Raw genomic sequence first — 57,671 nt, forward strand, 5'->3', positions numbered from 1 at the left:
GCTTCTGCCAATTTGCTGTGACGACCTCGACGATGACGATCGTAGAGACTTTCAAGTCCTCGTTCATAATATCGCTTCAATGTCCGTCTGGCAGTTTCAGGATGTATGCAGAGGTCTTTGGCAATATCATTAGTGGCTTTGCCTATACTATATTGGTATAAGATGAGCAGGCGTAGTCGGGCTCTGGGATTGCGCTCAGTCTTTGAGTGTTTGCCAAAGTCATGGTCTTCTAGGTTATGTATTGGTATAGTCATAAGTGGATTATACTATATATCTTGGGTTTGGTATTATATCTAATTAACTATACCTATCTACAAAAAAAGCTTTTGTTATCAAAAGCTTTTTTAAGGTGATCTATTTATCTACAAAATAACCAATATTAATCGTAAATCACTTTCATGATTTCATATTCGACTATGCCTTTTGGCGTTTCGATACGGGCTTCGTCGCCTTCAGATTTGCCAATCAAACCACGCGCAATTGGGGAGTTGACTGAGATTTTGCCAGCTTTAAAGTCAGCTTCGTCATCACCGACGATTTTGTATTGTTTTTCTTCTTCGGTATCCATATTTTCGATGACCACACTCACGCCAAATACCACTCGGCCATCATTTGGTAGCGTAGTAGGGTCGATGACCTGTGCAGCGCCAAGCTTGGCTTCGATATCACGGATACGCGCTTCGCAAAAACCTTGTTGTTCGCGAGCGGCATGATATTCAGCGTTTTCTTTTAAGTCGCCATGTTCGCGCGCCTCAGCGATAGCCGCTGTAATACGTGGACGGTCGACACTTTTTAACTGTTTTAGTTCGGCTTCTAGCGCCGCATGTCCTTGTGGAGTCATGGGATAACGTTGCATGTTTTTTCCTTAAACCAATAACACGGGCACCATTTCATGATGAGATGGTGTCAGTGTTGTTGCAATGAGTATGTAATATAAAAAGAATGAGGTTGAGGCTGCGTCCTAAGTAACTGCACACTTAGCGATTAACTATCAGCACGGATACACTTACCGAAAAGACGCCTTAACCTTACGTAATAAAAAGCATAGTCGCAGTTCAGCCACTATGCTTTTTAGGTTTATCTTTTAAAAAATTTATTTTTCTAAAGTACAATTTTTTTAAGTACTATAGTCGTATAAAAACCAGACATAATTTTTGCCAACGCTTTTAAATAAGCGTCGCTATGATGCTTAATCTACTGAAATTATACCATCAAGTCAATAGTGCTAAGCGATAGTCTTTGCTTGTTCATGCAAATCTTGTAGCTTATACACATCAAACGGTAGGTCAATCGCGTAAGATTTACAAACCGCATCTGCCGCGCCTAATGTCGTGACATAAAATACTTTACCTTGTAGGGCACTGCGGCGGATAGAGAATGAATCCTCTTGCGCTTGTTTGCCTTCAGTAGTATTGATAATAAGGTCGATTTTGCCATTTTTCAAGGCATCGACGATATGCGGGCGACCTTCGGTGACTTTGTTAATTTGTTTACATTCAAGACCGTTTTCCGCCAGTACTTTTTGCGTACCAGTAGTGGCAACGATGTTGAAGCCAAAATCAAGAAGCTGACGGGCGATAGGGGTGACTTGTTCTTTATCGCTATCACGAACGGAGATAAAGACGGTTTTGGTTTCGCCTTTGGTAGGTAGACCTGGCAGGCGCTCATTACTACCGATAACCGCTTTGTAGAATGCTTCGCCAAAGGTTTTACCAACGCCCATGACTTCACCGGTTGATTTCATCTCAGGGCTCAAGATTGGGTCAACACCCGGGAATTTAGCAAATGGGAATACCGCTTCTTTGACCGCATAAAATGACGGGACGATTTCAGTAGTAAAGCCTTGATCTTTTAACGAGGTGCCCGCCATACAACGCGCCGCGACTTGTGCTAATGACGTACCGATACATTTAGATACGAAAGGTACGGTACGGGCGGCACGTGGGTTCACCTCTAGAATGTAAACCGTTTCGCCTTTTACCGCGAACTGAACGTTCATCAAACCGACGACGCCAAGCTCTTTTGCCATCGCAACGGTTTGCGCGCGCATCACATCGCAAAGCTCATCTGATAATGAGTAAGGCGGCAATGAGCAGGCCGAGTCGCCAGAGTGCACGCCAGCTTGTTCGATATGCTGCATGATACCGCCGATCACCACATCAGTACCGTCGCAAACACAGTCAACATCGACTTCGATGGCATCATCTAAGAAGCGGTCAAGGAGTACAGGCGCTTCATTCGATGCTTGTACCGCGGTGCGCAAGTAATGTCTTAACTCATCTTCGTTATAAACGATTTCCATCGCGCGACCACCAAGTACATAAGATGGGCGTACTACTAGCGGATAACCAACGTCTTTGGCTTTGACCAAACCATCTTCTAAGCTTGTCGCTAACGCATTGGTTGGTTGCACAAGGTTCAATTGCTGAATCATATGCTGAAAGCGTTCGCGGTCTTCAGCGCGGTCGATCGCATCAGGACTGGTACCGATGATTTTGACGCCAGCAGCTTCAAGCGCACGCGCCAGTTTCAATGGCGTTTGACCGCCAAATTGCACAATCACGCCGTCTGGATTTTCGATACGCACGATTTCTAACACATCTTCTAAGGTGATTGGCTCAAAATACAGACGGTCTGAGGTGTCATAATCGGTTGAAACCGTTTCTGGGTTACAGTTAACCATGATGGTTTCGTAGCCGTCTTCGCGCATCGCAAGGGCTGCGTGGACACAGCAATAGTCAAACTCGATACCTTGACCGATACGGTTTGGGCCGCCACCGATAACCATGATTTTCTTGTTATCCGTTGGATTGGCCTCACATTCGCTGTCGTACGTTGAGTACATATAAGCGGTGCTGGTGGCAAATTCTGCTGCACAGGTATCGACGCGTTTATATACTGGATAAACGTTTAAATCCCAACGCTTTTTGCGTAGCTGCTTTTGTGAGACGCCAAGCAATTTTGCCAAACGCAAATCTGACAAGCCTTTACGCTTAAAGCTACGCAGATTTTGCTCAGTTAAACCGCCAAAGCCTAGGGCTTTAACTTGTGCTTCGGTTTTGACGATGTCTTCAATTTGTACCAAGAACCATGGATCGATTTTGGTTAAATTAAACACTTCATCGACACTCATGCCGATACGGAAAGCATCGGCAAGATAATAAATGCGTTCAGGCGTTGGAATGGTTAAGCGATTGTTAATCTCGTTACGGGCTTTCTCAATACTGACTTTTGCTAAGTCGATTTGCTCATCAAAACCATCATTGCCGGTTTCCATGCCGCGCAGTGCTTTTTGCATCGATTCTTGGAAGTTGCGACCGATTGCCATCACTTCACCAACCGATTTCATCTGTGTTGATAACACGCTGTCGGCTTGTGGGAATTTTTCAAAGTTAAAGCGAGGTATTTTGGTGACCACATAATCAAGTGCTGGCTCAAAGCTCGCTGGGGTTTTGCCGCCCGTAATGTCGTTTTGCAATTCATCTAGGGTATAACCAATCGCTAGTTTAGCCGCGATTTTGGCAATCGGGAAGCCGGTTGCTTTTGATGCCAATGCTGATGAACGAGAAACGCGTGGATTCATCTCGATGACGACCATACGACCCGTATCTGGGTTGATACCGAACTGTACGTTTGAGCCGCCTGTTTCTACACCAATCTCACGCAGTACTGCCAATGAAGCATTACGCATGATTTGGTATTCTTTATCGGTTAACGTTTGCGCTGGGGCAACCGTAATTGAGTCGCCCGTATGCACGCCCATTGGGTCAAAGTTCTCAATCGCACAAATGATGATGCAGTTGTCGTTTTTGTCACGAACCACTTCCATCTCGTACTCTTTCCAACCGATTAATGACTCATCAATAAGCAATTGATGGTTCGGTGATAAGTCAAAGCCGCGCTCACAAATCTCGATAAACTCGTCACGGTTATAAGCGATGCCGCCGCCTGAACCGCCCATGGTAAATGACGGGCGAATGATACACGGATAGCCCATTTTTTCTTGGGTGGCAAAGGCTTCTTCCATGGTCTCAGCGGTTTCAGCGCGCGGGCATTCAAGACCGATACGCTTCATGGCTTTATCAAATAAGTTGCGATCTTCTGCCATTTCGATTGAGTCTTTAGTCGCCCCAATTAGCTCACAATTATATTTGGTCAGGACGCCGTGCTTGTCTAAGTCTAAAGCACAGTTTAGCGCTGTTTGTCCGCCCATCGTTGGTAGAATCGCATCGGGACGCTCTTTAGCAATGATTTGCTCAACGGTCTGCCACGTGATCGGCTCGATGTACGTCGCATCAGCCATGACAGGGTCAGTCATGATGGTTGCAGGGTTTGAATTGACCAGAATAACGCGATAGCCTTCTTCTTTTAGCGCTTTACACGCCTGCGCGCCTGAGTAGTCAAACTCACATGCTTGGCCGATGACGATAGGGCCTGCGCCAATGATAAGAATGCTTTTTATGTCGGTACGTTTTGGCATAGTTAGGGCTACCTTCGTTATATGATGTTTTAATTGATTTATATTTGGATAAAACAGTATTTAAAAAATACTATTGTGTTTTGTGTGGGTCAGCTTAAATCATCGAGCATGATCTAAGCTGTAAAAGAATATTTATTTTATGCTTTAGCCTTTTCCATCATCTCCGCAAACTTATCAAACAGTGGCGCAGCATCATGTGGGCCAGGGCTGGCTTCTGGGTGACCTTGGAAGCTAAAGACCGGCTTATTGGTCAGCTCAATCCCTTGGTTGGTACCGTCAAATAAAGAGCGATGGGTAGATTTAACATTGTTAGGCAGGGTGTCTTCATCAACGGCAAAACCATGGTTTTGACTGGTAATCATCACCGTACCAGTGGCCAAGTCTTGTACTGGATGGTTGGCACCGTGATGACCGGTTTTCATTTTAATGGTATTAGCACCGCTGGCAAGGCCAATGAGCTGATGGCCTAAGCAGATACCAAAGGTTGGAATGTCGGTTTCTTCAATGATATGACGGACCGCATCGATAGCGTAATCACAAGCCGCTGGGTCGCCAGGGCCATTTGATAAGAAGATACCGTCAGGATTCATTGCAAGTACGTCTGTGATAGGGGTTTGTGCGGGTACGACAGTTACATGACAACCACGGTCTACGAGCATACGTAGGATATTGGTTTTGCTACCGAAGTCGTAGGCGACGACGTTGTATTTTGAGTCGACGTGGGTGCCAAGCTGTTTAAAGAAGCCGCCTGTACCGCTATCATGGCTACCCGGTACATCACGGTTAAGCAGAGTATCTGATAAATCCCAGCTACCGGCTGTCCACTCAAACGTCGTTGGCGTACAGCATTCTTTTGCCAAGTCCATGCCTTCAATACCAGCAAATTCTTGCGCCAATTTAATCGCTTGAGCTTCGTCGTCGCTGCTAATCGTTGCGCCGTTAGAAGCGGTCATGATACAACCGTTTTGTGCACCTTTATCACGTAATAAGCGCGTCAACTGGCGGGTATCGATATCAGCAATGGCAACCGTATCATGGTTCTGCAAATAATCTGTCAATGACTCAGAATTACGGAAGTTTGAAGTGACCATCGTCGCGTCACGAATAATAAGCCCTTCAGCCCATACTTGATGGCCATTACCAGATTCGACATCTTCAGCGTTGGTGCCGGTATTGCCGATGTGCGGATAGGTGAGAGTCACTAGCTGGCGCGCGTAACTTGGGTCAGTTAGGATTTCTTGGTACCCTGTCATGGCTGTATTAAATACCACCTCACCGACACGATGACCAAGACTACCGATACTCAAACCGCGAAAAATAGTACCGTCTGCTAGTGCCAAAATTGCTTGTATTTCTGCCGATGAATTCAAGGGTTGCCTCCGCTGTTATGGGTGAGTGCCGTGATGTTTTATGGTCAAAATGTTGCGCTAAAATGGTTTTTTAGAGGCATTTAAATACTGCTAAATACACATAAAAAAAGGGCTGAAGCCAAATTTTTTCCACAAAAAAGCGAGAAGACATCATAGATGAAAAGGTACAGGATTCACTAAGGGTGAATGAGTAACTTGCATCATGTCCGCTCGCTTTGGCACAGATTTTGCGCATTATACTAGAGTTTTGCGTTAAGGGCTAGCATCTTATCTCTTCTGTTATTTCTAATGTCTGTATTTAATGCTTTAAAATGGGATAAATAAGTGCTATTAAAAATTATAATGCACCGATACCCCATAATAGTCGGGTGCTAAATTGGTGGCGATATGCAATTGGTCATCATAGTAGCTTTTGGTTAAATACATACTACTGGCAACCCCTAAAGCGGCTCCTGCCACCACGTCGGCCACATCATGCTCATCGGCTTCAACACGGCTATAAGCTACGAAACCTGCGCCAATATAAGCAGGAATACTGTATTCTAAGCCATAGCGTTTATGGATAAAGCTGGCACCCTGAAACGCTCTTGATGTATGGCCTGAAGGAAAGGAGTCATCATCGCTACCATCGGGTCTTTCTTTATATATCACTGTTTTTAGCGCATAAGTCGCAGCAACATTGGTGGCAAATGAATAGTAAAATTGCTGACGACCCTCTTTATCATCCATATAATAAGTGCTACCGTAAGCAGCAGCTGGGATAGCAAAGCTCAGCACATCGCCCACTTTACTAGTAGTACTACTGTCTGCGTGAGCAGGGAGAGTGACGATAACGCCACTGGTCAATAGGACGCTCGATAATAGAATAGTCGTTGGGTGCTTTTTACTGCTTTTATTGATAAACATGGCGGCGAGCCTAAAGAGGATTTATTGGCGGCATTATACTATAAAGTTTTTATAAAATAGTTTTTATAAACTTTTACAGCTATTTATGACTTACAAGCTTTACACCATATTTATTTAAGACAAGACTATAACGCTATCATTTTTTACCACACTTTTACTATTTATAAACGTTTATGAAAATAATGACTAAGGATGGATGATGATTTATCAGTATTTAGAAAAAACGCCAGAGTTTGCCGTACCATTTAACGGTTGGGTAGCTGATAGCGCACGGGTGATAGGCGATGTATATTTGGGTCATCAAGCCAACGTCTGGTTTGGGGCGGTGATACGCGGTGACAACGAGCGTATTCATATCGGCGATTATAGTAATGTACAAGAAAACAGCGTCATTCATACCGATGCTGGTATTGAGGTTAAAATCGGCGATTACGTCACCATTGGCCATTTAGCGATGTTGCATGGCTGCGAAGTTGGTGATAATAGCCTGATTGGTATCGGTGCGGTGGTGTTAAATAATGCCAAGATCGGCAAAAACTGTATCATTGGTGCCAAAGCTTTGGTTACTGAAGGTAAAGAGATACCGGATAATTCGCTGGTGATGGGCGCGCCGGCAAAAGTGGTCAAAACCTTAAGCGATGAGCAAGCGGCAATGTTAAAGCTATCAGCTATGCATTATGCGGAGCGCTGTCAGAAATTTAAAACCGGCCTAACAGAAATAGCGATGCCTGATTGAGGCATCAGAAAGCGGAATTTTATGCCATTAGCATCATGATAAGCCAAATAACGGCAAAAATGATAATACCGATAATCAGTCCGCGGAAGATATCATGGCGTATAGAATGGTCATTAAGGTAATGATTATTACTCGTATCATCGATATTTAAAGCATTGACGCTTTCAGCGCCGGCGCTTTTACCGACGATAAAACCCGTTAACGCCCCCAAAACTAGCATAAACGGCGTGAATAGCCAGAATATCTCGCCATTGCCCATACCGGCGATGGAGCGAATAACAACGATGGCAAGGTCGATAAGTAAGCCGCCAAAACCATATAACAGAGCGTTTAACAGCGCATAAAGTAGACGCTCTAAAGGCGATTGATAGCTTTTGCCTAACTGCCGTCGCCTGATTTCTCTGATGGAGCGGGCAGGACGTCGCGGTCGGTTGGACAAAGTAGTTTTATCATCAGGCGCTTTCATACAGTTCTCTATTGTTATTATCAAGCAGATTAAAGATAAGGTAATGAGATATTAAAGTAAACAAGTTAGCATAATTATGTTTGGTAAACAGTAGGCTTATAGCGCATGATGCAACACATTTTATATCCAATATTTTTCTAACATATTTTATAGTCAAAAAATCATTCCTTTAATTAATAAAAACAAGGCTCCATTATGCAGGCAACACAAGCAGGACAGGCTCCGAAAGAGTTGGCACTCTTTGATTTAGACCATACGTTACTCGATGTCGATAGCGATTACCTATGGGGCGAGTATATCGTTAAGCATAATCTGGTTGACGAAGCAGAATATCGCACCGCCAATCAAAAGTTTTATCAGGACTATATCGAAGGCACGCTCGATGCCACTGAGTACAATGAGTTTGTCGCCCAGTTTTTGAGCAGCTTACCGATGGAGAGGCTACACGCGTTACGCGAAGACTATATCAAGTCTGAGATCGAGCCGCACATCCGCCCAAAAGCGATGGAGGTGCTCTGTCAGCATGTGGAAAAAGGGCATGATGTGGTGATAATCTCCGCGACCAATGATTTTGTGGTGTCTGCCATCGCAAAGCGTTTTGGGGTTGAGGCTGGCAATGTATTATCGACGCCGCTTGAGATAAAGGACGCCCGCTATACCGGCAAGCTCACCGACAAGCCAAACTTTAAAGAAGGTAAGATTTATCATCTCGATAAGTGGCTAAATAAGCAGCAGCTCGCTGGCGTTCGCTTTGAAAAAACTTATGCGTATTCAGATTCTAAAAATGACATCCCGCTGCTAGAATGGGCGGACGTCGCAGTCTGCGTGTCTCCTGATGACGCGCTGCATGCTCATGCGCTGACGCATCGTTGGGCGGTCGAAGATTGGTCGATTGAGGCTGGTCAATGAGCCGCTACCAGTCAGCGCACAATTAATCCATTATGTAACCGAAATCTCATTTAAAATAGCGCCCGAGTGCGACCTTTATTTTTTAGCAAAAAAACAGGACTATTTATGGAAATCAATCCGTATCAAGAAAAAATCAAAGACTTATCTGAGCGAGGACAGGATCTTCGGAGGTATCTTTGACTTCGATGGTAAGCAAGAGCGCCTAGAAGAAATCAATTTGGAATTAGAAAATCCCGAGCTATGGAACGATCCTGAGCGCGCGACCAAGATTAATAAAGAAAAAAGTCAGCTTGATGGTGTCATCGACGTGGTGATATCGCTTGAGACTACCTTGGCAGATGCCTCTGCCATGCTCGAGCTGGCGGTCGAGGCAGAGGACGAGTCACTGCTGGCGGACGTGCAAAGCGAGCTAGATAGTGCCGAGACGCGTGTGGCGGACTTGGAGTTTCGCCGTATGTTTAGCGGCGAGATGGACCCAAACAACTGCTACTTAGACATTCAGTCGGGTAGTGGCGGCACCGAAGCACAAGACTGGGCTGAGATGCTGCTGCGGATGTATACGCGCTGGGCGGAGTCACATGGCTTTAAGGTCGATGTCATCGAAGTGTCGTCTGGTAGTGTCGCTGGGATTAAATCAGCGACGATCGAGATCAAAGGCGACTATGCGTTTGGCTGGCTGCGTACCGAGATTGGTGTGCATCGCCTAGTGCGTAAGTCACCATTTGATAGCAACAATGGCCGTCATACGTCATTTGCCGCTGTTTTTGTTTCGCCTGAGATTGACGACAACGTCGAGATTGATATTAATCCGGCCGATCTGCGTATCGATACCTATCGCTCATCGGGCGCGGGTGGTCAGCACGTCAACACTACTGATTCTGCGGTGCGTATTACCCACGAGCCAACTGGCGTGGTGGTCACGTGCCAAAACGAGCGTAGCCAACATGGAAACAGAGCGACGGCGATGAAAATGCTCCGCGCCAAGTTGTATGAGCTTGAGATGCAAAAGCGCATGGAGAGTCAGCAAGCGGTTGAGGATAATAAATCTGATGTCGGTTGGGGCAGTCAAATCCGCTCTTATGTACTCGATGACTCGCGTATCAAAGACTTGCGTACTGGTGTTGAAACCTTTAATACTGGCGTGGTATTAGATGGCGACCTCGATCAATTTATTGTAGCAAGCTTAAAAGCTGGACTGTAAATTTAGTCTATACGTACTATCGACTGCTATACATAAAAGGAACAGCAATAGCCTATTATAAAGGCGATTTAATAAAAATAAACGAGTGACTTTGAGAGTTTACGAACAACAGAGCCGAGTGTTCTTTATTAAATTGCTATGCTGTTATAGATAGGCTATTGCTGCTATTTAATCACTAATCAGACTTTAAACGAAACGACTTAAGGAAAATTATGCCAAGCGTTAATAACTATTTTGATAATAAAGTGACTTCTATTGCCTTTCAAACGGCAACCCTGCCAGCTACCGTCGGCGTGATGGAAATTGGTGAGTATGAGTTTGGTACTAGCGAATTTGAAACCATGAGCGTAGTCAGTGGGGCATTGACGGTTAAATTGCCAGAAAGCGATGAGTGGCAAACCTTTAAGGCTGGCGAGCAATTTACCGTTGAAGCCAATCAGAAGTTTCAAGTAAAAGTAGACGTTGAAAGTGCTTATTTATGTACTTATGGTAAATAATCGTTTTTAGTTTAGATTTGTGTCGTAAAAAAACGCCAAGCGTTTAACACTTGGCGTTTTTTTTATGGCTGTGTTTTTAGATAAGTTTAAGTCATAAATCTTTGCGATATTGCACCATATCAGTTTTAATAGCGATTACATCATAGAGTTTGCGCGCCGTCGCATTGCCTTCTTGCGTCGTCCAATAAACACGGTTGCAGTTTTTGTTATTGGCAAATTCATACACCTGTTCGATCAGTGCGCGTCCAACGCCTTGCCCGCGAACCGCCTCACTAACGTATAAATCTTCTAAGTAACAGCATTCTGTCGTATTCCAAGTATTTGGATGTAGCACCACATGCGTGATACCTACTAGTATGTCGTTCTGCCATGCGCCAAAACCATAAATCGGCATATCGTCATCAAGCAGGTTGCGCCATGTCTTTTCTGTAGTACTTGGCGGTAGGCGAGTTTCATAAAAGGTTAAATAATTTTGCCACAATTTTAACCAAGCGTCGTAATCCGCTTTAGACAATGGAGCTATAAATAATGAGGCTATTTTTATCAAAGTATTTGTCATTATATTTATTTGACTTAAGTTGTGGGGTTCAGCGAATTATGGCTTAAAATCTCATCGTTTAGAACCTTTCAAAGCGGTGTTTTACACATCGATTACACTTTGCTTGTGGCAAACAAACAGCAAAAATAGCCGCAATTCATTATCCTAAAACGACTATTTGACTAATTGAGTATTTTTTATGGCGAAGCTAGATGACCAAACAACCATGCAAGATGTGCGCCATGATTATGAACATTTGGCGCGCTTGGCCAACTTACGCTACGTCAGCGACGATGAGCCGGGGTTTACGCGTAGGCGTTGGGGCCGCGGCTTTACTTATAAAGACGCCACCGGCAAAACGGTCAAAAATAAAGCGTTACGCCAGCGTTTTGATGCGCTGGTGATACCACCGATGTGGTCAGAGGTTTGGATATGCCAAGATGATAAAGGTCATCTGCAATCGACAGGCCGCGATGATAAAGCGCGCAAGCAGTACCTATATCATCCCGAATGGAATCGCGTGCGAGACAATGCTAAGTTTGCAGCGATGATAGGCTTTGCTGAAACGTTGCCAAACCTGCGAGCGCAAGTCGAAAAAGACTTGGAAGCAGCGCCACTATCACGCGCCAATGTACTTGCCGCCGTGGTTAAATTGCTGGAAACCACCTTAATTCGTATCGGTAATAGCCGCTATGCCAAGCTCAATAAAAGCTATGGCCTCAGTACGTTACGCAGCAAGCACGTCAGCGAAACGGATAATGGCTTGGCGTTTGATTTTGTGGGTAAAAGCGCTAAAGAGCATCATATTGAACTGCAAGACGAGCGTTTAATTGAGATTGTACAAGCCTGCTCTGAGCTTCCTGGTTATCAGATTTTTAAATATTTGGATGATAATGGTGATAAGCAAGTCGTCGATAGTAGCGATATCAATGACTATATACGGTCGCATACTGGCGGTCATCATAGTGAGGGCAAGACATACAGCAGCAATGTATATAGCGCCAAGGATTTTCGTACTTGGATGGCAAGCGTCCTTGCGGCCAGTTATTTGTACGACGAGCTGCAGACTGTCGAGGGCAGAGAAATATTAGCCAGTGAGCCTAATAGTAATGAGCGCCAGCAGCTGGTCGTTGATATGGTTAAAGTGGTGGCAGAAGAGCTTGGCAATACGCCTGCTGTTTGCCGAGCATCTTATATCAATCCGGTTATTATCGAGCGCTTTTTAGCAGGGCAGTTTTTTGAGTGTTATAAACAAGCACGCCGTGGCCGTACCAAACAATATCAAAGCTGTGAAGAGAAAGCGCTGCTAGGCTTTTTAAATGCTATTCAATAAACTTATTTTTAGCAAAACTCGTATTAATTTCTGAAAATGATACGTTATGTATTGATATAAATATAAAAATGCGTTACTAATAGAGTATACGCATTTTAATATGCGCGAACCATAAGAGCAAATAGTGACTAGGATAGGACTGTTTGACTTCTAATAAAGTGCTGATATCGTCTATCGTCTATCGTCAGCGACTCTCTATTGCTAAAGGATTAGCTTATGAACACCACATCTTCCAATCATTCGTCCGCAAACTCTACTAAAGATACTACCCACACACCAACGAGCTACAACGATTACTATCATAATTTTGATATGAATGCGTTATTGGCAGAAATCTATGGCGAGCATTTAGATGACCGTTTAAATGCTTATATGGCCTGCTGCGGTCGTCATGTGCGTGATGGACGCGGCGATAATCTAGCATTAGTGCATGAAGATACCGCTGGCAATGTGACGCGCATGACTTTTGCTGAGCTTGATAAAGCCAGTGCGCAAGTGGCCAATTTATTAACATCCTACGGCGTACAAGTTGGCGACCAAGTAGCGACCATGCTACCGCGTACCCCTGAGCTGCTCACCATTGTACTAGCGACTTGGCGGATTGGCGCAGTCTATCAACCCCTATTTACCGCTTTTGGCTATGATTCGATTAAATACCGCATGGATAAAGCCAATACCAAAGTGGTTTTTACCAATATTGATAATCGTAGTAAATTTGAAGACTTAGCCGAGCAAACCAAAATGGTCATGGTTGGCAGTAAGAATAATGCGCAAGCTGATAATGAAAGCAAATGGTCTGATGATAATTATGCTCAGATGATGGCGACCCAGCCGCAAACGCTAGAGGCTGTTTTGTTAGATGAAGATGCGCCGTTTTTGCAAATGTTTACCTCAGGTACGGTCGGTAAATCAAAGGGCGTCAGTGTGCCGTTATCAGCGTTATCTGCTTTTTATCTGTATATGCGCTATGCGATTGACTTGCGCGCCGATGATAACTACTGGAATATGGCCGATCCCGGCTGGGCGTATGGGCTATATTACGCGATTACGGGACCTTTACTGATGGGCGTCACGACTTACTTTAACGAGGCGGGCTTTGATGCGGCTAATACTCTTGACTTTATGGTTCGCCATAAAATTACCAATTTAGCTTCTTCGCCAACGGCGTTTCGGATGATGAAATCTAGCGGTGTGTTTGAGAAATCACATGACGATGCTAGCGCCCGTTTAGCACTGCGCTGTGCCAATTCAGCAGGCGAAACTTTAAATACCGAAGTGGTTAATTGGGTTGAAACCTATTTAAACTGCCAAGTAAAGGACCAATATGGTCAAACAGAGACGGGCATGACCTGCTGTGCGCACCATGCATTAGCACATGAATGTCCTACTGGTTCGATGGGCATGGCGCTACCGGGTCACACACTCGTCGTATTAGGTGATGACATGCAAGTATTGCCTGATGGTGAACAAGGACAGCTTGCCGTAGTGGTTAGCCAATCGCCTGCGTTTTATTTCCGCGGTTATAGCTGGAATGAAAAAGACGCCTTTGTGGATGATTACTATTTGACTGGCGATGTGGTCGAGCGCCATAGCGATGGTAGCTATTGGTTTTCTGGGCGTGATGATGACATTATCATTACAGCAGGTTACCGCGTAGGGCCGACAGATGTGGAGAATACCGTGCTTGAGCATGAGGCAGTGGCAGAATCCGCAGCAGTTGGCATACCAGATGAGGTGCGCGGTCATACGATTAAGTCTTATGTGGTGCTAAAAGATGGCATCGAAGGGACGGATGAGATTGCTAAAGAGATTCAAGACTTGGTACGTAAACGTCTATCGACGCATGCTTACCCGCGTGAGGTTGAATTTGTGTCGGAGCTACCAAAAACGCCAAGCGGTAAAATCCAGCGTTTCTTGTTGCGTAGTTTGTCTGCGGCATAAATGAGTCGAAGCATTCATATTATTTGAAAATAATAAAATAGTTAGCCTATAAGAATAGTAATAAAACATCCATTAAAGGAATTGTTATGCAAATTGAACAACACAGCTTTTTGGTCACAGGCGGTGCGTCAGGTTTAGGTGAGTCAGTGGTTCGCGCTATCGTGAGTCAAGGCGGCAAGGTCGTCATTGCTGATTTGAACGAGTCAACTGGGCAAGCTTTGGTTAATGAGCTGGGTGATAATGTACGCTTTGCACGTTGTGATGTGACCAGTGGCGATGAGGTGCAAGCGGCTGTTGAAGTGGCGGAAAAAGAATTTGGCGGTCTGCAAGGTTCTATTAACTGTGCAGGTATCGCTGTGGTGCAAAAGCTGCTGGACCGTGATAACAACCCAGCAGATCTCGATGCTTTTAGTCGCGGCGTCAATATTAATCTTGTCGGTTCTTTTAATGTCGCGCGTCTGGTCGCAGCCAGTATTGCAAAGCGTGTAGCAAATGCCAATACCGCAGACAGCTCCGTAGAGAAGAACGCTGATAATGGCGTCATTATTAATACGGCTTCTATCGCAGCTTTTGATGGGCAAGTCGGGCAAGCGAGCTATTCATCGTCAAAAGCAGGTGTCGTCGGTCTCACTTTACCGCTAGCACGTGAGCTGGCACGTCATGGTATTCGCGTGATGACTATCGCGCCGGGCGTCTTTGCCACACCGATGATGGAGACCATTCCTGAAAAAGCGCGCGAGCAACTAGAGGCGGGCGTACCTTATCCTAAGCGTCTGGGCAATCCCAATGAGTTTGCCAAGTTGGTCATGCATATCATTGATAATGCCTATCTCAATGGAGAAGTCATTCGCTTAGATGGCGCGATTCGTATGGTGTAATGGTATTAACGCAATTTTTATGTTCAAAAGATCCTAGGGCGTGTCCTCATTTTGAAAATAGTGATAAAAATGAGGTAAATTGCTGTCAAACAAGGAAAGTAGCGCAAATAATATCGAGATATTAATAAGCTATTTGACGATGTTTGGCAAAACTTAGCTATTTTTAGGCCATTTAGAAAGTAAACGATTGAATTGAGGACACGCCCTAATGTTATCCATGAAATTTTCACAAAAACTGGCATAGTGCTTTGGTAAGTTAATAGCGTGGTATGTTGCCATTTCACTTTCTAACGCTAAACGGAGTTATTAAAGCCTATGTCATTTCTTTCTCTACATTTTAGTAAAAAGCCGCGTCGATTGTTTGTCGTGATAGGACTGGGACTGACCACTATTATGAGCACCAGTGCGATAGGGTATGTCAAAACAGCCTCCTCGGATGCAAAAAGTACAGGCAATAATGGTCAGCCTATTTCCAGCACGGTGGTTATCGATAAAGTTTTTGTCGATAAATCCGATCGTATTTTGCAGCTATTGAGCGGTGATAAAGTCATTAAGTCCTATCGTATTGCGCTAGGGGATAGTCCGGTTGGTCATAAACAGCAGCAAGGCGATGAGCGCACACCCGTGGGGGCGTACATCTTAGATTATAAGAATGAGAACTCTATTGCCCATCGCTCCATCCATATAAGCTACCCCAATGCTGCGGACAAAGCTCGGGCACGATCACGCGGCGTCCATCCTGGTGGCGATATTATGATTCATGGGCAGATGAACGGCTTCGGTCATCTAGCATGGATTAGCCAACAACGTGATTGGACCGATGGTTGCATTGCCGTCACTGATAATGAGATGGATGAGATTATGGCGGCAGTTAAGGTTGGTACATCGATAGAAATTGTAGAATGAGCGTTATGTTAATGCTGGCTATCGTGTAGTAAATTTCTAGCAGTTACAGCGCATTAAAATCTTTGCTATAGCTGTCTCTTGCTTGCCTTTCATTGTTGAGCAAGCCTCTCTTTTAGTTGTTTTTTTTATTTATTCTCTTGAAATATTCTCTTAGTGTGCCTATTGATAGTTTGTGATAATATCATTGCTATGGGTAAGGTTTTTACCTATATAAAATCTTACTATTTTTCAGTATTTACTAATAAGTCATAGATATTGATTGACAAATTGCATAAGTAGGTTGAAATCTTGTATGTTATACCCTATATATATATAACAACTAACGGTGATTGAGACACGATAAAATTGACGATAAGCGCTATGTTTTAAACGCTGCGCGTTCGGTATTTTATGTTGCATTCACTGACTGATAATACTAATTATAAAAGGACACAATTATGAGGTTCGAAAAATTTACCCAGAAATTGCAATCAGCCATTCAAGAAGCACAGAGCCTAGCATTGGGACGTGACCATACAGGTATTGATCCCGTGCATCTGCTTGCAGTATTGCTACAGGATGAGTCTAATTTATCTATCTGCCAACAAGCAGGCGCGTCTATTCCTGCGCTAAAAAATGGCGTGGCAAAGGCGCTCGACAATCAAGCAACGATTAGTGAGCCAACAGGTGACGTTAATTTAAACCCGAATTCGGTTAAAATTTTGAACTTGGCAGACCGTCAAGCACAAAAAGAAGGCGATGATTTTATCGCGACTGAATGGGTGATGTTGGCACTTGCTGAGCAAGGCGACACCAAAAAGATATTTGAAAGTGCTGGGGTGACGGCAAGTAAACTAAAAGCGGTCATTGAGCAACTGCGAGGTGATGAAACCGTGAATAATCAAAATGCTGAAGATCAGCGTGATGCGCTGAATAAATATACGATTAACTTAACTGAACAGGCGGAACTTGGTAAGCTTGACCCTGTGATTGGTCGCGATGAAGAGATTCGCCGTACCATTCAGGTGCTCTCGCGCCGCACCAAAAACAACCCCGTGCTCATCGGTGAACCGGGTGTCGGTAAGACAGCCATCGTCGAAGGCCTAGCACAAAAAATCATCAATGGTGATGTACCAGAGGGACTACGCCGCAAAGAAGTGCTGTCGTTAGATCTAGGCTCATTGATTGCGGGTGCAAAATTCCGTGGTGAGTTTGAAGAGCGACTCAAAGCGGTACTCAGTGACTTGTCAAAGCAAGAAGGCAATGTCATTCTATTTATCGATGAGTTGCATACTTTGGTAGGTGCTGGCAAAGCCGATGGTGCGATGGATGCTGGTAATATGCTAAAACCAGCGCTAGCACGTGGTGAGCTACACTGTGTGGGCGCAACGACGCTAGATGAGTACCGCCAATATATCGAAAAAGATGCCGCGCTTGAGCGCCGCTTCCAAAAAGTATTGGTTGATGAGCCAACGGTTGAAGACACCATTGCGATTTTGCGTGGTCTAAAAGAGCGTTATGAGCTGCATCACGGTGTCGATATTCAAGACAGCGCGATTATTGCCGCAGCGCGCATGAGCCATCGTTATATTACCGATCGCAAATTGCCAGATAAGGCGATTGATTTAATCGATGAAGCGGCAAGTCGCCTGCGCATGGAGATGGACAGCAAGCCTGAAGCGCTTGGTAAGCTCGATAGCCGTTTGATTCAGCTAAAAATGCAGCGCGAAGTACTCAAAAACGAAGAAGATGCCGGCGCACAAGCAGAGCGTAAAGTGCTCGATGCACAAATTGAAGAGCTAGAAAAAGAGTACGCCGATCTCAATGAGATTTGGCAAGCGGAAAAAGCGCTGGTTAAAGGCAGTCAGCAGCTAAAAGACGAGCTGGACAAAGCGCGTATCGCTTATGACAAAGCCAGCCGCGAAGGTGACTACGAGACCATGAGTAAGCTGCAGTACGAGACGATTCCACAGCTTGAGCGCCGTATCACAGAGTCTGATTTGGCCGAGCAAAAAGAGCTGGCAGGTGATAATGGCGGTGCCAAACTGCTGCGTAATAAAGTCACGGACAACGAGATCGCAGAGGTGGTGGCAGCCGCGACGGGAATTCCTGTCAGCAAAATGCTGCAAGGCGAGCGTGACAAGATGTTGGCTATGGAAGAGAAGCTGCATGAGCGCGTCATCGGTCAAGATGAAGCGGTCAAAGCAGTCGCCAACGCTGTGCGTCGTAGCCGAGCTGGGTTATCTGATCCCAACCGCCCATTGGGTTCGTTCTTATTTTTAGGGCCTACGGGGGTTGGTAAAACTGAGCTGACCAAATCACTGGCCAACTTCTTGTTTGATAGTGAGGATGCCATCATCCGTATCGACATGAGTGAGTATATGGAGAAACACAGCGTCAGCCGCTTAGTGGGCGCGCCTCCAGGCTATGTCGGTTATGAAGAAGGCGGCACCTTGACCGAAGCGGTACGCCGTAAGCCTTATAGCGTGATACTGTTTGATGAGGTCGAAAAAGCGCATCCTGATGTGTTTAATATCTTGCTACAAGTATTGGACGATGGTCGCTTAACGGACTCACAGGGTCGCGTGGTCGACTTCAAAAACACGGTGATTGTGATGACCAGTAACTTAGGCTCACACAAAATCCAAGAGATGGTCGGCGAGAGCTATGAAGACATCAAGTCTGAGGTGATGGATTCGGTCGGACAGCATTTCCGCCCAGAGTTTGTCAACCGTATCGATGAGATTGTGGTATTCCATCCGCTTGGCATGTCGCAGATGGCTGGTATTGCTGACATTCAGTTGCAGCGTCTACGTCAGCGTCTCCAAGAGCGTGAGATGGATATCGAGCTGTCAGCCGATGCGATGAACAAACTAGTCGCTATTGGTTACGATCCTGTGTATGGTGCGCGTCCACTCAAACGTGCTATTCAGCAAGAGATCGAAAACCCATTATCATTGAAACTGTTGGCCGGTGATTTCGTCCCAGGCGATATTATCAAAATCGATGTCGGCGCTGATGATAAGCTAACGTTTGATAAGCTTAGAATGAGCTAAGGTTAAATATCATTTGCTGAATGGTATAAACCTAAAAACCCTTTACTTATCTATATCTTATATAGGCAGGTAAGGGGTTTTTTTGTGCCAATATTATTTACCGTTTGCGCGCTTTGATTGTGGTATAAATAACGATAAGGCACATAAAAAGACGGCAAAACTAAGGAGATAAATCAGGATGATAACCTATGAAAAATCAACAAATACGCCATTACTATTATCATTAGTCATGACGTCACTGCTGTTTAGTGCTTCTGCATGCTCCAATCCTGCCGCCGTCAATACCAATAAAGATTTGACCGAGTATAAAGAAGGACAAGCCTCTGTCGAAGAGTCCCTAGCCAATACTGAAAAACCTACCTTTACAACCAAGACGGTTGCTAGCTTTGACGAGCCTTGGGCAATGACCGCATTACCTCGCATTCATAGTCAGCCACCCAAACTGTTGGTGACCCAAAAAGCAGGCGAGCTTTTGATTGTTGATACGGCAACAGGTGTCAAGACAAGCGTTAATGGTGTGCCAAAAGTAGCGTATGGCGGGCAGGGCGGACTTGGCGATATCATTCTTGCGCCAGATTTTGCTACTTCTAATAATATCTATATCAGCTATGTCGAAGCAGGCAAGGGCGCAGATAGTAATAAATTTGGGGCAAAAGTTATCAAAGCGACGTTAATGGGCTTAGATACTGACGCGCCACGCTTGCAAGCCATAACGCCCATCTGGGAGCAAACCCCGAAACTAAAAGGACAAGGACATTATAGCCATCGCTTGCTTTTTTCACCTGACGGACAGTATTTATATATCAGCTCAGGCGAGCGTCAAGAAAAAACACCAGCACAAGATATGAGTGTGAATTTGGGTAAAATTATCAGATTACATCCTGATGGTTCAGTGCCAGCCGATAATCCATTTGCGCAAAATGGCAGCGATATTGCTACCCAATTTTGGACGATTGGTCATCGTAACATACTTGGTATGGCGTTCGATGATAAAGGTAGGTTGTGGGCGCATGAAATGGGGCCGCGCGGTGGTGACGAATTTAATCTGATAGAAAAAGGCAATAATTACGGCTGGCCCGTGGTCTCGAACGGACGCAATTATTCCGGGACGGATATCCCTGATCATGATACGCGCCCTGATTTCGTCGCGCCAAAAATATCGTGGACGCCGGTGATATCGCCTTCGTCGATGAGCATTTATCAGGTTGGAAAATATAATGATTTCCCAGCGTGGCAAGGTAATGCGCTGATTAGTGGTTTGTCCTCAAAAGCGCTAATCGTCGTTAAGTTTGCTGACAATAACGACGCTGCCGAACGCTACCGCTATGATATGGATGAACGAATTCGTAGTGTTTTAACTGTCGATGGGCAAGTGTGGTTATTAGAAGATGGCGATAAAGGTAGGCTGCTGCAATTGCTACCTCGATAGCCATTTAAATAACTAGTTAGACTGCGAGTCGTATTACTAATAAAAGAGTCTAGTCGCCCTTATCTTGTAGTAAATTGATAATTAGGGCGCAGTTTGTTAAGGTAGCCTTTCTTAAATTTAAGGGTTTAGCGAATGAACGAAGTAAAAGTAAGTAAACTTGGGCCATTTCCAAAGGTAAATAAACCGGTGTTTATTACCTCAAGTGTCTTAATCGTCGGTTTTATTATTTTTGGTTCGTTATTTTCTGAAACGGCAGCAGCACTTTTTAGCTTCTTACAGGCTTTTATCGCCGAAAAATTCCGCTGGTTGTTTATCATCTTGTTTAATATGGCGTTGGTATTCTGTATTTATCTGACTGCCAGTCGCTACGGTGATATACGTCTAGGCAAACAGACGGAGCGACCGCAATACAGCTTATTTTCATGGATTGCGATGCTTTTTTCGGCGGGCATCGGGATTGGACTGGTGTATTGGGGGACGGCTGAGCCTTTATATCACTTTATGGCGCCGCCGCTTGGTGAGGCAGAAACCTTAGAGTCGGCAAAACAAGCGATGAATCTGTCGTTTTTACATTGGGGGCTGCATGCATGGGCGATTTATACCATCGTTGCGCTGTCGCTTGCGTACTTTCATTTTCGGCGTGGTTTGCCGTTATCGATACGCTCAACCCTTTATCCTATTCTTGGACAAAGGATTTATGGTAAATGGGGGCATACGGTCGATGTCTTAGCCGTATTCGGGACGATGTTTGGGGTGGTGACCTCTTTAGGTCTTGGCGTTATGCAAATTAACGCGGGCCTTGAGGGATTATTTGGTATTCCCTCTACTTTGACGATACAGTTTATTATCATTGCTTTTGTGACGTCATTGGCTTGTGGCTCGCTGATGCTTGGTCTTGATAAAGGTATCAAACGTCTTAGTGATATCAATATGGGGCTGACCGGTATTTTATTGGCGTTTATGGTGATTTTAGGTCCTACGCTATTTATCTTTGACAGTTTTATAGAAAACGTGGGTAATTATTTGGCAAACATTGTCACGTTGTCGACGTGGAGCGAAGCCTATAGTAATACCGATTGGCAAAAAGCTTGGACGATATTTTATTGGGCATGGTGGGTCAGCTGGTCGCCATTTGTCGGTGTCTTTATTGCGCGTATCAGCCGTGGACGTACCATTCGTGAGTTTGTATTTGGCGTGCTGCTGATACCGATGACGATTTTGTTTTTTTGGTTTACGACTTTTGGCGGTGTGGCGATACAGATGGAGCTGCTCGCAGGCATGAATCCTGAGGTGGTTAGCCCAGGATTGGTCGCGGCAGTGCAAGCCGATTACGGTAGTGCCATCTTTAAGCTGGTTGAATATTATCCATTGACCAAACCGATTACCTTATTAATCGTGGTAATGATTGTCCTTTGGTTTGTCACCTCATCAGACTCGGCCAGTTTTGTCATCGATATGCTGACGGCGGGCGGTGATACCAATCCACCCAAAATCCAGCGTTTGTTTTGGGCGCTGATGCAAGGTTTGATTGCCGCCATATTATTGGCAGCGGGCGGTTTAGATGCCCTGCAAGCGGCGGCTATTGTGGCAGGTCTACCTTTTGCGTTGGTCATCTTTGTGATGATGTATGCGTTACTGCGCGGTATGAGCCGCGACCGACTTATCTTATATCGCAATCAGCAGCGTTATATTACCGATGAGTCAGCTGACCATAATTCGGCCAGTGAGTTTGTCGATGAGGACTTATTAAAAGGTCCGCCTAAAATTGTTAAAGGTGATTAATTAAGCTGCGTATAGTCGGTTTGAAATCAATAGATACGCGAGTTAGCACGTGCAACTGGTATAAATTTTTCTTGCTTGCCGCTATCACAGAGGCTACGCAAAATTCATCCCAGTCGCACTGATTGATTTAAAGCAAACCTACTATTAGCGGTTCTAAAAAAATCGGCTTTAAAATCATTTTTATTAAACCAATCATGTAGTTAGCTGCCGTTGGTTTTACTTAAAAATACAATATAATAATTGTCATTTAAAATCCTAAGATGCATCGTTGTCTTAGGGTTTTTTCATTTTTACCATGAACGGATGACTGGTGCGATTTGATAGTTTGTAGATATCTTGTTAAGGTTGGCGTTCTAAAAAATTGAGACGACTGAATGGATCATGTTAAAGTTGGCCGATTGGGCCCTTTCCCGCGGGTAAGTAGACCTGTTTTTTTAACCTCAGCGATTTTAATCCTCGCGTTTATCATATTCGGTGCCTTTTTTAACGAATTGGCAAGCGAAGTGTTTGGCCAAGCGAAGGCGTTTGTATCGATGCGCTTTGGTTGGTTTTTTATCATGGTGGTCAACTTAACGTTGGTGATGAGTATCTATTTGATATTTAGCCGCTATGGTGATATCAGGCTTGGTCACCAAAACGAGGATCCAGAGTACAATCTGGTGTCTTGGATTGGCATGCTGTTTTCGGCGGGTATCGGTATTGGTTTGCTGTATTGGGGAACGGCTGAGCCGCTCTATCACTTTATGGCACCGCCGTTGGGCGAACCTGAAACTATTGCCGCTGCCAAGCAAGCGATGAATATCTCGTTTTTGCATTATGGTCTGCATGTGTGGGCGATTTATGGCATGGTGGCGTTATCCTTGGCGTATTTTCATTATCGCCGTGGCCTGCCATTGGCGATTCGCTCGACCCTATATCCCCTCATTGGTAAAAAAATCTACGGCCCTATGGGTCATACGGTCGATATTTTGGCGGTATTTGGTACCATGTTTGGCGTGGTCACTACCTTAGGTCTTGGGGTGCTACAGATTAACTCAGGGCTTGATAGTCTATTTGGTATTCCAAATAATATCACCGTGCAGATTATCCTTATTGTCATTATCACCATGCTAGCAGGATTGTCGCTATTGATGGGGCTTGATAAAGGCATTAAACGCTTAAGCGATATCAATATTTTCTTTACCATTGTGCTGTTAAGCTTTGTGATTATCTTGGGTCCTACTCAGTTTATTTTTAACAGTTTTTTTGAGAATATTGGTAATTATTTGCATCAAGTGATTCCGCTGGGGCTTTGGACAGAGTCTTATGAGGGGGAGGCTAACTGGCAGTCATCATGGACGGTGTTTTACTGGGCGTGGTGGATTAGCTGGTCGCCATTCGTTGGTGTGTTCGTTGCCCGTATTTCGCGTGGCCGTACCATTCGTGAGTTTATTCTAGGGGTGTTATTAATCCCGATTACTATTTTGTTTTTATGGTTCACCGCTTTTGGTGGTTCGGCCGTCCATATGGAGCTGATGGCAGCGGTTGACCCGAGTATCGCAAGTCCTGGACTGGTTGAAGCGGTGCGCGCAGATACCGGTAGTGCTATTTTTAAGTTGATGGAGTCCTATCCACTGACCGCCGCGCTAAACGGTTTAATTGTGATAATGATTGTGCTTTGGTTTGTCACCTCATCAGATTCTGCCAGTTTTGTCATTGATATGCTGACTTCAGGCGGTGATACCAATCCACCGAAAATTCAGCGCTTATTTTGGGCAGGTACAGAAGGGGTTATCGCGGCGGTGCTGTTAGCTGCAGGTGGCCTAGGTGCCCTGCAAGCTGCTTCTATCGTCTCGGGCTTCCCGTTTGCCGTGGTCATCGTGATTATGATGTATTCATTGCTACGTGGTTTGAGCCGTGATAGATTGATACTTTATCGTAATCAGCAATGGTTTATCACTGAAGAATCGGCTGAGCACAACTCTGCCAATGAGTTCCGCGATGAAGAGTTATTGACCGGACCGCCGAGCATCGAGAAGATTGATGAGTAGGTTTTCAGATAACTAAAAAACTCATTTTCTGAAAAATATCAGTAGTTAAAGCTATAAAAAATCCCAGTTTTTAAGCTGGGATTTTTTATGGGCATTTAACAATTTATAGGTTTTCAACTGGTAATTTTAACAGCAGCATGTTCACAGAGGTATTTCCACAACGACACTTTCACAGCCACACTTTCACAGCTACACTGTCACTATAAACATTCACCTTTGACATAGCTCACGGCTTCAGGGGTGCTACAAGCTGAGCAGGCATTGCCTGCCGTACGATAGCTTATCACTGAGCCGACTTGCGTTTTTACGCAGACCGGATCGTATTGCGCCGTACACATGGTTTTTGCAGGGTCAAAGGTTGGGCATTGTGCAAAAAGGCCTTTTGGGGGTTGACTGGTGTTAGAGGCGGGCGGCTGAATGGGCGTGCTATCAGGCAACGGGTTTGAGTTAGAGCTGATATTGTTACACCCTGCTAAAGCTAGCGTAAAGCTTATGGTGGCTGAAAGTTTGAAAGTAGAGAGCGCGCTCATAATAAATATCCTTATATCGTTTTTATCATTTATTTTTGCATTAAACGCCAGTTTTAAACAAAAAGCAAATGTGCTATTCGTTTTTTAATTCGTCGCTGATATTTAATAAGCATATTATTAGAACAATAAAAACCCAAGCTACGAAGGCTTGGGCTTTTGATATTAATTCTTATACGTTTCTTGACTGAGCTTTTATAAACTTTGAGCTTTTATAAACTTACTGGGCAGGTTTATCCTCTTTATTAAGCTGCACATATTTATCAAAGTTTTGTGCGTAATCAGTCAAGTTGTCGCTTAACATTTGGCGATATTGTTTGGTATAAAACTCAACGATATCGTCTTTTTCTTTAGCAAAATCATCACCTTTTACAAAGCCAATCGAGGCAACTGACGCACTATAACGCGCTGCTGCATACAGCAATGACGCGCCGACTTGACCTGAGTGAGCGTTAGGGCTCAGTTGACTATTGGCGACGCCAATGATTTCGTCGGCACGTTGATAGAACGCTTGCATTTCAGGAGTGATTTCAAGAGCGGTATCAATTTCGTCATTTTGGCTATTATTTAAAGCGTCATTTAAAGCGTCGTTTAGCGCGTCATTTTGAGCATTGTCTGGCATATTGTCTTGAGACATAAGCGACTCCTAAGAATGGTAAGTAAATTTGAATATATCATGGCGGTCTTTAAACTTGATAAATATAAAGACCGAATACATCTAAAAAATGCAAACAAGTAAACAGTCTTATAAACCTGCATCGGCTTTTAAAATTTCTGCTTTGTCCGTTTTTTCCCACGTAAAGGCAGTTTCAGAACCTTGACGACCGAAATGTCCAAAGGTTGCGGTTTGCTGATACATCGGCTGCAATAGATTGAGCATACGCGTGATGCCATAAGGACGTAGGTCAAAATGCTTACGAATCAAGCTGATGATTTCATCGTTACTGATTTTATTGGTACCAAAAGTATTAATTGAAATCGACGTTGGTTCAGCAACGCCAATAGCATAACTGACTTGAACTTCACAGCGATCGGCAATGCCGGCAGCGACGATGTTTTTGGCCACATAACGTACTGCATAGGCAGCGCTGCGATCGACTTTTGAAGGATCTTTGCCACTAAAGGCGCCGCCACCATGACGCGCCATACCGCCGTAAGTATCGACGATAATTTTACGACCAGTCAAACCAGCATCGCCAACAGGGCCACCAATGACAAATTTGCCAGTTGGGTTGATATGATAGCGCGTACCAGCATGCAATAAGTCTGCTGGCAGTACTTGTTTGATAATCGATTCCATGATCGCTTCTTGTAAATCGGTTTGCGAGATGCTTGGATCGTGCTGCGTTGATAACACCACGGCATCAATGGCAATCGGTTTATTGCCGTCGTATTTGAGGGTCACTTGTGCTTTGGCATCGGGACGTAACCAAGGCAATTCACCAGCGCGGCGCAGCTCAGATTGACGCTCCATCAAGCGGTGCGCATATTCGATAGACGCGGGCATCAATACTTCAGTCTCATTGCTGGCATAACCAAACATCAAACCTTGGTCGCCTGCCCCTTGTTCTTCAGGACTGCTACGATCGACCCCTTGGGCGATTTCTGGCGACTGCTTACCGAGCATATTAATCACGGCACAAGTCTCACCATCAAAACCCAAGTCTGAGTGATGATAGCCAATGCCATTTACCGTGTCACGGACGATACGCTCAACGTCGATATTGGCAGTCGTGGTCACTTCGCCTGCCAAGATCACAGCGCCTGTTTTAACCAAGGTTTCGCAGGCAACGCGGGCATGAAGGTCTTCACGTAAGATGGCATCAAGAATAGCATCTGATATTTGGTCAGCCATTTTATCAGGGTGACCTTCGCTCACAGATTCTGAGGTAAATAAGTTGTATTCGCGCATAATGGGATCGCTTAATTGAATCAATAAAGATAGGAAAAAGCATAACGTCTGAGCGCTGCTTTAATTAATATTGACCAAACAAATCAATTGCTCGGCGTTAAATTTTTGATAAATGGGTGCTGCTAAATTCGTTTGTAAAAAAGGTATTTACTAAATAGGTTTTAAAAATATGGTTCAACTTAGCCAGTTTCCATGCGTTAGCATAAATGATAATTAATACTAAGCATTTACCTGTAACGGGTTTATTGCCTGATGATATAAGAGATGATTAATCTGGCGCATCAGGCTAAAAATAGGCTTATTCTAACTCGAAACGTAATAAAACTCTAGTGAGCTGCGCTTGTTATACGATAAGTAAACCTCAACAATGCGCCTATAGCCGTTAAGTAGCTTGCTATCTGTAGGTTCGTTTTGTTATAAGCGATTTTCAGTGGATATGAAAAGCGTCATATAGACCATGATGTTAAAATGATGGTTTTAAACGGTGACTTCAATTTTTAGCTCTAAACTATAACTCTAAAAACTTGGCTTTGTCTTTAAACATACACTCTTCATAAACAGGACACGCGCCGCATTTTGGCGTGCGAGCCTGACAGGTATAGCGGCCATGCAAAATCAGATAATGATGCGCATCTACGATAAAGTCGTCTGGGATACGTTCGACCAGTTTCTTTTCAACGATTAAGACGTTTTTACCCGTGGCAAGTCCCGTACGATTGCCGACGCGAAAGATATGGGTATCAACCGCCATCGTCGGCTGTCCAAAGGCGGTATTTAACACCACGTTTGCCGTCTTGCGCCCAACGCCTGCTAGAGATTCTAAATCTTTACGGTTATCAGGGACGGTGCTATCAAACTTCTCAATCAAGTCACGGCAAGTTTTGATGACGTTTTTGGCTTTGGCGTTATATAAACCGATATTCTTAATATACGCTTTCAGTCCTTCTTCGCCTAATGCCAAAATGGACTCAGGCGTATTGGCGACCGGATAAAGCTGATTGGTAGCAATATTGACGCTGACATCGGTCGCCTGCGCCGATAATATGACGGCGATAAGCAGCTCAAAGTTGCTGTTATAATTGAGCTCAGTTACTGGCTCATCAATCGTCGCAGCCAGTTTCTCAAAAAACGGCCGTACATCACGATTGGGCATGCGCCTCGATGGCGGGGTATCGGCAGTTTTATGTTTAACGGTTTTACTCATGGTATTGTAAGCACTGTTTTATTCATTATTTTATTCATTGGTTATTCAAAATTAGAGATGAGCTATTAAAGTTGGGCAAGCTTAGCTTGTAATTCTTCAAGTTCCAGTTGTTTACTCTCGTTTGGACGTACGCTCAGCTGCTTTTCTAACTTCTTGATTTTACTGCGTAGCTTTGCTGCGGCAATGGTATTTTTTGCTTGTTCTTCGCTGATATTCAACGATTGACTAGCGGCATTGTTTAGCTTGGCTTCTACCATGCTGACCACCGGCTTGCTATTGCTGCTATCCGCTAGCTGCTTACTAACGCGTCTTAAATGCGTATGGTAACGCTGGCGTAAATCCTCTTGTTCAAGCGTGCGCTCAGCTGTCGATAGGGTACGCTCAACGGTGACTAAGTCTATGCAATCAACTGGGCAGGGCGCAATACATAGCTCACAGCCCGTGCATAAGTCCGTAAAAATAGTATGCATATGTTTGCCAGTCCCGACGATGGCGTCAACAGGGCATGCGGGGATACACTTGGTACAGCCGATACAATCATCTTCTCGAATCACCGCGCGCACTTCTACTGGACGCTGCGAGCTGGCATCTATCGGCCATTTTGACGGCTCAGCGTTAAGTGGTTGTGTATCGCTGCTATCTTGATTGATAATTTGCGCAATCGCATCGGTCACCGGCTGACCGCCGGGCACACATTTATTATAAGGCTCACTGTCGATAACAATTGCCACCGCATATGGCAAGCAGCCATCGGCATGGTCACAAAGCCCGCATTGGGTTTGCGGTAGGCAGGCGTCAATACGCGCAATCTTTGCTTGGGTAGCGGCAGGCAAGCGCTCTATGTCCAAGCTATCGAACAAGATAGGTAGATTGGTAAGACGGATAAAATTGCTGTTGTTACTGATGTTGCTTTGCATTTAATGTAAAACCTTTATATTAGTACTAAGTGCTAATATGAAAAAATAGGGTAATGGCGTTATTTATCAAGAGCGTTGGTATTTAATAAAAGACATCTTGCCCTTATAAATTAAATATAGATTAGAGCGAGATGCCTTGTTCATGAGCAATTTGCGCAATCAGCGCATAAGCAATACTGCCTTTAAACGGTATTTTTGGTAAATTTGTCAGGTCAAAAAAATCGGCATGTGACAGCTCGTCTTCTTGTATCACGATGTCTCCACCCGCATACGCTGCGCGAAAGCCAAGCATTAAATTAGACGGAAACGGCCAAGGTTGACTGCTGACATAGCGAATATCTTTGAGGCTAATATTCACCTCTTCTGCCACTTCGCGTACCACCGCATGTTCCAAACTTTCACCGACTTCTACGAAACCGGCAATCAAACCATATTGCAGTGCTTGCTGAGGGGTTTTTTGTTGCCCATAACGGTGATGGTGCGCTAATAAAATTTGCATGGCACCTGTTTGCGGATTGGGTCGGGTAATAGCAGTGATGATACACGGCTGCACGCGTGGATACTGGCGTAAGCGACAAATAGGACAGACCATCGCACGCTCACCGCACGCAGCGGGGACGACTGGGGTAGCACAGCGGCTACAAAACTGCGTGTCTGCTTGCCAGCGTAACAGCTGTATGGCTTGGCTAAGTTGGTCAGACAAAGCAAATGGCAGCTCTGTAATAAGTAGACGATAAGCAATAAAAGCACACTCGTCATTATCTAAAGTATTTTTTTCTTTATTATTACCTGTTAAACCGTGACTTTCTACCTCGGTATGTTCTAAAATTTTAGGCAACGTAACATGATGTGCTATCGCATAATCATAAGTCATCGCTAAGGTAGCTTTAGCCGTAAAAACATTAGCATCAACTTCGACCAAACTATCTTTATTTTGACGGCTATCATCGTTAACTAACCACTGGGTCGGCGCTAAGCTTTCAAATAGTGTCACTCGTCCAACTTGATAAGCTGGCTGCGTGTTATGAGTGCCATGAGTGTTTGATACTGTGTTGTCGGTATCAGACTGTGGCAACTCAACCTGCATAGGCCACCAGCCATGAGGCGTTTGACGACATAAAATCGTCTCGTCACGAAGTATAAAGGCGTGGCTCATAGGTTCAGTTTCCAAACAATCAAAGACAGGCTCGTACCCAAACGGATACGAGCCTATTTCACATAACCAGTTAAATAATGTTCAAATAAGTAGGCTATTTAATCTACTTATTTAGTACACCAAAATTACGCCGCAAGCAGTTGGCTTAAGCTCTGTTGCCCGACATCTAACGCTTGTTTGCTGACAGGGCGATTATGCTCAAAACCATCTAAATGATGGTCAACGGCCATAATGACATCGGCAATATAAGCCAAAGTACCATCATCTAGACGTGCACCACTATTAATACGCTGCTGCAAATAACTTGCCAATTGGCTAAGCATACTGGCGGGCGTTGGTAGCTGTAAAAAGCGCACTGCTCCTGACACTTGGCGCAGCATTTCCGGGATGTTTTGAATATTTAATACGTCGCGCTCAGGCTCAGCCAAATAATCCATAATGGCTTGTTCGGCGCTAGCAATCGCCGTACGACTTTCTTGTATCAGCGTATCATAAGCCGTATTAAGCTGATGTAGTGAGATATGCGGATTATTCAAAGGTAAGTAGATTGCCCCTGGGGTATGCATCTCTGCCATGGCGATAGTGGCGTTTTCTGCGTGCATCAAAGCGAGTAATAAATGGTCAAAATCTTCTGGGGTAGGCGCGCGCCATTTTTTCACCGCTTCTGCGGCAGCGTTGAGGCTGTTTGCAGCATTTGCCAGACCCAATAATTGAAAAGCTGAACGCAGCTCAGTCAGTTGCTCGGTGATTTGCGAGGTTTGCATATCGACAGGGTTGATAGAATCACCGCGTGCGTAGCTATCGACATTTTCTTTGATGGTGTTGATTTGCGCTTGAATAATGGTGTTTAAGGTATCGGTTAAAGCACGATTGGGTCCAAATAAGAAGCGCGCCATTTGTTTGCGCTGTGAGTCTTCTAATTGATTGGCGGCATATAGTTCACGCAGCATTTGTGCCTCTTTGGTATCGCGCTGGCAAGCAAAGCTGACCAAGTGCGCAAAGCGCGTGTCCATAACCGGCAGATAGCTTTGAAATTGCTGCTCTAAATAGATAAGCGTGTGTTTTTGGCTTAAGCTTAGCGGCAAAATGCTGGCAATATCCGTAACGGCAGCGGTGGCTGCTTGCCAAAACAGGCTGTTGGTATTTGCTGCTATCAAGGCGCACGCTGCCGACATCGCATCGAGTTTTTGCTGCTCATCCTCACTTACCTTACCGTCTTGATTTAATAAGGCAACGCCAAGTCCACTACGATAAGCATAAGTTAATAATTCGCTATCAAGATTGAGCTCGTTAAGCGGCTGAAAGTTATTTTCAGGATTGGCGATAATGACGCTGCTATGACCAAACGCGGCAAAATAATCGGCATCGATCGGTGTTGCTTGTCCATGAGCGTTGAGTTTATTGATGATCGGCAGGAGTAAAGTCGGCTCTACCGATTCGGTCAGCAAAATAAATTCAATATAACGATCAAGCGTCATAATGGCTTCTGACAAATCCATAATCAACGCGCTATCGTTATTGTCACCGCTGTCATAAAGTTTTTGCAAGCCATTGACGATGGCGTTATTGAGCACTTCTGCCCCGACCGAAGATATCAGCTGAAAAATACAAGACAGCTGTTTTAGGACAATAATAGAGTCTAATAATAAAGGTGCTTGGCTATCATCATCATTAAATTCGCCCAAATGAATTTCAGTATCTTTTAAAATAACCTTAATTTCATCGTGCAATAAATGCAGCGATGGTAGGTTAAAATCAGTCACACTCAAGGTCGGGGCGGTTAATTTCATTTGTGTAGAAGGATTCATAGTTGTTTTTTTCCATGACGTACTGATGAAAATAGCAAAGGTTTAGATGAGCATTTGAAAATGTCTATAAATAAGGTTTTAACGCTTATGGGCATAACAATCAAGATTTACTTACTTAACGGTCAGTATAAGGCGTTATGTCCATATAAAAAACCGTTTTAATGACTTATGCTTCACGGGTTACATTTTATCTTTAAGCGCAGGATAATCGTCCGCAAGCGACGCATACCAGCCTTGATTGGCACTCTCATTACTGCTTGACTCGAGCAATAAAGCCGCTAAATCGGCAAAGTTTGCATGGGCAGTATGTCCGCCATCGGCTTGAGTGTCCTCTTCAATCGCCAGCGTGACTTGCCCACCGGTCATCGCCAGATAAACTTCCGCCAAAATCTCCGAGTCAAGTAACGCGCCGTGGAAAGTACGGTCTTGCTTACCGACATCTAGGCGGCGAACAAGCGCGTCGAGGGTATTTTTTTGCCCAGGATATTGCTGTTTTGCCATCATCAGCGAGTCAGTCACCCGTACGCGCTCGGCAAAGTCGTGCATGCCAACTTTGGCAAACTCCATATTTAAGAAGTTCATATCAAAGGTGGCGTTATGAGCGATGATTTCGGCACCATCCATAAAGTCATACAGCGCCTGAGCCACTTGATCAAAGGTCGGCTTGTCAGTCAAAAACGCCTCAGAGATACCGTGAATGCGAATCACTTCCTCATCCATTCCGCGCTGCGGATTGATGTAGACGTGCAGTTTCTCCCCAGTAAATTTACGCCCGACTAACTCTACGATACCGACTTCGATAATGCGGTCGCCCTTCATGGGGTCAAGACCTGTGGTCTCGGTATCCATAATAAGTTGGCGGTCAGATTCATGGCGATGGATAGGCTTGGGTAGTAGCGGTATAAAATACGGATTGGCACGACTGGTGTCACCATCGAATGTCGGTATGTCCGTGTCTTCTATGCGAGCTTCCGTTTTAGTTTCTACTTCAGTATCCATATTGGTATTTAGATCTGGCATATCGGTATGTCTCATGGGTTCGCTAGCATTATACGGACTGTGATTTTCTTCTACTAACATATCTGTGTTTGCCATTGTATTTGATATGGTATTTACCATATCGTCAGTAAGATTTTGACCATCTAATAGCGACTCATCAAGCTCATTATCCATCATGTCAAAGCCTAATGGATCAAACTTTAACCAATCATCGCTCAGACTCTGTTTTTTATGAGCCATCAGTCGGTCTTTTTTTTTAGCAGAATCTTGCAAGCTAGCCGTTTTCAAATCTTCACTGCTAGACGTCACGCCCAAGTTTGCTAGCTCGTCCGCTTTTTCATTACCCGCGTGTCCAGCGTGACCTTTCACCCAGTGCCAAGCAACATCGCGCTGCTGGCAAAGCGCGTCTAATTGCTGCCAAAGGTCTTGATTGGCCACCGGTTTTTTGCTGGCCGTTTTCCAGCCGCGTTTTTTCCAGCCTTCAATCCATTCGGTGATGCCTTTTTTGACATAGCTTGAGTCTGTCCAAATCTCAAGGGTTTGCGCACGCGGACTATGGGTCAATGCTTGTATCGCACCCATCAGCTCCATGCGATTATTGGTGGTTACTTTTTCACCGCCATACAAATCCTGCGTCTGCCCATCGCTAAAAATTAGGTGCGCGCCCCAACCACCAGCACCCGGATTGCCTTTACAAGCGCCGTCGGTATAAGCAACCGTCATATTTGCTTTGGCAGCGAGCGGATTGCTCGTATTAAATGAACGCGCTGAAATAGAGTTTTCTGACATAAAAAAGTATGGACCTAATAGATGATAAACATCGAGAAAAGAGGGTTTCTAGCGTTATCTTTACGCAAGCTAGCACCGTCTATTTTAGGGTTGAGTATAGCAAATCTTGCTTATCTAATCTCGCTTATCTATCAGATACTGCTAGGAATAAAAAGCATAAAAGGGCAAAAGCACATATCATAGCGGTAACGCTGCCGTTTTCTGTTAAAATAGCAGTGATTGTGCGGACATACCTTAGCGCAATATGCACAATATAAGCTTTTATGTACCAATGCAGGATAAATCGATGATGTCCGTAAGTTCGAGTGTTTTGAATAAAAAATTAACGCCTCTAATGGTTGCTCTGGTCGCAAGTAGCGCCCTGTTTTTGAGTGCCTGTAATGACAGTAATACGCCAGCTGATGCCAAAAAAGCTGAGGCGCCAGCGGATTTATCCATATTTGCAGGCTGCTATACGGTCAGCCATGATGAGCCAGCGCAAATAAAAGTCAGCCAACAGGGCGGCGGTTGGGTCATGCAAATGAAAGAGCCGGCCAGCGCTAAGCGCGTTTGGGATGACGCTGAACCGTTAGAGGTGCTTGCAAAAAGTGATATCCCGACGTATTTTTCTATCGACCCTGACAATGTCGACGCGGTGATTGGTCGTCCAGATAGAGTGCTGGTGTTGGCGCATGTGAAGCCTGTTTATGCCAATATCGATCCGCTACTAGATAGTGAGTACTTGTCTTATATTTATCGCGGTGCCAACACTATTTATCGCGTCGAATGTGATGAGGTTAATACCGATATTTTGGCCAATCCTCACGCCAATATTGTTATTGATAACGTCAATGACGGTATTTGAAATGACAATGTTTAAAGTGGCATTGTTCGAAATGACAATACTTTAAACGACAAAGCTTGAAATGACAGTATTTAAAAAGTCCTTATAAATCAGTATTTATGATAAATAACCCTCTAATTAGAGTCGGGCAATATGAATTTTTTTAGTTATGTGGTGTTAGGCGGATTTTGTTATGCGGCCGGTTGGGCAGTAAGAACCTATATTCTCGATAAACAGCCAAAACCTGAGCAGCCTTATCATCTCAAACATCCCACTATCTTAAGATATCTCGGCGCATTTTTTATAATTATGTTGATTGTCTCGTGGCTCATCGGGCGCTATCTACTCGGCCATGTGGCTATTGATTTGCCATTTATTATCATTAATAGCCTTATAGGCACCTTTGTTTATTCGTTTGGTCTAAACCCAGAAAAGCCAAGCTATGATGTGCCTGATTAATAAAAAATTAAAAGGCTGAGTGCTTAAATACATTTAAAAGGTTTCTATTTTAGGCCTATAAAAAACACGGTCATTGCATGCCTCATTGACCGTGTTTTTTATGGGATTGCTTATCAGGTTATTTATCTGTTTTCTTTAAGCTTTTACTTTTATCCTCTAATTTTTTATCGCTAGGCTTTGAAGTTGTGTCTTTCGACGCTGTTTGCTCATTTTTCCAGCTTTTGTATTTCGCCAAATCTTTTTCTACAAGTTTTAGACAAAATCTGAGCACCAAGACGTCATCGATATGACCGATAAAGGGGATGAAATCAGGAATGATATCGATAGGGTTGATCACGTAAAGCAGACCAACCACGGCTGCTGAAATAGTTTTATAAGGGATATTGCGATAGTTGCCTTTATAGTAGTCTTTGACTAAGCTCATCAGCAACAGCAAATCCTTAGCATAACTCTCAAGACCTTTTTCTTTTTCAAGCTGGTCATTGAGCTTATCTTCTTTACCCAAGATGATTTTAATACTATCCATCAGACTTTTATTGTCTTTTTCTTTTGCGCTTTCTTGGTCAGCCATCTTTGTAATCCTTTTATCTATCATTATTGTTTGTTGTTCAACGCGTTTTTACTATAGCAAGAGTCGGGTCTGTAGCCAAATAAGACGGTAAGTAACTCTGTATCGTTTTGTTGTCTATAGTGAGTGAAAAGTAATATCGATACATCACGCACTGCTGATATCAATTTTTCGTAGCCTCTGTCTGCGCAGGCACAGTACGCAAGAAAAATTGATATCAGCAATACCGTAGCGTTTTTAGGGTATTTTGACTATATCAAAATAAATATGGCGCTGAGGTCGATTCTTCCAATTCATGTTACTGTCTGAACCTGCGTTATAATACGCGCTTTGTTTCAGTAATGGTTGCTAGGATAAGCAGCGATTTAACAGTAAAAAAGGTAGCATAATGACTAAGATTTCATCTGAGCTAAATCGTCGCCAGTTTTTACATCACGTTGGTATTGGGGCTGGAGTAGGGTTATTGGCGACCCAAAATATCACTAGGGCGCTGGCTGCAAACGCTATCCAACAAGATGCCGGCACGCAGCTTACCAAGGATGATTTACCAACAGCGTTTTCAGATGAGCATTTGTCTTTCAAAGGTGAGACACAACCAGCGCAAGCAAGATGTATCGTCCCAACGATTGAAACGCGGCTTTTTGCCAGCTCTAACGTCGGTGGTAGTGACGAGCGTAATGAATTGGCGTTAGAGCGCCTGGCTTGTGCAGGGTTTAAAGTGGACAATCCGGCGATTACCAAACGGCAGTATTTGCGCTTTGCAGGTACGGATTCGCAGCGCGCCAGTGATTTGCAAAACATCGCGACCGGTGCGATTAAAGCGCCAAAGCTACTACTGGGTGTACGCGGTGGCTATGGCGCTGTGCGGATATTACCGATGGTTGACTGGTCGACGCTTGGGCGCATTATGAAGGAGCATGGAACGATACTGGCGGGTTTTAGCGATGTGACGGCGATTCAGTGTGCGCTGCTGGCAAAAGGTGGCATGAGCTCGCTTGCGGCACCGATGCTCTATAGCGAGTTTGGCAAAATTAAACCTGATGAGGTTAGCTGCCGACAGTTTGTAGCAGCATTAACCAATCCTAATTTGACGATTAATATAGACGATGCGTCATTAACCAGCCCTAATTTACCAAGTATTCTGACGAACTCTGAGCCAAAAACTCTAACCGGCACTATGTGGGGTGGCAATCTAAGCGTGGTATCGGCGCTGGCAGGTAGTGACTATTTGCCACGTATTGCTGGCGGTATCGTATTTTTAGAAGACGTCGGCGAGCAAGCCTATCGTATTGAGCGCATGCTGTACGATTTGTATTTAGCAGGGGTGTTTAAAGGTCAGCAAGCCATCGTGTTTGGGGCGTTATCGGGTAGCGGTGAGGACAGTTATGATAAGCGCTATGATGTCGCCACCGTCATTCGTCAATTGCATCAGCTGACAGGGTTGCCGATTTATAGCGGTATGCGCTTTGGTCATATTGGCAGAAAACACAGCTTTCCACTGGGCACGAAGTGTCAGATTAGTCCAAATACCGTCGGTGGCTATCAATTGATGTTTAGCGACTATCCAACGATTAAAGCCGATGCCATTTATGTCGAAGGGTTATGGCAATAAAAATTAGGTCTATAGTCGAATCCAAATAAATCAGATACGTAGCCATCAAGTCGCTCAATGAAACGTTGTTTTTCTTGCGTGCTGTGCCTACGCCGACAGAGGCTACGAAAAAAACGTTTCATCGTATCGTTTTTATAACGAATTAATTATATAAAATTGTTGCTGTGATAAATTTGTTGCAGCAACGTATTACTTCTAACAAATCTACTATAAAGTTAAATCGCCAAGCGTGAAAATTTATCCTGATATTCTTTCGGGGTTAACTCAGTGGCGCGTTTAAACAGCCTAGTAAATGATGAGATATCATCGTAACCAACCTGCTCGGCGAGCGACTTAATCGTTACATCGCCCAATTCTAACAAACGCTTTGCCTGCTCAATACGCACTGCTTGAATATATTCAATCGGACGCATCGCAACGCAGGACTGAAAGCGTCTGTTTAGTGTACGCGGGGTGATATTTACCATGGCTGCTAAATGGCTTACCTGCATCGCTTGCCTAAAATTTTCCTCGATAAATTCTTGCACTTGTTGAACCAACTGATCCGAGTGCGGCTTATGCAATGTCACATTGGTATAGCTGTTTTGATTGCCGCGTTTGCTATCGATAATCTGAGTTTTAGCCACTTGGGTAGAAATTTCACGCCCGCAATAACGCTCGATTAATAACAACCCCAAGTCGTAAAATGCACTACCACCCGCCGCACAAAATATATTGCCAGATTGTTCTTTTGATTGGTTCTTTGAGTGAGTGACAAACTGGTTTTCTTGTAAATCAACCAATGGAAAGTCTGCCTTAAACTTACTGGCATAGCCCCAATGGGTTGTCGCTATTTTGCCATCGAGCAAGCCTGCTTTTGCTAAAAAGAACGCGCCGCTACAGTTACTAGCGATATCGGCTTTAGTATTTGCCAGTCGCTTGATGTGCGGAATTAAATCGCTATTTTGACTCAATACTTTATCGATGGAATCGCCAATCGTTGGAATTAATAGTAAGTCGCACTCTGTGACTTCCTGAATATCGCCATGCGCTTGCATGATTAAGCGGTTGCTACATCTGATATCAACGCCGCCAAGACTGGCAATCTGAACATTAAACCTTGGTTCTACTTCTTCATCCAAAAACCGCTGCCAACTCACTCCGGTAAACGAAAATAAATCTAATGCGCCTGTCAAGGCGCTGCCGAGCACGCCATCGAAGCCGATAATAATGACCTTAAAGGGTTTAAAGTAGGGCATAAGCGCTTATTTTCCTATGAAAAGACGTATTTGAAATGTCAGTTTATTAGCAGTTTTTCCCAAATTAGCCTATCAGCTTTGTCTTATTTGACCATAATTATGTCATAAATGACAATACGGTAAGGCGATAAATTAGATTAATATCAATGCATCACTTATTCATCACCGCTTATTTATCATTATCATAATAGGGAAATGACTATGGCAGCAGATACGCTTATCAATGACTTTGAATTACCGTTCCAACTCTACGATGTATTGGGGGTTGAGCATTTAACCGAGCATGCAAAGTTTGCCGAACATAGCCGCGAAACTTTTGATGCGGTATTAGATACCGCTAATAAAATTGCCACTCAGCTATTTTTACCGCACAACCATGTGGCCGATAAAAACGAGCCGCAGTTTGATGGCAAAAAAGTCAGCATGATAGACGACGTAAAGGTTGCTTTTGACGCCTTTCGCGAGTCGGGCTTTATCGCGGGTCGTTATAGCTTTGACGATGGCGGCATGCAATTACCTGAAACCGTGATGACGGCGGTAGCAGGCTATTTTATGGCGGCCAACCCATCAACCACCGCTTATCCGTTTTTGACCACGGCGGCGATTAATGTCATTTCTCATTTCGCCAGTGATGAGATTAAAAATGCCTTTATGCCGCGTATGCTAACCGGTGAATTCACTGGCACCATGGCATTGACTGAGCCACATGCAGGCTCGTCACTTGCCGATATCAAAACCACCGCCGTGAAACAAGAAGACGGATCATACCGTATCAAAGGCAGCAAGATTTATATCTCAGCAGGCGATCATGAATTGTCTGACAATATTGTGCATTTGGTACTAGCTAAAGTGCCCGGCGGTCCTGCTGGCGTTAAAGGTATTTCGCTATTTGCCGTGCCTAAGTATCGACTCAATGATGACTTATCAGTTGGCGAGCGTAATGACGTGCATTTAACAGGTCTTATTCATAAGCTTGGCTATCGCGGTGCTACGTCTACGGCACTAAGCTTTGGTGATGCAGGTGAATGTCACGGCTATCTTATCGGTGAAGAGCATTTTGGCCTGCGCTATATGTTTAAAATGATGAACGAAGCGCGTATTGCGGTTGGTTTTGGTGCAGCGATGATTGGCTATCGCGGTTATCAATATTCGCTCGATTATGCCAAAGACAGAACGCAGGGCAGAATCGCACCGAATAATAAGCCTGAAGATGCGGCAACGGCAATCATTCAGCATGGTGATGTCAAGCGGATGCTGCTTGCGCAAAAGGCTTATAGCGAGGGCGGTATTTCGCTGTGTCTTTATGGCTCAAATTTAATTGACCGTATCAATACCTGTGAAGATGCCACGTTAAAAAATGAACTGACAGAGTTATTAGATCTGCTTACGCCAGTACTCAAAGCATGGCCATCTGAATACGGCCCCAAAGCCAATGATTTAGGCATTCAAGTATTGGGCGGCGCAGGATATACACGTGAATATCAAGCCGAGCAGTTTTGGCGTGATAACCGTCTCAATCCCATTCATGAAGGCACAAATGGCGTACAGGCACTAGATTTATCATTCCGTAAGTTATGGCAAAAAGGCGGACTCGGTATTCAAATATTAAAGCGTGAAATTACCCAAGACCTAGAGAATATTACTACGTCAGAAACCGCCAAACTTGCCGGTAAATTGATGCCTTATATGGGTCATTTACATGAAGTGCTCGTGCATTTAAGCAAAATTCTACAAACTGAAAAAGCCATGACGCTGACGGGTAATGCGCAGGCCTTGATGAATATCTTTGCCTCCATCGTAGTGAGTTGGATTTGGATTCGCCAAGCGAGTAAAGCGGAGCAATTATTAAATGATACGGCCGACGTTGATAAGCAAAACTTCTATCATGGCAAAATCCAAGCGGCAAAATACTTTATCGACTGGGAATTGCCGTTAATCAATCGCGATATTGAGCTGTTAAATAATGACAATGCAGTATGCACGGATATGCAAGCAGAATGGTTTTAATTAATTTTGCATCGTGTTTGGTATGAATAATAAATACAACGTTAAAGGAATAAATAATGACAGCTGATAACAAACAGATTAATAAGCAGTGGCGCTTAAAAGCAAGACCAATTGGCGCACCAAGCGCTGATACGTGGGAATATACTGAGACAGATTTGCCGACTATCTCAGATGGTGAGCTGCTGATAAAAATTGAATATATTTCGATGGATCCGGCAATGCGTGGTTGGCTAAACGATGCAAAATCTTATATACCGCCCGTACAGATTGGCGAGGTAATGCGTGCAGGAACGGTGGGTAAAGTCATTGAAAGTAAGCATGAGAAGTTTGCTGTTGGCGATTATGTCGTAGGTCATAACGGCGTGCAGTCGTATGCAGTCAGCGATGGTACAGGTCTACATAAAGTCGATCCAAGCCTTGCGCCATTGTCTTATTACTTGGGCGTGCTCGGTATGCCGGGTATGACGGGCTATTTTGGCTTATTAAAAACCGGCGCACCAAAAGCTGGCGAGACTGTGGTTATTTCTGGCGCTGCGGGCGCGGTTGGTAGCTTGGTTGGACAAATTGCCAAACTCAAAGGTTGCCGCGTCGTCGGTATCGCAGGCGGTCCTGAGAAATGTAAATTTTTAGTCGATGAGCTGGGTTTTGATGCTGCTATAGATTATAAAAACGAAAATGTGAAAAAAGGCCTAAAGCAGGCCTGTCCAAACGGCGTCGATGTCTTTTTTGACAACGTCGGTGGCAATATTTTAAATGATGTGCTGACACAAATTAATCTGCATGCGCGTATCGTGATTTGCGGGGCGATTAGCCAATATAACACCACCACAGAAGTCAAAGGGCCATCAAATTATTTGTCGCTGTTGGTCAATCGTGCGCGTATGGAAGGCATCGTGGTCTTTGATAGTATCAAAGAGTATCCGACGGCGATGAAAGATATTGCTGGCTGGATTGGGTCAGGCGACATTAAAGTAAAAGACCATATCGTCAAAGGTGTCGAGACGTTCCCAGATACCTTGATGATGCTCTTTAAAGGTGAAAATTTCGGCAAACTGGTACTTAAGGTAGAGGGATAAATCATGACATTGAATACAAATGGAATTGCATCAGACGTCACTGGTAAACGTATTTTAATCACCGGCGGCGCGTCTGGCATTGGCGCTGCTAGTGCGCTACTGCTCGCCAGTCGCGGTGCGAAAGTCGTCATTGGCGATTTGGCAGAAGAGATGGGCGCAGGCGTTGCTCAGCAAGGGCAAAACGCGGGCAATAGCATCGTCTTTAAAAAAGTCGATGTGACGAATGGCGATGAAGTGCGCGCGCTCTTTGCCTTTGCCATGGAAACGCTTGGCGGCCTTGATGTGGTGATAAATAATGCCGGTATTGACCATAAACCGGCGCCGATGCATGAGCTAAGTGACGAGGACTTTGATCGTAATATTGCCGTTAACCTAAAAGGCGTCTGGCATTGTATGCGCGCTGCTGTTGCTTGTATGGCACCTAATGGCGGTGGTCATGTGATTAATGTGGCGTCGATTGCTGGTTTACGTTCAGCGCCGCTACTGTCAGCTTATAGCGCCGCGAAACATGGCGTGATGGGGCTGACCAAATCCGCTGCTCATGAATATGCGCGCGTTAATATCCGCTTTAATGCGGTATGTCCAAGCTTTATCGATACGCCGATGGTGCGTAATACCATGGCAAAAATGGACGAGCGCGCCCAGCAAGCCACCATAAAAGCCAGCCCAATGCGCCGTTTGGGAGATGTCGATGAAGTATCTGGCGCCATTGCATGGCTGGCGAGTGATGAAAGTAGCTTTATGAATGGTCATGCGTTTACCCTTGATGGCGGCATGTTGGCTTAATAGATTTATACACATCCCAAAAATATGATTAGCGGTGTCAAACTCGCTTAGTCTACGAATTGTAGTACTTACACTCGTTTTCCTTGCTACTCAAATTTTTGGAAATGGTATTAAGTTTAGCAGAGCTGGTAAAAATTTAAAATATATAGATAATATAGGTAAATATAAGGAATAATGATGAAAGATTTATTTGATTTAACGGGTAAGATTGCTTTGGTTACCGGTGCTAGCCGTGGTATTGGTGAATCTATCGCCCGTCTTTTGGCATCAAGAGGCGCGCATGTGATTGTCTCTAGCCGAAAAATTGACGCGTGCCAAGCGGTCGCCGATAGCATTGTCGCTGATGGTCACAAAGCCAGTGCCTTCGCTTGTCATGTTGGCGATATGGCGCAGATTGAGGCAATTTTTGAGCATATAAAAAGTGAATTCGGTCAAATTGATATCTTGGTCAATAATGCCGCGGCAAACCCTTACTATGGCCATATTCTAGATACCGATTTAGCCGCTTTTGATAAGACCGTAGAGGTCAATATTCGCGGTTATTTCTTTATGTCGACGGCAGCGGGGAAAATGATGCGCGAGCAGGGCGGCGGGGTGATTTTAAACACCGCATCGGTCAATGGCTTGGTCGCAGGTGACAAGCAAGGCATCTATTCAATTACTAAAGCGGCGGTGATTAGCATGACCAAAGCCTTTGCTAAAGAATGTGGTCCCTTAAACATTCGCGTTAATGCCTTGCTACCAGGTTTAACCGATACCAAGTTTGCCTCGGCCTTAACGACCAATGATAAAGTCTTAAAAATGGCGTTACATGCGATTCCATTAGGGCGTGTGGCTAATCCTGATGAGATGGCGGGCACAGTATTGTATCTCGTGTCTGACGCCTCAAGCTATACGACGGGCGCGACCGTGGTTGTCGATGGCGGTATGCTTGCTTAGTTAGCAATGCATGTTTAAAAAACCGATGTTTAAAAATAGGAAGCCGCATGACTTTCATAGTGATGCGGTTTTTCTTATTGCATATTTCCGTTTTTTAGTTAGTGTACTGTCTTTTATATCAATACTAAGTCAATAAAAAAGGTGCAGTGCGACTGTCTTTGGATTTCGCCACCTCTTTAGGTGTGCCTTCTGCGACAATAAGCCCACCTTCATCGCCAGCACCGGGGCCCATATCGATAATCCAATCGCTGTTACTCGCGACTTGCATATCGTGCTCAACCATAATCACCGTATTACCGGTTGCGACCAGCCCATTTAACTGTGCCATCAGTAGCATGACATCAGAAGGATGTAAACCAGTCGTTGGTTCATCGAGCACATACAGCGTATCGCCGCGCTGGGTACGCTGCAGTTCGGTAGCAAGCTTGATACGCTGTGCTTCGCCACCAGACAACTCGGTCGCTGGTTGCCCAAGTCTTAGATAACCAAGCCCAACTTTTAGCAAGGCATCTAAAGCGCGCATGATTGGGGCATCATCAATAAAAAATTCAGCAGCCGTTTCGACTGTCAAATCGAGTACTTCGGCGATATTTTTACCTTGATAAGTAATTTCTAAGGTTTCATCATTGTAGCGCTGACCATGGCACACTTGGCAGGGCGAGTAAACACTTGGCAGAAATAGCAGCTCAACACTGACAAAACCGACGCCTTCGCAATTTGAGCAACGTCCTTTTTTTACGTTAAATGAGAAACGTCCCGCATCATAGTGCCTGGCTTTTGCTTCTTTGGTGGCAGCAAATAACTTGCGCACATGGTCAAACAGTCCAGTATAAGTGGCCAGATTTGAGCGCGGTGTGCGCCCGATGGCTTTTTGGTCAACGGTGACTAAGCGCTTGATGTGCTCCATACCACTGACTATCTCTCCGCCCATTGGCGTTTCTTGTTCTTGCTCGAGTAAAGCCGCTTCATCGGTGGGCGCTTCAATCACGGTTTTTTGCCCAAGCGCATTGTAGACCAATTCAACCAACGCTTGACTGACCAAACTTGATTTTCCCGAACCTGAAACCCCCGTTACTGTGGTTAATACCCCTAAAGGAAATGCCACATCTAGCCCTTGTAAGTTATTACGCTCGATATTGGCAAGTTTTAGCCAATGAGTAGGTTGTCTTGGTTGCTCGGTTTTTAACTTTTGAGTTGCTGTGTCTTTACTAAAGAGATATTGCCCTGTATAAGAATCAGATACATCTCGCAAGCCGGCAACAGGGCCGCTATAGATGATTTCACCGCCATGACTGCCCGCTTTTGGTCCGACATCGACTATCCAATCAGCATGGCGAATGACGCTGACATCATGCTCGACAATAAATAATGAATTACCCGCCGCTACCAGTTCATCTAGAGCGCCTAATAGCGCCTGTGTATCGGCAGGATGCAGGCCAGCGGACGGTTCATCGAGCACATAAACCACGCCAAATAGTTTAGAGCGAATTTGGGTGCCAAGTCTTAGGCGCTGTAGCTCGCCGGGTGACAAGGTAGGTGTGGTGCGTTCAAGCGATAAGTAACCTAGCCCAAGTCTGGTTAACGCCTCAACACGCGATAAAATATCGCTGGCAATACGCTTGGCGACGATGGCTTTTTCACGGTCTGGCATATCATCGCTGAGTTTTTTATTGGCAGCGTCGTTAAGTTTTAGCGCCAGTTCAGTCAAGGTTAATTGAGACAATTCACCAATATCAAGCTCTGCAAATTTAACCGACAGCGATTCATGTTTCAACTTTTTGCCATGGCAGCTTGGGCATTCTGAAATTTGCATGAACTGCGCCACACGTTTTTTGGTACGTAAACTTTGGGTCGTAGCAAAAGAGTGCAAAACGAAATTTTTTGCGCTGGCATAGGTGCCTTTATAATTGGGCTTTTCACCTTTTTTAATCGCCTCGCGTACTTGCTCGAGATTGTACTCTGGGTAAACTGGCACTTCTGGGGTTTCATCGGTAAATAAAATCCAATCGCGGGTTTCCTTGGACAAGGTATTCCAAGGTTTGTCGATATCGTAGCCCAGTGTGGTCAATATCCGGCTCAGATTTTGCCCTTGCCATGCTGGTGGCCAAGCAGCAATGGCGCGTTCTCGAATGGTTTTCGTCTTGTCAGGCACGAGCAAATCTTCTGTGACCTCAAACACGCGGCCAATACCTGAGCAAGTAGGGCAAGCACCTTCTGGCGTATTTGGCGAAAAGGCATCGGCATATAGTATGTCTTGCCCAGCAGGGTATTCGCCTGCTCGCGAGTACAGCATACGTAGACCATTTGAAATCGTCGTCACGCTACCAACCGATGAACGTACCGACGGCGTACCGCGCTGCTGTTGCAGGGCGACGGCGGGCGGTAAGCCTTCTATCGAATCGACATCAGGCTCGCCAACTTGGTCAATCAAGCGCCGTGCATAAGGCGATACCGAATCAAGATAGCGGCGTTGCGACTCAGCAAACAAGGTACCAAATGCCAGTGACGATTTGCCTGAGCCCGATATACCGGTAAAAACGACCAACGCATTGCGCGGTAAATCTACATCGACATTTTTGAGATTGTGCACCCGCGCGCCCCGGACCTGAATGCTTTCATCAGCGGTAAGGTTGTGATTTTTGAGAGAAATGTTAGATTTTTTATGATTAGATTTCTTATGATTGGTTGTCATACAACGCTATTCCTTTGACTAAAATCGGCTTGTTAACGCTTTGATTCAACAATACCGTGTCTGTTTAATACGGTGTTCGTTTAATATCGTATCTGCTTAACGTCATCCTACCACCTTAAAATCAAATCACTGTGCAGGCTTACGCTTTATAGACAGAGGATAGACACAGCAACGTCAAACGATAACATTTATAAGGTTTACCCTATAAATTGCAGATTATAGAGGTTAAGAAATACGGCGTTTTGGCCGCTATTAAGCGGGCAAGTGGCGCGTTAATTGAGAATGCTTTATCATTAACTTCATCTATCAATCATTTATAAAAGCATTTTATGATTTTTATCAGCAATACCATTAGCCTGAATGACAGCGAAGTAGAGATTAGCGCCATACGCGCGCAAGGGGCAGGCGGGCAAAACGTCAATAAAGTGTCCTCTGCGATTCATCTGCGTTTTGATATTCATGCCTCAAGCTTAAGCGATGTTATCAAGCAGCGCTTATTGGACAGTAAAGACAGTCGAATGACCAAAGAAGGTATGCTTATTATTAAAGCGCAGCAGTTTCGTACCCAAGAACGTAATCGAATTGATGCGCTTGAGCGGCTGCAAAGCTTTATTATTCAAGCCACTCATGTCCACAAAACCCGCAGGCCGACCAAACCTAGCCGAAATGCCAAACGTAAACGCGTTGATGAAAAAACCCAGCGCGGCAAAACCAAAGCCTTGCGCGGTAAAGTGGATTTTTAAATAAACGGCTTACTCGGTTTTTTAATTAACCAAACAGCAAAATGCCAGCCCATTTAATTGGCTGGCATTTTTTACTATCAAATTTTTAGCTAACCAAGTCTTCTGCTTAATTCAGGAAAGCGCTTTATCATAAATAACATCAAGAGCAGCGACACACTGGCGATAGCGGCACCTACATAGCCGACGCTTGATATGGAAATATGCGTCACTGCATAACCACCGAACAGCGCACCGGCGCCAATGCCTAAGTTAATAATCCCTGAGAACATCGACATCAGCATGTCTTGCGCCGTGACATCGACCATGATGACTTTGGCTTGCATGGAGATAATCAGCAGCATCAGCGCCGCGCCCCACAGTAACGCAATGAAACTCAGCGCCCAGATAGAAGTCACGGCAAACAATAGTACCAGCATAGATAGCAGCATTAATATGATCGATATCAACATCAATCTGGTATTAAAGCGATCGCCCCAACGGCTAAAAATAACACTGCCTGCAATCCCTGCCACTCCAAATAATAGCAAGACCAAAGTCGCAGCGTTTTCACTGATGGCGCCGACTTGGCGCATAAAAGGTTCGATATAAGAATAAGCGGTATAGTGCGCGGTAAAGACTAATAAAATCAGCAAATACAAACAGACCAATAACGGATTCTTAAGCAATTCTGGAATTTTTCTAAACGAGCCTTCAAACATACTGGGTAGCGTTGGCAACAGCCTTGCTTGTAGAATAAACACGATAAAAGCAATCACCCCAATACCGCCAAAGGTTGCCCGCCAGCCAAACCATTGACCGACCAAGCGTCCTAGTGGCACGCCAAGTACCATTGCCAATGAAGTACCGGTCGCAAGCACACTAAGCGCTAGTGCTTTTTTACCTTCCGGTGCTACGCGTATCGCAATCGCGGCGGTGATGGACCAAAATATCGCGTGCGATAGTGCAATGCCCACGCGGCTAATCAGCAATACATCAAAGCTCCATGCAAATACGGACAATACATGACTGGCAATAAACACTACAAACAAGCCCAAAAGTAAGCTTTTACGCTCAAAGCGGCTGGTAAGTAGCATCAATGGCAATGACATCGCCGCGACAATCCACGCATACAGCGTCAACATCCAGCCAGTCTCAGCCGTAGTGATGGAAAAATCTTGGGCGATGTCGCTTAATAGGGCAACGGGGACAAATTCAGTGGTATTCATAATAAAGGCGCTGACGCCCATCAAAAATACTTGGAAATACTGAGTGCGGCGAGTATTTGCGCTCACCTCAAGGGTTGGTTTCATAAAGTTCAACACAAATAAAGAAGGCGCTAATACAGCAAAGTGGCTTAACAATCACTCATTAGCTTAATAATATGGCAAAGATACGTCGTAGTAACGCAAAGAAGGAGAGCAAGATACCAAGTCACGGGCAGCAGTTAAAGTAATTTTTTGATAATTAGCAAGAATCTTGGCAGGATTGTTAAGGTTAAGCATTTTTCAGCCACAAACTTACTTTGAATAGTGTAAATACGACTTTTTAATAATAAGAACAGGGTCTTGTTTGTCAGCCGCTGTAAATCAGAGGATAATCTACAGCATTAAATCTAATCTCGAGAAACTATTTTATGCTGATTAATGCAGATTTTACTCGCCGTGCAGCATTGGCGCCCAGACACTATCAATGGGTGCCATCACCGCAAAACGGCGTCGAGCGCGTCATGCTTGACCGCGTCGGCGCAGAAAAAGCCCGTGCCACCAGTATCGTCCGCTATGCGCCTGAGTCCTATTTTCCACATCATATGCATCCGGGCGGCGAAGAGATTTTGGTTTTATCGGGAACTTTTTCGGCAGATAATATCGATTATCCAGCAGGTTGGTACTTACGCAATCCACCAAATTCTGGCCATCAGCCTTATAGTAAAGAGGGCGCAGTTATTTTTGTCAAACTTTGGCAAATGCTAGCCACCGAAACACGTTATGTCGCTATCGATACGAACGATGCAGCAAATTGGCAAAAAAAGCACAATCGTGATATCTGTCAGTTATTTTCAGATGACAGCGAACAGGTCAGCTTACAGCGTTTAAAGGCCAATGAAGCCCTATTTACCGACACAGTATTCACCGATGCAATCAAAGGCGGCGCTGAGATACTGGTGCTAGATGGCGAGCTGATAGATACTGAACTTACAGATGACGCTAAAACCTATACTCGCGGTGGTTGGCTACGTTTGCCAGTGGATGCACTACCGCAAATAAAAGCAGGCGTGCACGGTGCTACGGTTTATCTCAAAACTGGTCACCTGTCTAAAGTCATTGGCGCTAAAGTAGAAGAAAAATAGTACGCAAACGTAGATTTAGCAATTATTAATAGTGACTTTAATGGTTTATAGGCTACTGCTTCACTATAAAAAAGGCGTCAGAACTATTTTTCTGAAAAATAGCTTTGACGCCATTTACATATAATTAGCTATAAAATATAAAAAATTATTAAAATAATGTTCTGTAACTCCTCGGTTCATACCTGCCCTTCACATTGCTGCTTTATTTCTGTAAAATACCGACCGTACGGTTTCTTTATCAGAGACTGTTTTTTCTTCTGTATTAATAAAACACATTCTTTTAAAGCCAAATTTACTTTTAGTTAAACTGACACGCTAATATCGAGATAAAAATGGAAACTCAAAACGCTCATAAACGTAAAAAACAGCCAGAGCTTATACGGCGGGCGCTGCTTGATGAGGCAGCGCGCATCACTTTGGAGCAGGGCTTGTCTAAAGTCACCTTCCAATCGGTAGCCGATGCCGTCGGCGTGACCAAAGGCGGGGTGATGCATCATTTTGCCACCAAGGACGCGCTCATCTTAGAGGTGTTTTATGACGCGATGGCTAAGTTTGAGGCGGAAGTCAATCAAGCGATGGCAAAAGATCCGGTCAGCTATGGCGCTTTTACCCGCGCTTATATCGATGCCACCATCAGTCTGGGCGAAAAAGGGCAAGCCGAGTTTAATAGCCAAGCCACATTATATGTGTTGATGCTAGGGGATCGGATGCTGCGCGAACGCTGGGCTGAGTGGTCAAACGAGCAGCTAAAAAAACACGCTGCTACGGATAATAGCGAAACGCTATGTATGGTGCGTCTGGTCGCCGATGGGATTTGGCTCTCTGACTTTTCGGGTATTGATATTTCGGATAAAGCTTCATTGCGCACGCGCTTGATAAAAATGACGCAGCGTGACTTTGACGCTTAAAAATGCATACAAACCACTTTTATTTTTCACCTTTAATCCATAACGACATTATTTTTAAGACTTTATAAAAAAGCTTTTTTATAAAGCGAACCCGTCGCCCTAAGGAAAACTTATGACAACTACTCAGACAACCATAAATAATTTACAAGACATTATTGATTTCACACAAACGCAGACCGCTTATATCAACGGTCGTTATTTGGCGGTTGATGAATCATTAGCGACCTTTGAAGATATCAATCCGGCGACAGGTGAAGTGTTAGCTATTATTCAACAAACGACTGATGAGCAAATCGATGAGGCGGTAAAAGCCGCGCAACAAGGTCAAAAAGTGTGGGCAGCAATGACCGCGGTTGAGCGCGGCCGGATTTTATTAAACGCAGTTGCGATATTGCGCGAGCGTAATGATGTGCTGGCATTACTCGAAACCAAAGACACGGGTAAAGCGCTTTCTGAGACTAAGTATGTCGATATCGTCACTGGCGCTGATGTCGTTGAGTATTATGCGGGGCTTGCGCCAATGTTAGAGGGTCGTCAGATTCCACTACGTGATAGCAGTTTTGTTTATACCCGTCGCGAGCCGCTCGGCGTGGTCGCTGGTATCGGTGCGTGGAACTATCCAATTCAGATTGCGATGTGGAAGGCAGCGCCAGCATTGGCTGCTGGTAATGCGATGATTTTTAAACCATCAGAGGTTACGCCGTTAACCGTCTTAAAACTGGCAGAAATATTTACCGAAGCAGGCTTACCAGATGGCGTGTTTAACGTTGTGCAAGGCGATTATAAAGTCGGCGAAGCATTAACCCAGCATCCTGATATCGCCAAAGTCTCATTCACAGGCGGCGTACCAACGGGTAAAAAAGTCATGGCAAGCGCCGCATCATCGTCGCTAAAAGACGTAACCTTGGAGCTTGGTGGTAAATCACCATTGATCATTTTCGACGATGCCGATATCGATACCGCTGCTGACATTGCGATGATGGCGAACTTTTATAGTACTGGTCAGGTCTGTACCAATGGCACGCGCGTCTTTATTCCCAAAACCTTACAAGCCAAGTTTGAAGAGGCCATCTTGACGCGTGTTAAGCGTATCAAGCTCGGCAATCCGCTGGACGAGAGCATCAATATGGGGCCATTGGTTAGCTTTCCGCATATGGAGCGAGTGCTTGGTTATATCGAGCAAGGTAAAGCGGGCGGTGCGCGTTTATTGGCGGGCGGCGAACGTATCACGGCAGGCGAGCTTGCCAATGGCGCATTCGTTGCACCGACCGTGTTTACCGATTGTAGCGATGATATGACCATCGCACGTGAGGAAATATTTGGTCCAGTCATGTCGATATTGACTTATGAGCTTGAGGAAGAAGTGATTCGCCGTGCCAATGATACGGAGTACGGTTTGGCGGCAGGAGTGGTAACCGCTGATTTGACCCGCGCGCATCGAGTAATCGGTCAGATTGAAGCGGGTATTTGCTGGTTAAATACGTGGGGCGAGTCGCCTGCGCAAATGCCAGTTGGCGGTTATAAGCACTCAGGTATCGGCCGCGAAAATGGCATCGAAGCCCTTGAGCATTATACGCAGACCAAATCTATCCAAGTAGAGCTTGGCAAGTTTGAATCGGTATTTTAAACAGCTGTACGGTAAGAATTTTTAAACAGTAAGGTTAAGGCGTGAGGACTCATTTTTTCTTTTCGCGCCGCCTTACTGCTATGAAATGATGGATTTTTTTAATTTTATGGAGCGTTTTATGACATCAACCACACCTGAATATGACTACATCATCGTCGGCGCAGGCTCAGCAGGCAACGTGCTAGCCACCCGCTTGACCGAAGATGCCAACATTAAGGTGTTGCTATTAGAGGCGGGTCGTCCGGACCATCGCTTAGACTTTCGCACGCAGATGCCAGCGGCGCTCGCTATGCCGCTACAAGGAACCACTTATAACTGGGGCTACAAAACTGATCCCGAACCCTATATGAACAACCGCGTTATGGACTGTGGCCGCGGTAAAGGGCTTGGCGGCTCGTCACTCATTAATGGGATGTGCTATATCCGTGGTAATGCGCTCGATTTTGACGATTGGGCCAAAAATAAAGGCTTAGAGGACTGGACGTATCTCGACTGCTTACCCTATTTTAAAAAGTCAGAAAATTGTGACGCTGGCGAAAATGACTACCATGGCGTCGGTGGTCCGGTTGAAATGACTACTTCAAAACCTGGCGTCAATCCATTATTTGAGGCCATGATTGAAGCGGGCGTGCAAGCTGGCTATCCGCGTACAGAGGATCTAAACGGCTATCAGCAAGAAGGCTTTGGGCCAATGGATCGTTTTGTCACCCCTAATGGTCGCCGTGCTTCCACCGCGCGTGGTTATCTTGACCGTGCCAAACCGCGCAGTAACATCACTATTTTAACGGGTGCATTGACTGATGTGATTCTCTTTGATGGTAAGCGTGCGGTCGGTGTCAAAGTCGCCCATCAAGGTCAAATCAAAAAATTCTATGCGTCTCGTGAAGTGATCGTCTCATCGGGTGCGATTGCCTCGCCGCAGTTATTGCAACGTTCAGGGATTGGTCCTGGTCAATGGCTTAAAGATGTGGGCGTGACTGAAATTCTAGATTTACCGGGCGTCGGTAATAACCTACAAGACCATCTAGAGCTGTATATGCAGTACGAATGTAAGCTACCAGTCTCAATTGCGCCTGCCAATAAATGGTGGAATAAGCCGGCGATTGGAGCGGAATGGTTATTTATGGGTACAGGCCTTGGCGCGTCAAATCAGTTTGAAGGTGGCGGTTTTATCCGTACCGATGAGAAATTCACCCATCCTAATATTCAGTATCATTTCTTACCGTTAGCGGTGCGTTATGACGGCCGCAGCGCGGTAAAATCGCATAGCTTCCAAGCGCATGTGGGTTCATTGCGCTCGCCAAGTCGAGGGCGTGTCAAGCTGACCTCAAAAGACCCAAGCGCGCATCCAAGCATTTTATTTAACTATATGTCGCATGAGCAGGACTGGCAAGAGTTCCGCGCGGCGATGCGTATCACCCGCGAGATTATGCATCAGCCAGCGCTTGACCCGTATCGCGGCCGCGCCATTGCGCCGACCGATGATCTGGTGACCGATGCGCAGTTGGATGAGTATGTCCGCAACCATAGCGAGACGGCTTATCATCCATCATGTACCTGTGCGATGGGCGAAGGCAATGATTCGGTGGTTAATGGCAAAGGGCTGGTACACGGTATCGATGGCTTGCGCGTGGTCGATGCGTCGATTATGCCAAATATCATCAGTGGTAATTTGAACGCAACCACCATTATGCTCGCCGAAAAAATCGTCGACAAGATGAAAGGTAAGCAATTACCACGCTCGACGGCGGACTATTACGTTGCCAATGGCGCACCGCTCAGAGCCGAACCGATGCGCGTTTATAACTCTCTCGTTTAAACGCCTTTTTAAATGAATGCCTAAACGAGTATTTAGGCAACTGCGCGAACTAATAAACAATAAATAATATAAGTCCATTTCTATCAAAAGGCCTTTCGTAGTAAAGGTCTTTTTTATCAGCGCTTATGTTTATAGAGATGAAAACCATTGAGGTTAAATTTACTTAGCATTCGCGTCGCTGTTTTTCTAATCGTTTATCTTTCATTTTTTATTAATTGGTACTGCTTTGTGCGTCATGCGGTTATTTATCATTGTGTGCTTGTAATTTGAATGGCTAAAAATCTCCTTTTTATAACTCATAAAATTATGACGGACAAAGCAATATCAGACCCTGTTTCATTTACCTATTGAGGTCTTTTATGTACAGCTCGCTATCAGAAGATGCGACGAAACCCCTGACTCTAAATAAGACGGTTTTTTTAGGTTCAGCTATTATTTCTATTTTATTGATTATCTGGACGATTGCCTTGCCAGATTATAGTGAGGCATTATTAAGCGCCAGTATGGCATGGGTATCAGAGAGCTTTGGCTGGTATTACATGCTAGTGGTTGCCGCTTATAGTATTTTCGCTTTATTTGTTGGTTTTTCTAAATACGGCGATATCAAGCTGGGACAAGATCACGAAAAAGCTCAGTTTCCTTTTTTAGCGTGGGCGGCGATGCTATTCTCCGCTGGTATCGGGATTGATTTATTATTCTTTGGTGCCTCTGAGCCGTTGATGCATTATCTCACGCCGCATACGGGCTTAGAGCCTGCCAGTGCTGAAGCGATGCGTGAAGCGCTGTCGCAAACCTTTTTACACTGGGGTCTTCATGGTTGGGGTATTTATGCGCTCATTGGTATGGCATTGGCGTACTTTGCGTATCGTAAAAACATGCCACTGGCGCTACGTTCTCCGTTGACGCCGATATTCGGTGAGCGCTTAATCAAAGGTTGGCTTGGTGATGGCATTGATACCTTTGGCGTCGTCTGTACGCTGATGGGTATCGCCACCAGCTTAGGTATTGGGGTATTGCAGGCCAACGCAGGCTTGACACATGTTTTCGGTATCGAATCGAGCAAAATGGTGCAGAGCCTGATTATCTTAGGCGTGGTTGTTGCTGCCGCTATTTCTGCGATGACGGGCGTTGAAAAAGGCGTACGCCGTTTATCCGAATTTAATATGCTGTCGTCGATATTGCTACTATTGGCCATATTGGTGCTAGGTAATACGGTTTATTTGCTCAATACCTTTACCCAAAATATTGGGCAATATTTCCAAACGATTATTTTTAAAACCTTTGATGTCTATGCTTATGATGGTACGGCTGGTGCTGATTGGAAGTCAGGTTGGACGATATTTTTCTGGGCATGGTGGGTCGCTTGGGCACCCTTTGTCGGTTTGTTTATCGCGCGTATTAGCCGCGGTCGCACTTTGCGTGAGTTTGTCTTTGGCGTGATGTTTATCCCGCTTGGTTTTATTTTTGCGTGGTTCTCTATCTTTGGTAATTCAGCGATAGATTTGGTCGCCAATGGCGCAACTGAGCTTGGTGAAATCGCCGTCAATGATGCCGCAATGGGTATGTTTGCCTTGTTTGAATACTTCCCTTACAGTGATATTTTTTCATTGGCAGGCGTATTTATTGGTCTGATATTTTTTGTGACCTCAGCGGACTCAGGCGCTTTAGTGCTTGCAAATCTAAGCTCAAAAGGCATGACCAATGATACCGATGCGCCTGTTTGGTTACGCCTGTTTTGGGCGGCAGCTACGGGTTTGATTACTTTAGGCTTACTGTTTGCGGGTGGTTTTACTTCGCTACAATCGGTTTCCGTCATTGCTGGTCTGCCGTTCTCGCTTATTTTGCTGCTTTACATGATGGCTATGTGGAAATCACTAAAAGAAGAGGGCAACAAGCGCAAAGCCAGTACGGTTGGCACGGCAAACGTGCTCGATAGTGGTAAAGGCTGGAAAGCGCGCTTGCAGCGTATCGTCAGCTTCCCAAGTCACAAGCAAGTCGAACGCTTTTTACAGACGGTCGTTAAACCTGCCATGATTGAGGTAGAAAACGAGCTAAAAGCAGGTGGTCTTAAAACCTCACTAGATATCCGAAATTTGGCCAGCATTGGTAAAAATATCGATGCTGCAACCGACGAAGATGACGGTCAGATAGATGGGGTAAAACTGCGCGTCGGGCATGGTGATGAAGATGACTTTATTTATGAAGTTAATCTCATCAAAGCTGAGCGACCAAACTTTACCCTCAATACTTCCAGTAAGCAGGCCGAGTTTTATTATCGTGCTGAAGTATTTTTAAGTGATGGCTCGCAAGAGTATGACTTGGTTGGCTATACCAAAGAGCAAGTGCTGGTCGATATCTTGCATCAGTACGAATGTCATATGCAGTATCTGCATTTAGAGCGTTAATTCATTTATTAAATCATTCATCAAAGGCTAGTATATATAGTTAGTTCAAAATAAAAGCGAGAAATTATAGCTGTGTGCGACTGGTATAAATTTTCCTTGCTTGCTGTTATCACAGAGGCTACGAAAAATTCATCCCAGTCGCACTGTATCGATTTTAAAGTAATTCTACTATAACTTGCTAGATGTTAGAGATGTGATTAATCATTTGGCAAAACATAATCCCATAAGTTGCATACAGCTTATGGGATTTTTTATATAAATTAGCTCAATAAATAATAAGCTTAATGATAAATTTAGTGATAAACCTAGTAATGAGTGATTGGGCGACAGCAGTTGTCGCACAGTTTTTTTAGCCGCTTTATTTTCATAAGGTTTTATATTATAGTTATTGAGTCAGGCAAAAATAACACGACAAACCGTTAACCCTCGGGGCGCAACGCTTCACTTTTTAACTGGGTTGTCTTTAGCAAACACTTTTAACAGTGTCCTTTTTAGCAATGTTATTTTCGTTTAATCCTAAACAATCACGCCTGCAAAAATCCAAACCTAAACCCCTAAAAAATCTTGCTTGATAAGCAGAATAACCGAATAGAAAAACGCCCGTTAATGTTAGTTTTTTAAAATTTATAACGCTAAAAAATAGCGTTACGATAACGAAAAAATACGGCTAACAAACCAGCAAAGTATGAGAATTCTACGCGCCTAAACCAATTAACTTCACTAATCTTATAGCCAATGACGTCATTTAAGCAAATGGCGAACAGACTAGGCTGGCTTAAAATTGCGCTTAAAAGAATCCAAAGAAAAATACGAAATAAAAATATAGAAAATAATGCGATAAGCAATCAAAAATCAAAACTGGAAACCAAAATTATAAGGATAAAACGATGACAAAGTTAACCTATCAATTTGAGCAAAAACGCATAAACAATGTGCAGTGGTCGGATGGCGCAAAACTGTCTGGAATAACGGCACTGGCGAATGATGAGAAAGGGCGGGTACGAAGCAGCCCATTGTTTTATCTTGAGACGGTTTCGATAAACAATTATGAAGACGATGTGTATTTTGTCAATAATACCGATGACACATTGAGTTTTGTCGCGCCGTTTAGGCTGTGCCGAAACATAGGTGAGGCAATGGCTAAGCTCGGTGATGTCAGTGCTGGAAACGTAGAAAAGGTAAAACTTTATAGCGATGATATCGAGTATTTATATACGGACGTTTTACCGAAACAAGCGGTGCGTATTGGCAGTACGCATATCATTTATGATAGCGATGCGCTGATGCAGTGGTTTATCGATGTGCCTTATAAGGGCATTGATACCAAAGGCATTGATACGTATTATGGTATTTGGCAGTTTAATGTGGTGGAAAAGGGCGGAATTGGCGGATCTTATCCATTGCTGTGGGAGAATTTTAGCAAGCCCTCGCACGTAGTGAGCAGTGAGTATGTGACTGAGCGCAATGAGATGCCGATAGAGCCTTTACTCTATGACGAGCGCTGCTCGGTGTTGGAGCAATTTATTGAACAGTATGGCGTGGCTGACGCTATATTTATCTTGGCTATTAATGATGTGCTCTATCGCTATTGTGTAGGCTGGAGTGCGCCCTACAATGAGTCCGATATTCAAGCAAAAGATATTGCGCGTAAATTAACAGCGCAAAAGCCAAAAGATGCTGAGGCGGTAAAATCCATTATCCAAGCGGTTTATGATTTTTGGTTTGGTAAAGGCTTTGCGAAAAATACTTCAATGCAGGCTTGTGAGGAGATTTTGAGTTTATACCAAGCGCAAATTGCCAATCAAAAATCGCTGATAAAAGACCAAATTAATAAAAATAATACTAAAAAATAATGAAAAAAGGAGAGAGCTATGATGTTTCCTATCGAAAATAA

The 57,671-nt window shown here is 44.6% G+C and carries 46 protein-coding genes (1 of these 46 running past the window's edge); 27 read left to right on the forward strand and 19 right to left on the reverse strand.

Going from position 1 to position 57,671, the window contains the following annotated elements; translation table 11 throughout:
* The 5 genes from A7325_RS13635 to A7325_RS13025 all read right to left on the reverse strand — a co-directional run.
* Window positions 1-254 (reverse strand): helix-turn-helix domain-containing protein (locus A7325_RS13635; RefSeq protein WP_156508490.1); only part of this gene is annotated, 254 nt, incomplete at its 3' end.
* 125 nt (window positions 255-379) lie between these two features.
* Window positions 380-856 carry a transcription elongation factor GreA gene (greA, locus tag A7325_RS13010; RefSeq protein ID WP_068408815.1) on the reverse strand — a complete coding sequence of 159 codons (477 nt, stop codon included), beginning with the start codon at window positions 854-856 and terminating at the stop codon, window positions 380-382.
* 369 nt (window positions 857-1,225) lie between these two features.
* Complete coding sequence (gene carB / locus A7325_RS13015) at window positions 1,226-4,480, reverse strand: carbamoyl-phosphate synthase large subunit (RefSeq protein ID WP_068408816.1); 3,255 nt, start codon at window positions 4,478-4,480, stop codon at window positions 1,226-1,228.
* Between the two features lie 137 nt (window positions 4,481-4,617).
* Window positions 4,618-5,850 (reverse strand): glutamine-hydrolyzing carbamoyl-phosphate synthase small subunit, encoded by a 1,233-nt coding sequence (carA, locus tag A7325_RS13020; RefSeq protein WP_068408818.1) that lies wholly within the window; start codon window positions 5,848-5,850, stop codon window positions 4,618-4,620.
* Window positions 5,851-6,180: 330 nt separating this feature from the next.
* Window positions 6,181-6,756: a phosphatase PAP2 family protein gene (locus tag A7325_RS13025; protein WP_068408820.1), complete on the reverse strand. Its 576-nt coding sequence runs from the start codon at window positions 6,754-6,756 to the stop codon at window positions 6,181-6,183.
* A 199-nt stretch (window positions 6,757-6,955) separates the two neighbouring features.
* Between A7325_RS13025 and A7325_RS13030 the strand changes: the two genes are divergently transcribed.
* Window positions 6,956-7,492, forward strand: a complete 537-nt coding sequence (locus A7325_RS13030; RefSeq protein ID WP_068408821.1) for a gamma carbonic anhydrase family protein — start codon at window positions 6,956-6,958, stop codon at window positions 7,490-7,492.
* Between the two features lie 19 nt (window positions 7,493-7,511).
* On the opposite strand, the gene A7325_RS13035 is transcribed toward A7325_RS13030, so the two are convergent.
* The gene (locus A7325_RS13035) at window positions 7,512-7,958 is read right to left on the reverse strand and encodes a hypothetical protein (protein WP_068408823.1); all 447 of its coding nucleotides are present in this window, start codon (window positions 7,956-7,958) and stop codon (window positions 7,512-7,514) included.
* A gap of 195 nt (window positions 7,959-8,153) precedes the next feature.
* Between A7325_RS13035 and A7325_RS13040 the strand changes: the two genes are divergently transcribed.
* The 3 genes from A7325_RS13040 (at window position 8,154) to A7325_RS13050 (ending at window position 10,565) form a co-directional block, all read left to right on the forward strand.
* Window positions 8,154-8,867, forward strand: a complete 714-nt coding sequence (locus tag A7325_RS13040; protein ID WP_068408826.1) for an HAD family hydrolase — start codon at window positions 8,154-8,156, stop codon at window positions 8,865-8,867.
* A 105-nt stretch (window positions 8,868-8,972) separates the two neighbouring features.
* Window positions 8,973-10,068, forward strand: a protein-coding gene (gene prfB, locus A7325_RS13045; protein ID WP_156508563.1) for a peptide chain release factor 2 whose coding sequence is annotated in 2 segments (ribosomal slippage) — window positions 8,973-9,044 and window positions 9,046-10,068 — 1,095 coding nt in all. Because the reading frame shifts where the segments join, the coding sequence is not laid out codon by codon here.
* Window positions 10,069-10,280: 212 nt separating this feature from the next.
* Complete coding sequence (locus A7325_RS13050; protein WP_068408828.1) at window positions 10,281-10,565, forward strand: pyrimidine/purine nucleoside phosphorylase; 285 nt, start codon at window positions 10,281-10,283, stop codon at window positions 10,563-10,565.
* Between the two features lie 91 nt (window positions 10,566-10,656).
* Here the strand turns inward: A7325_RS13050 and A7325_RS13055 are convergent, their stop codons facing one another.
* On the reverse strand, window positions 10,657-11,112 hold the full coding sequence (locus A7325_RS13055; protein ID WP_228706574.1) for a GNAT family N-acetyltransferase: 456 nt from the start codon (window positions 11,110-11,112) through the stop codon (window positions 10,657-10,659).
* A gap of 190 nt (window positions 11,113-11,302) precedes the next feature.
* Here A7325_RS13055 and A7325_RS13060 point away from each other — a divergent pair, with 190 nt between their 5' ends.
* The 8 genes from A7325_RS13060 to A7325_RS13095 all read left to right on the forward strand — a co-directional run bounded on the left by A7325_RS13060 (window position 11,303) and on the right by A7325_RS13095 (window position 24,437).
* Window positions 11,303-12,436, forward strand: a complete 1,134-nt coding sequence (locus A7325_RS13060; RefSeq protein ID WP_068408832.1) for a DNA topoisomerase IB — start codon at window positions 11,303-11,305, stop codon at window positions 12,434-12,436.
* Between the two features lie 216 nt (window positions 12,437-12,652).
* Window positions 12,653-14,377, forward strand: a complete 1,725-nt coding sequence (locus A7325_RS13065; RefSeq protein WP_068408833.1) for an AMP-binding protein — start codon at window positions 12,653-12,655, stop codon at window positions 14,375-14,377.
* Window positions 14,378-14,463: 86 nt separating this feature from the next.
* Window positions 14,464-15,255 carry an SDR family NAD(P)-dependent oxidoreductase gene (locus A7325_RS13070; protein WP_068408835.1) on the forward strand — a complete coding sequence of 264 codons (792 nt, stop codon included), beginning with the start codon at window positions 14,464-14,466 and terminating at the stop codon, window positions 15,253-15,255.
* A gap of 315 nt (window positions 15,256-15,570) precedes the next feature.
* The gene (locus tag A7325_RS13075; RefSeq protein ID WP_068408836.1) at window positions 15,571-16,161 is read left to right on the forward strand and encodes a L,D-transpeptidase family protein; all 591 of its coding nucleotides are present in this window, start codon (window positions 15,571-15,573) and stop codon (window positions 16,159-16,161) included.
* 437 nt (window positions 16,162-16,598) lie between these two features.
* Entirely contained in the window at window positions 16,599-19,196 is a 2,598-nt protein-coding gene (gene clpB / locus A7325_RS13080) for an ATP-dependent chaperone ClpB (RefSeq protein WP_068408838.1), read from the forward strand.
* Between the two features lie 178 nt (window positions 19,197-19,374).
* Window positions 19,375-20,625: a PQQ-dependent sugar dehydrogenase gene (locus tag A7325_RS13085; RefSeq protein WP_068408840.1), complete on the forward strand. Its 1,251-nt coding sequence runs from the start codon at window positions 19,375-19,377 to the stop codon at window positions 20,623-20,625.
* A 132-nt stretch (window positions 20,626-20,757) separates the two neighbouring features.
* The gene (locus tag A7325_RS13090; RefSeq protein WP_068408842.1) at window positions 20,758-22,407 is read left to right on the forward strand and encodes a BCCT family transporter; all 1,650 of its coding nucleotides are present in this window, start codon (window positions 20,758-20,760) and stop codon (window positions 22,405-22,407) included.
* A gap of 374 nt (window positions 22,408-22,781) precedes the next feature.
* Window positions 22,782-24,437 carry a BCCT family transporter gene (locus A7325_RS13095; RefSeq protein ID WP_068408845.1) on the forward strand — a complete coding sequence of 552 codons (1,656 nt, stop codon included), beginning with the start codon at window positions 22,782-22,784 and terminating at the stop codon, window positions 24,435-24,437.
* A 200-nt stretch (window positions 24,438-24,637) separates the two neighbouring features.
* Here A7325_RS13095 and A7325_RS13100 read toward each other — a convergent pair whose 3' ends face one another.
* The 8 genes from A7325_RS13100 to dnaQ all read right to left on the reverse strand — a co-directional run bounded on the left by A7325_RS13100 (window position 24,638) and on the right by dnaQ (window position 33,749).
* The gene (locus tag A7325_RS13100) at window positions 24,638-24,967 is read right to left on the reverse strand and encodes a hypothetical protein (protein WP_068408847.1); all 330 of its coding nucleotides are present in this window, start codon (window positions 24,965-24,967) and stop codon (window positions 24,638-24,640) included.
* 217 nt (window positions 24,968-25,184) lie between these two features.
* A complete protein-coding gene (locus tag A7325_RS13105) occupies window positions 25,185-25,481 on the reverse strand; it encodes a DUF3144 domain-containing protein (RefSeq protein WP_156508564.1) in 297 nt (98 codons plus the stop codon).
* Window positions 25,482-25,709: 228 nt separating this feature from the next.
* A complete protein-coding gene (gene metK / locus A7325_RS13110) occupies window positions 25,710-26,876 on the reverse strand; it encodes a methionine adenosyltransferase (protein WP_068408850.1) in 1,167 nt (388 codons plus the stop codon).
* A 508-nt stretch (window positions 26,877-27,384) separates the two neighbouring features.
* Window positions 27,385-28,080: an endonuclease III gene (gene nth / locus A7325_RS13115; protein WP_068408852.1), complete on the reverse strand. Its 696-nt coding sequence runs from the start codon at window positions 28,078-28,080 to the stop codon at window positions 27,385-27,387.
* A 65-nt stretch (window positions 28,081-28,145) separates the two neighbouring features.
* A complete protein-coding gene (locus tag A7325_RS13120; RefSeq protein WP_068408854.1) occupies window positions 28,146-28,997 on the reverse strand; it encodes an RnfABCDGE type electron transport complex subunit B in 852 nt (283 codons plus the stop codon).
* A 121-nt stretch (window positions 28,998-29,118) separates the two neighbouring features.
* Window positions 29,119-30,153: an NAD(+) diphosphatase gene (nudC, locus tag A7325_RS13125; RefSeq protein WP_068408856.1), complete on the reverse strand. Its 1,035-nt coding sequence runs from the start codon at window positions 30,151-30,153 to the stop codon at window positions 29,119-29,121.
* A gap of 125 nt (window positions 30,154-30,278) precedes the next feature.
* Window positions 30,279-31,961, reverse strand: coding sequence for a hypothetical protein (locus A7325_RS13130; RefSeq protein ID WP_068408858.1), 1,683 nt, complete (start codon window positions 31,959-31,961; stop codon window positions 30,279-30,281).
* Between the two features lie 180 nt (window positions 31,962-32,141).
* Window positions 32,142-33,749 carry a DNA polymerase III subunit epsilon gene (gene dnaQ / locus A7325_RS13135; RefSeq protein WP_068408860.1) on the reverse strand — a complete coding sequence of 536 codons (1,608 nt, stop codon included), beginning with the start codon at window positions 33,747-33,749 and terminating at the stop codon, window positions 32,142-32,144.
* A 286-nt stretch (window positions 33,750-34,035) separates the two neighbouring features.
* On the opposite strand from dnaQ, the gene A7325_RS13140 reads away from it, so the two are divergent.
* Complete coding sequence (locus A7325_RS13140) at window positions 34,036-34,593, forward strand: hypothetical protein (protein ID WP_068408931.1); 558 nt, start codon at window positions 34,036-34,038, stop codon at window positions 34,591-34,593.
* Between the two features lie 132 nt (window positions 34,594-34,725).
* Window positions 34,726-35,031: a hypothetical protein gene (locus A7325_RS13145; protein WP_068408862.1), complete on the forward strand. Its 306-nt coding sequence runs from the start codon at window positions 34,726-34,728 to the stop codon at window positions 35,029-35,031.
* A 118-nt stretch (window positions 35,032-35,149) separates the two neighbouring features.
* Here the strand turns inward: A7325_RS13145 and A7325_RS13150 are convergent, their stop codons facing one another.
* Window positions 35,150-35,602 carry a YkvA family protein gene (locus A7325_RS13150; protein ID WP_068408864.1) on the reverse strand — a complete coding sequence of 151 codons (453 nt, stop codon included), beginning with the start codon at window positions 35,600-35,602 and terminating at the stop codon, window positions 35,150-35,152.
* Window positions 35,603-35,987: 385 nt separating this feature from the next.
* Between A7325_RS13150 and A7325_RS13155 the strand changes: the two genes are divergently transcribed.
* On the forward strand, window positions 35,988-37,211 hold the full coding sequence (locus A7325_RS13155) for an LD-carboxypeptidase (RefSeq protein ID WP_068408866.1): 1,224 nt from the start codon (window positions 35,988-35,990) through the stop codon (window positions 37,209-37,211).
* 215 nt (window positions 37,212-37,426) lie between these two features.
* On the opposite strand, the gene A7325_RS13160 is transcribed toward A7325_RS13155, so the two are convergent.
* Window positions 37,427-38,449, reverse strand: a complete 1,023-nt coding sequence (locus tag A7325_RS13160; protein ID WP_068408867.1) for a GlxA family transcriptional regulator — start codon at window positions 38,447-38,449, stop codon at window positions 37,427-37,429.
* 201 nt (window positions 38,450-38,650) lie between these two features.
* Between A7325_RS13160 and A7325_RS13165 the strand changes: the two genes are divergently transcribed.
* The 4 genes from A7325_RS13165 to A7325_RS13180 all read left to right on the forward strand — a co-directional run bounded on the left by A7325_RS13165 (window position 38,651) and on the right by A7325_RS13180 (window position 43,257).
* The gene (locus A7325_RS13165; RefSeq protein WP_068408870.1) at window positions 38,651-40,456 is read left to right on the forward strand and encodes an acyl-CoA dehydrogenase; all 1,806 of its coding nucleotides are present in this window, start codon (window positions 38,651-38,653) and stop codon (window positions 40,454-40,456) included.
* A 56-nt stretch (window positions 40,457-40,512) separates the two neighbouring features.
* Complete coding sequence (locus A7325_RS13170; protein ID WP_068408872.1) at window positions 40,513-41,532, forward strand: NADP-dependent oxidoreductase; 1,020 nt, start codon at window positions 40,513-40,515, stop codon at window positions 41,530-41,532.
* Window positions 41,533-41,535: 3 nt separating this feature from the next.
* Window positions 41,536-42,318, forward strand: coding sequence for an SDR family NAD(P)-dependent oxidoreductase (locus A7325_RS13175; protein WP_068408874.1), 783 nt, complete (start codon window positions 41,536-41,538; stop codon window positions 42,316-42,318).
* A 174-nt stretch (window positions 42,319-42,492) separates the two neighbouring features.
* Window positions 42,493-43,257, forward strand: a complete 765-nt coding sequence (locus A7325_RS13180; protein ID WP_264753723.1) for an SDR family oxidoreductase — start codon at window positions 42,493-42,495, stop codon at window positions 43,255-43,257.
* Window positions 43,258-43,381: 124 nt separating this feature from the next.
* On the opposite strand, the gene uvrA is transcribed toward A7325_RS13180, so the two are convergent.
* Window positions 43,382-45,949, reverse strand: coding sequence for an excinuclease ABC subunit UvrA (gene uvrA, locus A7325_RS13185; protein ID WP_068408878.1), 2,568 nt, complete (start codon window positions 45,947-45,949; stop codon window positions 43,382-43,384).
* A 329-nt stretch (window positions 45,950-46,278) separates the two neighbouring features.
* Between uvrA and arfB the strand changes: the two genes are divergently transcribed.
* A complete protein-coding gene (gene arfB / locus A7325_RS13190; protein WP_068408880.1) occupies window positions 46,279-46,692 on the forward strand; it encodes an alternative ribosome rescue aminoacyl-tRNA hydrolase ArfB in 414 nt (137 codons plus the stop codon).
* Window positions 46,693-46,781: 89 nt separating this feature from the next.
* Here the strand turns inward: arfB and A7325_RS13195 are convergent, their stop codons facing one another.
* Window positions 46,782-47,981 carry a sugar transporter gene (locus A7325_RS13195; protein WP_068408933.1) on the reverse strand — a complete coding sequence of 400 codons (1,200 nt, stop codon included), beginning with the start codon at window positions 47,979-47,981 and terminating at the stop codon, window positions 46,782-46,784.
* Window positions 47,982-48,304: 323 nt separating this feature from the next.
* Between A7325_RS13195 and A7325_RS13200 the strand changes: the two genes are divergently transcribed.
* From A7325_RS13200 to A7325_RS13230, 7 genes are all read left to right on the forward strand, one after another.
* Window positions 48,305-49,018: a cupin domain-containing protein gene (locus A7325_RS13200; protein WP_068408882.1), complete on the forward strand. Its 714-nt coding sequence runs from the start codon at window positions 48,305-48,307 to the stop codon at window positions 49,016-49,018.
* Window positions 49,019-49,350: 332 nt separating this feature from the next.
* Complete coding sequence (locus A7325_RS13205) at window positions 49,351-49,926, forward strand: TetR/AcrR family transcriptional regulator (RefSeq protein WP_068408884.1); 576 nt, start codon at window positions 49,351-49,353, stop codon at window positions 49,924-49,926.
* Between the two features lie 112 nt (window positions 49,927-50,038).
* Window positions 50,039-51,553, forward strand: a complete 1,515-nt coding sequence (gene betB / locus A7325_RS13210; protein WP_068408886.1) for a betaine-aldehyde dehydrogenase — start codon at window positions 50,039-50,041, stop codon at window positions 51,551-51,553.
* Between the two features lie 118 nt (window positions 51,554-51,671).
* Window positions 51,672-53,372, forward strand: a complete 1,701-nt coding sequence (gene betA / locus A7325_RS13215; protein WP_068408888.1) for a choline dehydrogenase — start codon at window positions 51,672-51,674, stop codon at window positions 53,370-53,372.
* Between the two features lie 359 nt (window positions 53,373-53,731).
* Window positions 53,732-55,777, forward strand: a complete 2,046-nt coding sequence (betT, locus tag A7325_RS13220) for a choline BCCT transporter BetT (protein ID WP_068408890.1) — start codon at window positions 53,732-53,734, stop codon at window positions 55,775-55,777.
* 887 nt (window positions 55,778-56,664) lie between these two features.
* Window positions 56,665-57,630 (forward strand): hypothetical protein, encoded by a 966-nt coding sequence (locus A7325_RS13225; protein WP_068408892.1) that lies wholly within the window; start codon window positions 56,665-56,667, stop codon window positions 57,628-57,630.
* Between the two features lie 18 nt (window positions 57,631-57,648).
* On the forward strand, window positions 57,649-57,671 hold the 5' portion of the coding sequence (locus tag A7325_RS13230; RefSeq protein WP_068408894.1) for an alpha/beta hydrolase. 562 nt of this gene lie beyond the right edge of the window; only the first 23 of its 585 coding nucleotides appear in the window; the start codon lies at window positions 57,649-57,651; its stop codon lies beyond the right edge, outside the window.

The sequence above is a fragment of the Psychrobacter sp. SHUES1 genome, from assembly GCF_001652315.1.
Lineage (GTDB): Bacteria > Pseudomonadota > Gammaproteobacteria > Pseudomonadales > Moraxellaceae > Psychrobacter > Psychrobacter faecalis.

Bases quoted from the DNA above. Each gene is read 5' to 3' on its own strand.
- greA (WP_068408815.1), bottom strand. From the start codon at position 856: ATGCAACGTTATCCCATGACTCCACAAGGACATGCGGCGCTAGAAGCC.
- carB (WP_068408816.1), bottom strand. From the start codon at position 4,480: ATGCCAAAACGTACCGACATAAAAAGCATTCTTATCATTGGCGCAGGC.
- A7325_RS13025 (WP_068408820.1), bottom strand. From the start codon at position 6,756: ATGTTTATCAATAAAAGCAGTAAAAAGCACCCAACGACTATTCTATTA.
- A7325_RS13030 (WP_068408821.1), top strand. From the start codon at position 6,956: ATGATTTATCAGTATTTAGAAAAAACGCCAGAGTTTGCCGTACCATTT.
- A7325_RS13035 (WP_068408823.1), bottom strand. From the start codon at position 7,958: ATGAAAGCGCCTGATGATAAAACTACTTTGTCCAACCGACCGCGACGT.
- A7325_RS13040 (WP_068408826.1), top strand. From the start codon at position 8,154: ATGCAGGCAACACAAGCAGGACAGGCTCCGAAAGAGTTGGCACTCTTT.
- A7325_RS13050 (WP_068408828.1), top strand. From the start codon at position 10,281: ATGCCAAGCGTTAATAACTATTTTGATAATAAAGTGACTTCTATTGCC.
- A7325_RS13060 (WP_068408832.1), top strand. From the start codon at position 11,303: ATGGCGAAGCTAGATGACCAAACAACCATGCAAGATGTGCGCCATGAT.
- A7325_RS13065 (WP_068408833.1), top strand. From the start codon at position 12,653: ATGAACACCACATCTTCCAATCATTCGTCCGCAAACTCTACTAAAGAT.
- A7325_RS13070 (WP_068408835.1), top strand. From the start codon at position 14,464: ATGCAAATTGAACAACACAGCTTTTTGGTCACAGGCGGTGCGTCAGGT.
- A7325_RS13075 (WP_068408836.1), top strand. From the start codon at position 15,571: ATGTCATTTCTTTCTCTACATTTTAGTAAAAAGCCGCGTCGATTGTTT.
- clpB (WP_068408838.1), top strand. From the start codon at position 16,599: ATGAGGTTCGAAAAATTTACCCAGAAATTGCAATCAGCCATTCAAGAA.
- A7325_RS13085 (WP_068408840.1), top strand. From the start codon at position 19,375: ATGATAACCTATGAAAAATCAACAAATACGCCATTACTATTATCATTA.
- A7325_RS13090 (WP_068408842.1), top strand. From the start codon at position 20,758: ATGAACGAAGTAAAAGTAAGTAAACTTGGGCCATTTCCAAAGGTAAAT.
- A7325_RS13095 (WP_068408845.1), top strand. From the start codon at position 22,782: ATGGATCATGTTAAAGTTGGCCGATTGGGCCCTTTCCCGCGGGTAAGT.
- A7325_RS13100 (WP_068408847.1), bottom strand. From the start codon at position 24,967: ATGAGCGCGCTCTCTACTTTCAAACTTTCAGCCACCATAAGCTTTACG.
- A7325_RS13105 (WP_156508564.1), bottom strand. From the start codon at position 25,481: ATGCAAGCGTTCTATCAACGTGCCGACGAAATCATTGGCGTCGCCAAT.
- metK (WP_068408850.1), bottom strand. From the start codon at position 26,876: ATGCGCGAATACAACTTATTTACCTCAGAATCTGTGAGCGAAGGTCAC.
- nth (WP_068408852.1), bottom strand. From the start codon at position 28,080: ATGAGTAAAACCGTTAAACATAAAACTGCCGATACCCCGCCATCGAGG.
- A7325_RS13120 (WP_068408854.1), bottom strand. From the start codon at position 28,997: ATGCAAAGCAACATCAGTAACAACAGCAATTTTATCCGTCTTACCAAT.
- nudC (WP_068408856.1), bottom strand. From the start codon at position 30,153: ATGAGCCACGCCTTTATACTTCGTGACGAGACGATTTTATGTCGTCAA.
- A7325_RS13130 (WP_068408858.1), bottom strand. From the start codon at position 31,961: ATGAATCCTTCTACACAAATGAAATTAACCGCCCCGACCTTGAGTGTG.
- dnaQ (WP_068408860.1), bottom strand. From the start codon at position 33,749: ATGTCAGAAAACTCTATTTCAGCGCGTTCATTTAATACGAGCAATCCG.
- A7325_RS13140 (WP_068408931.1), top strand. From the start codon at position 34,036: ATGATGTCCGTAAGTTCGAGTGTTTTGAATAAAAAATTAACGCCTCTA.
- A7325_RS13145 (WP_068408862.1), top strand. From the start codon at position 34,726: ATGAATTTTTTTAGTTATGTGGTGTTAGGCGGATTTTGTTATGCGGCC.
- A7325_RS13150 (WP_068408864.1), bottom strand. From the start codon at position 35,602: ATGGCTGACCAAGAAAGCGCAAAAGAAAAAGACAATAAAAGTCTGATG.
- A7325_RS13155 (WP_068408866.1), top strand. From the start codon at position 35,988: ATGACTAAGATTTCATCTGAGCTAAATCGTCGCCAGTTTTTACATCAC.
- A7325_RS13160 (WP_068408867.1), bottom strand. From the start codon at position 38,449: ATGCCCTACTTTAAACCCTTTAAGGTCATTATTATCGGCTTCGATGGC.
- A7325_RS13165 (WP_068408870.1), top strand. From the start codon at position 38,651: ATGGCAGCAGATACGCTTATCAATGACTTTGAATTACCGTTCCAACTC.
- A7325_RS13170 (WP_068408872.1), top strand. From the start codon at position 40,513: ATGACAGCTGATAACAAACAGATTAATAAGCAGTGGCGCTTAAAAGCA.
- A7325_RS13175 (WP_068408874.1), top strand. From the start codon at position 41,536: ATGACATTGAATACAAATGGAATTGCATCAGACGTCACTGGTAAACGT.
- A7325_RS13180 (WP_264753723.1), top strand. From the start codon at position 42,493: ATGATGAAAGATTTATTTGATTTAACGGGTAAGATTGCTTTGGTTACC.
- uvrA (WP_068408878.1), bottom strand. From the start codon at position 45,949: ATGACAACCAATCATAAGAAATCTAATCATAAAAAATCTAACATTTCT.
- arfB (WP_068408880.1), top strand. From the start codon at position 46,279: ATGATTTTTATCAGCAATACCATTAGCCTGAATGACAGCGAAGTAGAG.
- A7325_RS13195 (WP_068408933.1), bottom strand. From the start codon at position 47,981: ATGAAACCAACCCTTGAGGTGAGCGCAAATACTCGCCGCACTCAGTAT.
- A7325_RS13200 (WP_068408882.1), top strand. From the start codon at position 48,305: ATGCTGATTAATGCAGATTTTACTCGCCGTGCAGCATTGGCGCCCAGA.
- A7325_RS13205 (WP_068408884.1), top strand. From the start codon at position 49,351: ATGGAAACTCAAAACGCTCATAAACGTAAAAAACAGCCAGAGCTTATA.
- betB (WP_068408886.1), top strand. From the start codon at position 50,039: ATGACAACTACTCAGACAACCATAAATAATTTACAAGACATTATTGAT.
- betA (WP_068408888.1), top strand. From the start codon at position 51,672: ATGACATCAACCACACCTGAATATGACTACATCATCGTCGGCGCAGGC.
- betT (WP_068408890.1), top strand. From the start codon at position 53,732: ATGTACAGCTCGCTATCAGAAGATGCGACGAAACCCCTGACTCTAAAT.
- A7325_RS13225 (WP_068408892.1), top strand. From the start codon at position 56,665: ATGACAAAGTTAACCTATCAATTTGAGCAAAAACGCATAAACAATGTG.